The sequence below is a fragment of the Salmonella sp. 3C genome (assembly GCF_025426275.1).
Lineage (GTDB): Bacteria > Pseudomonadota > Gammaproteobacteria > Enterobacterales > Enterobacteriaceae > Salmonella > Salmonella enterica.
Map to the genome: position 1 here is coordinate 173015 of NZ_CP104858.1, position 57671 is coordinate 230685.

Consider the following 57671-nt stretch of genomic DNA (forward strand, 5'->3'; position numbering starts at 1 on the left):
ATTTTTTTGCAGAAACATGACCGCCTTATCCGGGAAGTCGGTGAACAGCCCGTCGACGCCCGCCTTGTTATACAGGATGTCGTACAACTGATTGACGTCTGTGGCATAGTCCGGCAATTGATCGGCACGCACAGTGTAAGGATGCACTACCATCTTATTCTGATGCGCGTCCTGCACCATTCCAGTCAGCTTGATATTCCCTTTCGTTGAGCCTTCCGCAACCAGCATATGGTAATCCGGACCAATACCGTCCGCATATTCCGCCACCTGCTTCATAGCGCCCGGCTTAAACATCCAGTCGTAGTTGTAATTTACCCAACGACCGTCCGGCTGTTTCTGCTGTGTTTCATTCCAGTCGGTATACGCAATAAGTTGAACCAGATTGAGATCCATCCCCATTTTGGGTTCCAGTTCATTCTTAATACGTTTCAGCTCAGCGACATCAAAACACTGCAAATAGACATTGTCCTGCTTGCCGGTGTAACCATACTTCTTCAGCACTTCCAGCGTTTTCGCGGCAATATCTTTCCCTTCCTGATGATGGAACCACGGCGCTTTAATTTCCGGATAAATGCCGATATTTTTACCGGTAGAATGATTTAATCCCTGAACGAATTCAATTTCCTCTTCAAAGGTATGAATGCGGAAATCAGATTTTCCCATCGGGAAATGGCCCGGATAAGTTTGTACTTTTTTGCCGTTTTCAATATCAAACCCTTCGGTAAACTTCAGGGATTTAATTTCATCCAGCGTAAAATCGATAGCGTAATAGCGCCCATCTTTACGCGCCCGGTCCGGAAAACGGTCAGCGACGTCAGTCACCCGGTCAAGGTAGTGGTCATGGAGGACGACCAGATGGTCGTCCTTTGTCATCACTAAATCCTGTTCCAGATAATCTGCCCCTTGCGCATACGCCATCGCTTTCGCCGGTAGCGTATGCTCCGGCAGATAACCGCTGGCGCCACGGTGGGCGATAACGACTTTTTCAGCCGCCACGGCGCCGCTTCCGATGGTCATTCCTGCCAACATTAACGCCACGCTAAGGTTTTTCAGTGTGGTTTGCATGTTATTAGCCTCCGTTGCGTTTTAACTGCAGCTCATCATGATGGCGTTTTTCGCCAATCATCACGACCACCAGCAGGATTACCGCCAGAATGCTGCCGCCAATCATCACCATAAAGCCGCCATCCCAACCGAAGAAGTCAACGGTATAACCCACAATGGCGCTTGCAGCGACAGAACCGCCCAGATAACCAAACAGACCGGTAAAGCCCGCCGCCGTACCCGCCGCTTTTTTCGGCGCCAGTTCCAGCGCGTGCAGACCGATCAACATTACCGGGCCGTAGATCAGGAAGCCGATGATAATCATACAAGCCATATCAACGTTCGGGTTCCCTGCCGGGTTCATCCAGTAAACGATGGTCGCAATAGTGACCAGGGTCATAAAGAACACGCCGGTCGCGCCACGGTTGCCGCGGAAGACTTTATCCGACATCCAGCCACACAGTAGCGTGCCCGGAATACCCGCGTATTCATAGAGGAAATATGCCCAGGAGGATTTATCCAGTGCGAAATGCTTCACTTCTTTCAGGTAGGTCGGCGACCAGTCGAGGATACCGTAGCGCAGCAGGTAGACGAACACGTTGGCGATAGCGATGTACCACAACAGTTTGTTTGGCAGTACGTACTGCATGAAGATCTGCTTCGCAGTCAGCTCTTCTTCCGCTTTTTCGTTGTAGTCGTCCGGATAGTCGTTTTTATACTCTTCGATAGGCGGCAGACCGCAGGATTGCGGCGTATCGCGCATCATTGCGAAAGCGAACAGCGCCACCACAATCGCGCCAAAAGCTGGCATATAGAGCGCCGCTTTCCAGTCGTTAAACCACGCCATCCCCAGCAGGAACAGCAGTGGCGGGATCCCGCCGCCGACGTTATGCGCGCAGTTCCAGACCGACACAATGCCGCCGCGCTCTTTCTGCGACCACCAGTGAACCATCGTACGTCCGCACGGCGGCCACCCCATCCCCTGGAACCAGCCGCAAAGGAACAACAGCACAAACATCACGGCGATGCTGGATGTCGCCCACGGTACAAAGCCCATAAACAACATGACTGCTGCGGCCAGAATCAACCCTGCCGGCAGGAAAACGCGCGGATTCGAGCGATCGGACACCGAACCCATTATAAATTTCGAAAAACCATAAGCGATGGAAATCCCGGACAGCGCAAAACCCAGATCGCCGCGTGAAAAACCCTGTTCTACCAGGTAGGGCATCGCGAGGGCAAAGTTCTTGCGCACCAGATAATACGCGGCATAGCCAAAGAATATCCCCAGGAAAATCTGCCAGCGTAATCGGCGATAGGTCGGATCAATCTCCGCCGCTGGCAAGCGCGCTTTATGCGGCGCTGGTTTAAAAATACTCAACATATTGTAGCCTCCGTGGCCCATATTTTATTTAGAGGTAAACACCGCAGTTCGTTCAAACAACCCCGCTGCTCCCAGTGTGGCCGCGATGTTAAGTAAAGATACGTCACGTTAATGTGAATTACAGCACATATTGTTACAGATTTATGACTAATGTTCAGAAAGGCGCACGAAATCACGTTTCATTTTCGAATAGTGAGCGATTATGCGCGAAATCAAACATTCCATATGATTTGTATGGCTAAATGATAAAAAACGAACTGTGAGGAAAAACAATGAAAACTCGCGACTCGCAAGCAAGTGACGTGATTATCATTGGCGGTGGAGCAACAGGCGCAGGGATCGCCCGCGACTGCGCGCTGCGCGGTTTACGTGTCATTCTGGTGGAGCGGCATGATATAGCGACCGGCGCGACCGGGCGTAACCACGGGCTGCTGCACAGCGGCGCTCGTTATGCGGTTACCGACGTGGAATCCGCGCGCGAGTGCATTAGTGAAAACCAGATTTTAAAACGGATCGCCCGCCATTGCGTCGAACCGACGGATGGTCTGTTTATTACGTTGCCGGAAGATGATCTTGCGTTTCAGGCCACCTTTATTCGCGCCTGTGAAGCGGCGGGCATTCGCGCTGAAGCCATCGATCCGCAGCAGGCTCGCATCATCGAACCTTCCGTTAACCCTGCGCTCATCGGTGCGGTAAAAGTGCCGGATGGCACCGTGGACCCTTTCCGCCTTACCGCCGCCAATATGCTGGATGCCAGAGAACATGGCGCAATCGTGTTAACGGCGCATGAAGTGACCGGGCTCATTCGTGAAGGCGCAACGGTCTGCGGCGTCCATGTGCGCAACCATCTCACTGGCGAAACTCAGACGCTTCACGCGCCGGTGGTGGTCAATGCGGCAGGTATCTGGGGGCAACGGATCGCCGAATACGCCGACCTGAGTATTCGCATGTTCCCGGCGAAAGGCTCGCTGTTGATCATGGACCATCGGATCAACCAGCATGTCATTAACCGCTGCCGGAAACCATCGGATGCCGACATTCTGGTACCTGGCGATACGATTTCACTGATCGGCACCACCTCTACCCATATTGATTACAATGAGATAGACAGCAACCGCGTCACCGCAGATGAAGTCGATATCCTGCTGCGTGAAGGGGAAAAACTGGCCCCTGTCATGGCGAAGACGCGTATTCTGCGCGCGTATTCCGGCGTCCGCCCGCTGGTGGCCAGCGATGACGATCCCAGCGGTCGTAACGTCAGCCGCGGTATTGTGTTGTTCGACCACGCCGAACGCGACGGGCTTGATGGCTTCATTACCATTACCGGCGGGAAGCTAATGACTTACCGCCTGATGGCGGAATGGGCGACCGATGCCGTGTGCCGCAAGTTGGGCAATACTCGCCCCTGCATCACGGCGGATACGCCGTTGCCTGGCTCAAAAGAGTCTACAGAACATACGCTGAAACGCATTATCTCGCTTCCCGCGCCGCTACGCGGATCGGCGGTTTATCGGCATGGCGATCGCACGCCGGGGTGGCTGAGTGAAGGCCGCCAACACCGTAGCCTGGTCTGTGAATGCGAGGCCGTCACGGCGGGGGAAGTGCAGTATGCCGTCGAAAACTTAACCGTGAATAGCCTGCTGGATCTGCGCCGTCGCACCCGCGTAGGGATGGGCACTTGCCAGGGCGAACTGTGCGCCTGCCGCGCGGCCGGGCTATTGCAGCGTTTTAATGTAACGACCGCGGCGCAATCTATTACGCAACTCTCTGAATTTCTGAATGAGCGCTGGAAAGGCGTACAACCTGTCGCCTGGGGAGACGCGCTGCGCGAAAGCGAATTCACGCGCTGGGTTTATCAGGGATTATGCGGTCTGGAGAAGGAGCACCAGGATGAAATTTGATACGGTTATTATGGGCGGCGGTCTCGCCGGTTTGCTATGCGGACTGCAACTCCAGCAGCATGGATTACGCTGCGCCATCGTCACCCGCGGACAAAGCGCGCTGCATTTTTCCTCCGGCTCGCTGGATCTACTCAGCGCCCTGCCCGACGGCCAACCGGTGACCGACATTACCGCCGGGCTTGATGCGCTGCGCCGCCAGGCGCCTGAACATCCTTATTCGCGTTTAGGCGCGCAAAAAGTCCTTACGCTGGCGCAACAGGCGCAAACGCTACTTAACGCCAGCGGCGCGCAGTTATACGGCGACGTACAGCAGGCGCACCAGCGTGTCACGCCGCTTGGCACATTGCGTTCAACCTGGCTTAGCTCGCCGGAAGTACCGGTCTGGCCGTTATCCGCACAGCGAATTTGCGTCGTCGGCGTTAGCGGATTACTGGATTTCCAGGCGCACCTTGCGGCAGCGTCGCTGCGCCAACGCGACCTCAACGTGGAAACCGCAGAAATCGACCTTCCGGAACTGGACGTACTGCGTGATAACCCGACGGAATTTCGCGCGGTCAATATTGCGCGTCTGCTTGATAACGAAGAAAAATGGCCACTGCTGTACGACGCGCTGTCGCCAATAGCGACAAACTGCGACATGATCATCATGCCCGCCTGTTTCGGGCTGGCGAACGATACGCTGTGGCGCTGGCTTAACGAACGTCTGCCCTGCGCGCTCACGCTGCTGCCGACGCTGCCGCCATCGGTGCTCGGTATTCGTCTGCACAATCACCTCCAGCGCCAGTTTGTCCGTCAGGGCGGCATCTGGATGCCGGGCGATGAAGTGAAGAAAGTCACCTGCCGTCACGGTATCGTGAGCGAAATATGGACCCGCAACCATGCCGATATCCCACTGCGCCCGCGTTTTGCCGTACTTGCCAGCGGTAGCTTCTTTAGTAGCGGTCTGGTTGCCGAGCGCGAAGGGATCCGCGAACCTATTTTAGGGCTCGACGTACAGCAAACGGCCACCCGCGCCGAATGGTATCAACAACATTTCTTCGACCCACAGCCCTGGCAGCAGTTTGGCGTCGTGACGGATGACGCTTTCCGCCCCTCCCTTGCGGGCAACACGGTAGAAAATCTGTATGCAATAGGTTCTGTGCTGGCGGGATTCGATCCTATAGCTGAGGGATGCGGCGGCGGCGTCTGCGCAGTCAGCGCCCTCCAGGCCGCGCACCATATCGCTGAGCGTGCAGGAGAACAGCAATGAGCGACACACGTTTTGAAAGTTGTATTAAATGTACGGTGTGCACCACCGCGTGCCCGGTCAGCCGCGTTAATCCTGGTTACCCTGGCCCTAAACAGGCCGGACCGGATGGCGAACGCCTGCGTCTGAAAGACGGCGCACTGTATGATGAGGCGCTGAAATATTGCATTAACTGCAAACGGTGTGAGGTCGCCTGTCCGTCGGACGTGAAGATTGGCGATATCATCCAGCGCGCCCGCGCGAAATACGATACGACGCGCCCGTCATTGCGTAACTTTATTCTCAGCCATACCGATCTGATGGGCAGCGTTTCAACGCCGTTCGCGCCGGTGGTCAATACCGCCACCGCATTAAAGCCAGTGCGCCAGTTGCTTGATTACGCGCTCAAAATCGATCATCGCCGCACCTTACCAAAATACTCTTTCGGCACCTTCCGCCGCTGGTATCGTAGCGTGGCGGCGCAGCAGGCTAAATACAAAGATCAGGTCGCCTTTTTCCATGGCTGTTCTGTGAATTACAACCACCCGCAGCTCGGAAAAGATCTGATTAAGGTGCTGAACGCAATGGGTACCGGCGTACAGTTACTGAGTAAAGAGAAGTGTTGCGGCGTACCACTGATCGCTAACGGTTTTACGGATAAAGCTCGCAAGCAGGCTATCAGCAATGTGGAGTCGCTACGCGAGGCGATTGCCGTCAAAGGTATTCCGGTCATCGCCACGTCATCCACCTGTACGTTTGCGTTGCGCGATGAATATCCTGAAGTGCTGGATGTGGACAACGCCGGGCTGCGCGAACATATCGAGCTGGCCACCCGCTGGCTATGGCGCAAACTGGATGCCGGGAAAACGCTGCCTCTTAATCCTTTGCCGCTGAAAGTGGTCTACCATACGCCGTGTCATATGGAAAAAATGGGCTGGACGCTTTACACGCTTGAACTGTTGCGGCAAATTCCGGGGCTTGAATTGACGGTACTTGATTCACAGTGCTGCGGCATTGCCGGTACGTATGGATTTAAAAAGGAAAACTATCCGACATCACAGTCCATCGGCGCGCCGCTGTTCCGCCAGATTGAAGAGAGCGGCGCCGACATTGTCGTCACCGATTGTGAAACCTGTAAGTGGCAAATTGAGATGTCTACAAGCAAACGCTGCGAACACCCCATTACGCTACTGGCCCAGGCGCTCGGCTAAGTAAAAAGCGCCGGAGCCCCTCCGGCGCTATTACCCTACTCACCAGGGACGATTTTCCATCAGACATATACCCTTCATACTTCAAGTTGCTTATGTGTTGGCTACGGATTATTTTGGGTATAAACGCGGATGTCTCTTTGCAATAACCTGCCCTATTTGGTTAACCATGACCGCTAACCCACGGTGGCATGACAGATAACGACGTTACTGTTTATAGAGCAATATCTCTTGTATCGCCGCGTTACCAGCCTCCTTTAAAGAGGGGGATAACTGAATATCTCCAATAATAATTGAGTGTTATGTGAATAATAATAAAATCAGGTCTATGCCTGATTTAATATATCTCCCACTAACAATAATATTTTTACAAATAATTATACATGACATCATATTCGTTACTTTCACCTACCAGGAAACAGAGCAAAATGAATATATGTGTAAATTCACTTTACCGATTGAGCACACCGCAATTTCACAGTTTATATTCAGAAGATGTGAGCGATGAGGCGCTTGCGTTGTTGATTGGCGAAGTAGAGAACGGTAATCAGAATTGTATTGATCTGTTATGCAATCTTGCGTTACGCAACGATGACCTGGGACATAAAGTTGAGAAATTACTTTTTGATCTCTTTAGCGGAAAAAGATCGGGATCACCAGATATAGACAAAAAAATCAATCAGGCTTGCCTTGTATTACATCAAATCGCCAATAACGATATAACAAAAAATAACACTGAGTGGAAAAAGCTACATGCCCCTTCCAGATTACTTTATATGGCCGGTTCCGCGACAACCGACCTTTCTAAAAAAATAGGAATAGCACATAAAATTATGGGCGACCAGTTCGCTCAGACAGATCAAGAACAGGTAGGAGTTGAAAATCTTTGGTGTAGTGCGCGAATGTTGTCGTCAGATGAGCTGGCAGCTGCAACGCAAGGTCTGGTTCAAGAATCACCTTTTCTCTCGGTAAACTATCCTATTGGGCTGATTCATCCTACCACCAAAGAAAATATATTAAGCACTCAGCTACTTGAAAAGATGGCTCAATCAGGATTATCTGAAAATGAAGTCTTTCTGATAAATACAGGAGATCACTGGCTTATATGTTTATTTTATAAACTTGCAGAAAAAATAAAATGCCTTATATTTAATACTTATTATGATTTAAATTAAAATACTAAGCAAGAGATTATAGAAGCAGCCAAAATTGCAGGCATATCAGAAAGCGATGAGGTTAATTTTATTGAAATGAATTTACAGAACAATGTACCCAACGGCTGTGGTCTATTTTGTTACCATACAATTCAACTCTTATCGAATGCCGGACAAAACGATCCTGTTACCACACTACGAGAATTTGCGGAAAAATTCTTAACGCTTTCAGTAGAGGAACAAGCACTATTTAACACCCAAACCCGGCGGCAAATATATGAATACAGTCTCCAGTAATGGTGAGTACTTAGAGCCTATCCCATTAGGCTCTTATCCTGAAATGATGCTCTGCGAAGAATTTATAAGTATATAAGGGTGGGAAGGCCAGGCCTTCCCACTAAAAGTTCTATGCCGTCAATGATTCAACCACGTCTATCCAGCCATGCTCGCTGGTAATGTCCTCGCCATTAAGCCAACGGCGCAGCATATTTAGCGCCATCACCGCACAGACCTCCTGACGTATTGCCAGACTATACCGATAGGCGCTAAAACGCATGCGTAAGGCATACGTGCCATCCGGCATTTTTCTCAATAACTACGTTTTGCCGTGCTTACTGACTGAACAGATTTAAACATCGCCAACCTGCTGTCCAGCGCCTCGGTGTAGAGCATCGTATCTACCCCGACCGCGACAAAATTCGCGCCCCACGCCAGACATTTCTGCGCCATTGTCGGATCGACCGCCAAAAAACCCGCCGCTTTTCCGGCGGCGCGAATACGATAAATACACGCTTCAATGATCCGCTGCACTTCCGGGTGTCCGGCATTATCGGGGTAACCCAATGAAGCAGAGAGATCTGCCGGACCGATAAAGACGCCATCAATGCCTTCAACCTCCAGAATCGCGTCAAGGTTTTCCAGCGCCACTTTGCTTTCAACCTGCACCAACAGGCAGAGCGACTCATTGGCCTGTGCCATATAGTTGTCGATTCTTCCCCAGCGCGCCGCACGCGCCACGCTCGCGCCAACGCCTCGTTGCCCCAACGGCGGGTATCGGGTAGCGGAAACGACCTGGCGCGCCTGTTCTGCGGTGTCAACCATCGGGATCAGTAGCGTTTGCGCCCCGATGTCCAGTACCTGTTTAATGAGCGCTTTACTTCCCTCGATCGGGCGAATCACCGGCTGGCTGGCGTATGGGGCGATGGCCTGTAACTGATGATACAAGTCCTGCACCGTATTAGGCGCGTGCTCGCCATCTATTAACAACCAGTCATAACCCGACGTCGCCGCAATCTCCGCCATATAAGAGGTGGTTGAACTGAGCCACAAACCAATTTGCGTATCCCCTTTACGTAATCCTTCTTTAAAAGGATTTGATAACAATGCGTTCATAGCGATCCTTACAACGTAGATAAGATTAATGATGCGCAGCGCCAGATTGCGCCACCGGACGATTAACGCTCAGCGTGAAGATAATTAATGAGCCAATGATGGCGACTCCGGCCAGCGTCAGCAGGCCCGCCGCATCGCTGGCAAACAACGTTTCCGCTTTTACGCGCAGAATTGGGGCAATAAAACCGCCCACAGCGCCAAACAGATTAACGAAACCAATTCCTGCCGCCAGAGCCGTACCGGAAAGTAGCTGCGTTGGCATGGTCCAGAATACGGGCTGAACGGCAATAAATCCTACTGCTGCAACACAGAGCGCCAGAATAGCGAGCACCGGAGAAACCAGACCTGACAGGCCAATGCCAATGCCCGCAGCCAGTAGCGTCACTGCCGCAACGTTACGGCGATCGCCGGTACGGTCGGAGTAGCGAGGAATAAGCCATGTGCCAAGCAAAGCCGCCACCCAGGAAACCGCTGTTACCACCGAAGCGGTAAAGCCCACTTTAGTGCCCAATAGCGCGGCAACCTGGGTCGGCAGGAAAAAGATGAGTCCGTATACCGCCACCTGAATCGTCAGATAAATAATAGCCAGTTGCCAGACGCGTCCATTACGCAGCGCATCCGCAAGCCTTGACGTGACCTTTTTCTCTTCTTCGCTCGCCAGTTGCCTGATAAGCGCGTTCTTTTCTTCCAGGCTAAGAAAACGCGCCTGCTGCGGAGTGTCATCAAGCCAGAAAAAGGTGAATATCCCTGCGCCAATCGCCAGTAGGCCTTCGATAACGAACATCCAGAACCATCCCGGGTGCCCCATAAAACCATGCATCTCCAGCAGAGCGCCGGAGAGCGGCGAACCCAACGTTAACGCCAGCGGCGCGCCCATATAAAATAGCCCCATAATGCTGGCACGGTTACGCTGCGGGAACCATTGTGAAGTTAGATAGATCATGCCGGGGAAAAATCCAGCCTCCGCCGCGCCCAATAGCGTGCGGATTATCAGAAATTTTGCTTCACTATCCGCCCAGGCCATCGCAGCAGAGAGAAAGCCCCACAGCAGGGTAGTCGTGCCGATCCAGGTTCTTGCGCCAAATTTGCGCATCAGCAGGTTAGCCGGTACGCCAAGGAAAGCGTAAACCACAAAGAAAATACCGGCCCCTAGCGCGTAGGCTTCATTACTTAGCCCGGTATCTATCTGATAGGTCTCTTTGGCAAAACCAATATTTGAACGATCCAGAAACGCCAGTACATACAGCGCCAACATAAAAGGAATTAAACGTGCGCGGTTTTTCTTCACTACGCCGTCAAGTAAAGTGATGCTCATAGCAATATCCTCAACAGGATGAGGGCGTTGCCGTACAAAGGCAACGCACGAGTTATTAGTGGCTATAAGGGCGTTTCAAGTGACAGTCACGGTTAAGCTCGACGCCGAAGCCCGGCTTATCCAGCACTGATTTATGAATGCGTCCATTCACCGGCACCGGCTCATCCAGGAGAATCGGGTCAAATTGCGGACGCAGGGTGGAGCAGTCCGGGCTGGTCATCAGGAACTCGCTGAAAGGGGTATTAGTGAAAGTAATAACTGCATGGTGCGAATAGACAGACGAACCGTGCGGCACCACCAGTTGCCCGCGCGATTTGGCAAGCGCGGCGATCTCAACCAGCGTGGTTAATCCGCCGCACCAGCCAACATCCGGCTGCATAATATCAATGCCGGTTTCTGCCAGAGTGCGGAAGGATTGCAGCGTACCATGGTGTTCGCCGCTGGTAACCATCATCCCTGCAGGCGCGTTGCGTTTTAATTCGCGATAGCCTTCATACTGCTGCGGCGGCAGACACTCTTCAATCCATTTGAGATTAAATGGCGCACAGGCGTGAGCCAGTTTAGTCGCATAGTTCACATCCTGACTCATCCAGCAGTCGAGCATCAGCCAGAAATCCGGCCCGCACTTTTCACGCATATCCGCCACCATCGCGGCATCTTTACGGATCCCCGCATCACCATCGTGCGGTCCCCAGTGAGTCGGCATTTTACCGCCGATAAAGCCCATTTCTTTAGCCAGATCCGGGCGTGCGCCGGTGGCGTAAAACTGAATTTCATCGCGCACCGCTCCGCCCAGCAATTTATAAACCGGCAGCCCAACCACCTTGCCAAACAAATCCCACAACGCCAGATCCACACAGGAAATCGTGTTCATCACCAGACCGCCGGAACCGGAGTAGTACATGGTCGCGCCGAGCATCTGATCGTGAATAAGTTTGATATCGCTTACGCATTTGCCTTCAATAAACCGGTTAAGATGTTTTTCTACGATAAAACAGCCCATCTCCCCTGCTGTCGAAACGGCGAACCCCGTCTGCCCATTTTCCGCCTCTACTTCGACAATCAGCGTCCCTAACACGTTGATCCCAAAAGACTGACGAGACTGCTCATAGTCGCGATATTTGCTCATGGGAGTGGCGATATGGTCATCAATCCAGTGATTTCCTCCCTGGTCGTGATAATCCCCGCCGCCAGCCCCTTTCTCTGCGGTAGCGCCCCCAATAAACCAGGCTCGAACGTGTTTAATTTTAGGAAGAGTCATAATATTCTCCATTTTAAGATGCGAGTGAGTCGAAGGGACTTTTCCATCCCAACAGGCGTGAAATATCTTTGGCACAGGCAATAGCTTTACCGGCCAAATAATCAAGATTCTCTTCGTTGATTTGCAGGCGCGTGCCGACCACTGAAATTGCCGCGGTCAGTTCGTTTCTGGCATTAAATACCGGTGCGGCAACGCAGCGGACATCCGGATAATCCTCCCCGTTATCAAAGCTCCATCCTCGCTGGCGAATGCGTTCCAGCTCATCATTCAATTGTTGCGGCTCGGTGATGGTGGTCAGCGTGGCTCGCTCCCATACCAGTTGTTCAATAATGGCTTTGCGTACGGCGGCCGGCTGCCATGCCAGCAGGCATTTGCCGATGCCGGAACGATAAAGAGAGAGGCTTTTCCCCTCATGCGAGCGCACGCTGATAGTGGATGAGGATTCCACTTTCAGTATGTAATACGCATTTTCGTGGTCGATGATCCCCAAGTGACGCAGCAGCCCGGTTTCATCCATCAGTTGTGTTAGACGAGGACGCGCCAGCTCCCGCAGATCCATCTTGCTGAGCGCATGACCCGACAATTCAACGAGCTTAGTCCACAGGCAGTAGTTATCCTGATGATCGAGGCTAATAAATCGCTGACGTTTTAATTCATTCAACAGCAGGTACGCGGTGCTTTTTGGAATACGCAGCGTTTCAATAATGATTGCCGCGCTGCATGGGCCAATACGCGCGATCAAATTGAGGATGTCGATTGCGCGAGTAAGAGCCGGGACTTTACTTGATTCCAACATATTGGACTCCAGTCTGAGACACTGGAATCAGTGTGAAAGGTCAGTAGGGAAAAAATTGTGAAGCGCGTCAAAGCTTATCCGCCTTCCAACGGAGTGGAAGGGTTAACCATATAAATGTGAATTAACGCACGTATTACTTTGTATTCAGTACAATTGGCTGGACAAAAAAGCAGATGATATTGCCGGATAATGGCATAGCGGCCTTATCCGGCTCACGATGTCGTTCCCATCGCAGATAAGAGAAAGGGATTATGATGTCAATGATTCAACCACGTCTATCCAGCCATGCTCGCTGGTAATGTCCTCGCCATTAAGCCAGCGGCGCAGCATATTTAGCGCCATCATCGCGCAGACCTCCTGACGTATTGCCAGGCTATACCGATTGGCGCTAAAACGCACGCGTAAGGCATACGTGCCATCCGGCGTCGCCAGCGCGAAATTAAGATGTTCGTTTTCCAGCCCCGACACGGCCAGCGCCAGACCGGCATAATGATTGCTGCGCCGTTCTGTCGTCCAGTGCGCCGTTTGCGCCAGCGTCTCTTCCTGAGAAGGAACGACTTCGCTGGCAAGAACAGGCGCCCCGGCGCGGGAAAGCTGTAGCGCCAGTAAGCCGCTGGTGTATTGCTCGCTCAACGTCAGACTCAACTGCCTTTCCTGCAGGCGGCGGGCTATTTGCGCCGGCAGGTTTTCCGTACCTTCAAAAATCAGGTTCTGCCCGGCAACCCGTTTGACCTCTGGCCATAACGCCAGCATCGCCTCCCGTTGCGTAGCCGGGCCGGTCAATTTCAGTTCAATGATCGGCATTGATGAGCGATACCCCATCGTCACGCCGGGCGGCAACGGCAGTGAATCGAGACGCTGCGCGAGGTCACTTTCTGAACGTCCAAAAGTCGTTAACCGCAGGCAAAGCGGCGGCTCCGGCAGCGAAAAACGCGCGCGTAACCGCGGTAAGATTTCCTTCTCCACCATAACCTTAAATTCAGACGGTACGCCGGGGGTGAAAAACATCAGGCAGCGGTTGAGCTGTAGCGCAAATCCACAGGCAGTGCCGACCGGATTATTAATAAACTCCGCGCTGGCAGGCAGTTCCGCCTGTTTACGGTTGCTCGGCGCCATCACGCGGCCACGCTGCTGAAAGTAGCGTTCCATTTCGGTCAGCCACGCCTGGTGCAGTACTAATCCTTCGCCTTTTGCCGTTGCCGCGGCGAGCGCGCTTAAATCATCGCTGGTCGGCCCTAACCCGCCATTAACAATCAAAACATCAGCATGTTGACTGCGTTCACGCAAGATAGCGACCAGACTGTCCAGATTATCGCCTACCGTATTTCGCCGTGATAACGGAACGCCCTGATGAAAGAAAAAATCAGCCAGCCAGGCGGCATTGGTGTCAACGATTTGTCCGTGCAACACCTCATCCCCGGTGGATAGCATTTCCACATTTAGCATTGTGTTCTCCTGCTCTTATGATGAAAACACTATAACGCAAAGAGGAATAGGACGTGGAAAGAAGAATGACGGGAAAAGGAGGAATATGGCGCGACGATTGCCGCGCCGTTAGCATCAAAAGCTGGCGTTTACGCCAACATAAGGGCCGTCAGCAATCGCATTATCGCGGTTGCCGTCTTTACCCGCCAGGTTCAGGTAACGATAACCGGCTTCAATGCTCAGCGGGCGCATAATGGTGAAACGCGCGCCTGCATTCGCTTCTTCATAGCTGTCGATGCCGCTGGACAGCGAATCTGGTGAATAATAATACTCGCCGAACAGACGGAAGCTGTTGCCGATTTTCCATTGTAGCCCACCGCCGACAGCCGCCGCATAGCCTTCATCGCTGTCTTTCGGATTGGTATAAATACCTTTACCGCCGACCGTCGCCAGCAGAGGTCCCACCGGAATGTTCAGCCCCAGACCCACGCCCGCAGCGTCGCCATCATCATCGTTGTGCATCCAGTTGCCGCTTAGCGCCAGTCCCGTCGATTCCGTACCAAAACCCACGCCAATGTTGGTGTAATCTTCGCCCGCCTGGCCGCTAATACTGATGGCCTGCGCCGATGCAGAAACGAACAGCATTCCGGCAAAACCTAATAATATGCTTTTTTTCATTTTTACCCTTTCCAGCAAGCACATAAAGAAAAACTCCCCAAAACGGCAGAATTGTACTGCCAGACGCTGAGGAATCAATGCACTAAGAAACCATTCCAAAAACATATTGTAACGAAATACTACTTTCGCCATGCCGCATCATTGCGCCATCACATGGTGACGCCTGCATCAACAGGATTAACAAAAAACGCAGTCTGCGTTATCGCTTCCATTTTTCACAAAGAATTTCGCAGAATGATTTGTTAAGCTGATGACCTGGTGGTTTAAGGAAGCGACTTATGCGTCAACGAACTATAGTTTGCCCATTAATTCAAAATGATGGCTGTTATCTGCTGTGCAAAATGGCCGACAACCGCGGCGTCTTTCCCGGTCAGTGGGCGCTGTCGGGCGGCGGGGTCGAGCCAGGCGAACGCATTGAAGAGGCGCTGCGTCGGGAGATTCGGGAGGAACTCGGCGAACAACTGATTCTGAGCGATATTACGCCGTGGACCTTCCGCGACGATATCCGCATTAAAACCTACGCTGATGGCAGACAAGAAGAGATTTATATGATTTATCTCATCTTCGACTGTGTTTCCGCTAACCGCGATATATGTATTAACGACGAATTTCAGGACTACGCCTGGGTCAAGCCAGAAGAACTGGCGCTGTATGATTTGAATGTAGCGACACGCCACACATTAGCATTGAAAGGGTTATTATAATGACGACAGCCGCTTCAGGCTGTCTTTACGCTTTTAACATGCGGCTAGCCGGGAACAAATTCACCATCTAAAAAGAGTTTTCCGTTTTCCGCATGCATAACGAGCGCATTAAGATAGTCCGGATCAAACTTTACGCCGCGCTTATTTTTTGCAATATACGTCAAACAATGATTATGGGTAAAAATGACTATATTTTTATTCTGCGACTTTTTCAGTAACGTATTGATTGAAGCATAAATACCGCTGCCGCAATCCATCATTTTTTTATCCACCGTAAGCGACCTGCCCGCAGAAAACCAGGTTGCCGACTGGATGGTGCGCACCGTATTACTGGAATAGAGATTGTAATTTTGTATATCGGCACTGAAGGCTTTACCCAGCGCTCTGGCATCTTGCGCACCCTTGACCGTAATCCCCGTGCTGTCTGACAGGCAGGTATTATCGGAACGATCGCACCGCTCGGCATGGCGGAATAACACGACTACCGGATGCTGCTTCGCCAGCGCCGCCAGCGCTTTACCGTTAATCTGCGGTAGACCGTTACCACTCCAGGCATGTTGTGAGGTCAACCCGGCGATAATAACCAACGCCCCCGCCAGAATCGCGAAATAGCGTTTGTTTTTAATAAAGCGTAGGGTAAATGCCAGCACATTAACCTCTCAGGCAGACAGTGCAGCTAACTTAATAGCAATACAATTAAAATGAAATTCCGCGACGGAAGACCAGGCCAGAAACATAAAAACAGCTTTTGGGCATGCATAAAATGCCTTAAACTTTCGGCGAAAGCAAAGCATAATTCCGTTAAAAATTATCTTTTTACTTCACCTTAATTTCTTAATGTTAATTTAATCTTCATCCAGTAGGGTTCAGCTAAATTCGTTAAAAAATAAGCCCTTTTCTATTGCCGAAATATTTGAAAAGCGGCTTTCAATGGCTGAAGGAAAAATGATGTCGGACTTTTTGCCTTTCTCCCGTCCGGCGATGGGCGCGGAAGAGCTCGCTGCCGTTAAGACCGTACTGGACTCAGGTTGGATAACAACCGGCCCGAAAAATCAGGAACTGGAAGCGGCGTTTTGTCGGCTAACTGGCAATCAATATGCCGTTGCCGTCAGTTCAGCCACTGCCGGTATGCACATCGCGTTGATGGCGCTGGGCATTGGTGAAGGCGACGAGGTCATTACACCGTCAATGACGTGGGTTTCTACGCTAAATATGATCGTTTTACTCGGCGCGACCCCCGTCATGGTCGATGTCGATCGCGATACGCTGATGGTCACGCCTGAACATATCGAAGCCGCGATTACGCCACAAACCAAAGCAATTATCCCCGTCCACTACGCTGGCGCGCCCGCCGATCTGGACGCTATTTACGCTCTTGGCGAGCGTTATGGCATCCCGGTGATTGAAGACGCGGCGCACGCGACAGGAACCAGCTACAAAGGTCGCCACATTGGCGCCCGGGGCACCGCGATTTTCTCCTTCCACGCCATTAAGAACATCACCTGCGCTGAAGGCGGTATCGTCGTCACGGATAACCCGCAATTCGCCGATAAACTGCGCAGTCTCAAGTTTCACGGGCTTGGCGTTGATGCCTGGGATCGACAGTGCGGAGGACGCGCGCCACAAGCGGAAGTCCTGGCGCCGGGCTACAAATATAATTTGCCCGACCTCAACGCCGCTATCGCGCTTGCTCAGTTACAGAAACTGGATGCGCTTAACGCTCGCCGCGCCGCCATCGCAGCGCAGTACCACCAGGCAATGGCAGACCTGCCTTTTCAGCCTCTGAGCCTTCCGTCGTGGGAACATATTCACGCCTGGCATTTATTCATTATCCGGGTCGATGAAGCCCGTTGCGGTATTACCCGGGATGCTCTGATGGCATCGCTGAAAACGAAAGGCATCGGCACAGGGCTGCATTTCCGCGCCGCGCATACGCAAAAATATTATCGCGAACGTTTCCCAACGCTCACGCTGCCTGACACCGAGTGGAACAGCGAGCGGATCTGCTCACTGCCGCTCTTCCCGGACATGACCGAGAGTGACTTTGATCGGGTCATTACCGCCCTTCATCAGATAGCAGGACAATAAGCATGTTTGACGCCGCCCCCATAAAAAAAGTCTCGGTGGTTATTCCTGTCTATAACGAACAGGAAAGCCTGCCGGAATTGATAAGACGCACCACCGCCGCCTGCGAGAGTCTGGGCAAAGCGTGGGAGATTTTATTGATAGATGATGGTAGCAGCGATAGCTCGGCGGAGCTGATGGTTAAGGCGTCCCAGGAAGCCGATAGCCATATCATCTCTATTTTACTCAACCGTAACTACGGTCAACATGCAGCGATCATGGCGGGGTTTAGCCATGTAAGCGGCGATCTCATCATTACGCTGGATGCCGATCTGCAAAACCCGCCGGAAGAGATCCCGCGCCTGGTGGCGAAAGCCGATGAAGGGTTCGATGTGGTAGGCACCGTGCGCCAGAACCGACAGGACAGCCTGTTTCGCAAATCGGCGTCAAAAATCATTAATCTACTGATCCAGCGCACAACGGGCAAAGCGATGGGCGATTACGGCTGCATGTTACGTGCCTATCGCCGCCCTATTATCGATACTATGTTGCGCTGCCATGAACGCAGCACCTTTATCCCTATTCTGGCCAACATTTTCGCTCGTCGGGCTACCGAGATCCCGGTGCATCACGCTGAACGTGAATTTGGCGACTCTAAATACAGTTTTATGCGTCTCATTAACCTGATGTATGACCTGGTGACCTGCCTGACGACGACGCCGCTGCGCCTGTTGAGTCTGCTGGGCAGCGTTATCGCCATCGGCGGGTTTAGCCTGTCGGTATTGCTTATTGTACTTCGCCTGGCGCTGGGGCCGCAGTGGGCGGCGGAAGGCGTATTTATGCTCTTTGCCGTTCTGTTTACCTTCATCGGCGCGCAATTCATCGGTATGGGGCTGCTGGGCGAATACATCGGTCGCATTTATAACGATGTCCGCGCCCGCCCCCGCTATTTTGTTCAACAAGTTATCTACCCGGAAAGCACGCCGTTTACTGAGGAAAGCCACCAATGAAAGCCGTTATTTTTGCCTATCACGATATGGGATGTCAGGGGGTGCAGGCCGTACTGGATGCCGGGTATGAGATTGCCGCGATTTTCACTCATGCCGACAATCCTGCGGAAAACACCTTTTTTGGCTCCGTCTCCCGGCTGGCGGCAGAATTAGGGATTCCGGTTTATGCACCGGATAACGTAAACCATCCTATCTGGGTCGACCGCATCGCTGAGTTTGCGCCGGATATTATTTTTTCGTTCTATTACCGCAACCTGTTAAGCGAAGAAATTCTGCACCTCGCCCCGGCTGGCGCGTTCAATCTGCACGGTTCTCTATTGCCTGCCTATCGTGGCCGTGCGCCGCTAAACTGGGTTCTGGTTAACGGCGAAAGCGAAACGGGCGTAACGCTGCATCGTATGGTCAAACGTGCCGACGCCGGAGAGATTGTCGCCAGTCAACGCGTCGCTATTGCGCAGGACGATGTTGCGCTTACCCTGCATCATAAGCTATGTCAGGCCGCGCGCCTGTTGCTTAATAGCATCCTGCCCACCATGAAATGCGGCGATATACCTTCTGTTCCTCAGCGTGAGTCTGACGCTACATATTATGGTCGCCGCAGGCCGGAAGATGGCCTTATCGACTGGCACAAACCGGTTTCCACGGTGCATAACCTGGTGCGGGCGGTAGCCGCCCCCTGGCCCGGCGCGTTCAGCTATAACGGCTCGCAAAAATTCACTATCTGGTCTTCCCGAATTTGTCCGGATGCGCAGGGCGCGCTTCCCGGCTCGGTAATTTCGGTCTCTCCGCTGCGGGTCGCCTGCGCCGATGGCGCGCTGGAGATTATTACCGGCCAGGCCGGAGACGGTATTACTGTACAGGGCTCGCAGCTTGCACAGACGCTTGGTCTGGTGGCGGGCGCGCGTTTGAATCGTCCACCAGCGACCAGCGGTAAACGTCGCATTCGCGTTCTCATCCTCGGCGTCAACGGTTTTATCGGCAATCATTTGACCGAACGGTTACTGAATGAAGAGAATTACGAGGTCTACGGTATGGATATCGGCAGCAACGCCATTAGCCGATTCCTGCTCCACCCTCGCTTTCATTTCGTGGAGGGAGATATCAGCATCCACTCAGAATGGATCGAATATCATGTCAAAAAATGCGATGTCGTACTGCCGCTGGTAGCAATTGCTACCCCGATTGAATACACCCGCAACCCGCTGCGCGTCTTTGAACTTGATTTTGAAGAAAACCTGCGGATTATCCGTTATTGCGTAAAATACCGTAAACGCGTGGTTTTTCCGTCTACCTCTGAAGTGTACGGCATGTGTACGGACGCCTCTTTTGACGAGGACAAATCGAATCTGATCGTCGGGCCGGTGAATAAGCCGCGCTGGATTTACTCCGTTTCCAAACAGCTTCTCGACCGGGTGATTTGGGCTTATGGCGAAAAAGAGGGATTGCGCTTCACGCTTTTCCGTCCCTTTAACTGGATGGGGCCGCGGCTGGATAGCCTGAACGCGGCGCGTATCGGCAGTTCACGCGCGATAACGCAGTTGATTCTGAACCTGGTAGAAGGGACGCCGATCAAGCTTATCGACGGCGGTCAGCAGAAGCGCTGTTTTACCGATATTCGTGACGGGATCGAAGCATTATTCCGCATTATTGTGAATGAGGGCGATCGGTGCGATGGCAAAATCATTAATATCGGCAACCCTGACAACGAAGCCAGTATTCAGGAACTGGCGACGCTGTTGCTCGATAGTTTTGACAAGCATCCACTGCGCTGCCATTTCCCACCGTTTGCCGGTTTCCAGGTCGTCGAAAGCCGTAGTTATTACGGCAAGGGTTATCAGGATGTCGCACACCGGAAACCCAGTATCGACAATGCCAGGCGCTGTCTGGGCTGGGAGCCGTCTATTGCGATGCGTGATACGGTTGAAGAAACGCTGGACTTCTTTCTGCGCAGCGTAGATGTCGCGGAACGCGCATCATGACGAAAGTCGGTTTACGCATTGATGTTGATACCTTGCGAGGAACGCGTGAAGGTGTTCCCCGGCTGCTGGCGACATTGCATCGCCACGGCGTTCAGGCCAGCTTTTTCTTCAGCGTCGGGCCGGACAATATGGGACGTCATCTTTGGCGTCTGATAAGACCGCGATTTTTATGGAAAATGCTACGTTCAAACGCCGCCTCGCTCTACGGCTGGGATATCCTGCTGGCCGGTACCGCCTGGCCGGGAAAAAATATCGGCAACGCTAATGCCGGGATTATTCGTGAAACGGCAACATACCATGAGACGGGACTACATGCCTGGGATCACCATGCGTGGCAGACTCACAGCGGCCACTGGAGTATCCGCCAGCTTGAAGAAGATATTGCGCGCGGCATAACGGCGCTTGAGGCCATTATCGGAAAACCCGTCACCTGCTCAGCCGCGGCCGGCTGGCGAGCGGATGGGCGCGTTGTTCGTGCGAAAGAACCGTTCAACCTGAGGTATAACAGCGATTGCCGTGGAACCACCTTATTCCGTCCGCTACTGATGCCGGGCCAGACAGGGACGCCGCAAATCCCGGTCACCTTACCCACATGGGATGAGGTTATCGGCCCCGCCGTTCAGGCGCAGTCGTTCAATACCTGGATTATCTCCCGTATGTTGCAGGACAAAGGCACGCCGGTATATACCATCCATGCGGAAGTCGAAGGTATTGTCCATCAGCCGCTGTTTGAAGATTTGCTCGTTCGTGCACGTGACGCGGGGATCACCTTTTGTCCTCTGGGCGAACTGCTGCCGACATCGCCTGAGTCTCTGCCGTTGGGGCAAATTGTACGTGGGCACATCCCTGGCCGTGAAGGTTGGCTGGGGTGCCAACAGGCAGCGAGCGCCTCATGATGAAATCGATACGCTATTATCTGGCTTTCGCCGCATTTATCGCGCTCTACTATGTTATTCCTGTCAATAGCCGCCTGCTCTGGCAGCCGGATGAAACGCGCTATGCCGAAATAAGTCGGGAGATGCTGGCGTCTGGCGACTGGATCGTGCCGCATTTTCTGGGATTACGTTATTTTGAAAAACCGATAGCCGGTTACTGGATAAACAGTCTGGGTCAGTGGCTTTTTGGCGCTACCAATTTTGGCGTGCGGGCTGGCGCTATTTTAACGACATTGCTGGCCGCAGCGCTGGTGGCGTGGCTGACGTTCCGCTTATGGCGGGATAAACGTACCGCGTTGCTCGCCTCCGTTATCTTTCTCTCCCTCTTTGCCGTTTACAGTATCGGGACGTATGCGGTACTCGACCCGATGATCGCGCTTTGGCTTACGGCCGGTATGTGTTGTTTCTGGCAGGGGATGCAGGCCACGACCCGAACGGGCAAGATTGGGATGTTTTTGCTACTGGGCGCAACCTGCGGTCTGGGTGTATTAACTAAAGGGTTCCTCGCCCTGGCCGTACCGGTGGTGAGCGTGCTGCCGTGGGTTATTGTTCAGAAACGCTGGAAGGACTTTTTGCTATACGGCTGGCTGGCGGTCTTGAGCTGCTTTGTGGTTGTCCTTCCCTGGGCGATCGCCATTGCGCGACGCGAAGCCGATTTCTGGCATTACTTTTTCTGGGTGGAGCATATCCAGCGATTCGCCATGAGCGATGCCCAGCATAAAGCCCCTTTCTGGTACTATCTGCCGGTACTGCTCGCGGGAAGTTTACCGTGGCTGGGGTTACTGCCTGGCGCGCTTAAACTGGGCTGGCGCGAGCGAAACGGCGCATTCTATTTGCTCGGATGGACGATCATGCCGCTTCTCTTTTTCAGCATTGCGAAAGGGAAACTGCCCACCTATGTTCTTTCCTGTTTCGCACCGATAGCGATACTCATGGCGCGCTTCGTCCTGCATAACGTAAAAGAAGGCGTCGCCGCGCTACGTGTCAACGGCGGGATCAACCTGGTGTTCGGGATAATCGGGATCGTCGCGGCGTTTGTCGTCTCCTCATGGGGCCCGCTGAAATCGCCGGTGTGGACGCATATCGAAACCTATAAAGTGTTTTGCGTCTGGGGCGTCTTTACTGTTTGGGCGTTTGTGGGCTGGTATAGCCTCTGTCATAGCCAACAATACCTATTACCCGCGTTTTGTCCGCTGGGACTGGCGCTGCTGTTCGGCTTTTCCATCCCCGACAGGGTGATGGAGTCCAAACAGCCACAGTTTTTTGTCGAAATGACCCAGGCGCCTTTGGCATCAAGCCGCTATATTCTTGCCGACAACGTCGGCGTCGCCGCCGGTCTGGCCTGGAGTCTGAAACGAGACGATATTATGCTCTACGGACACGCGGGCGAACTCAGGTATGGCCTTAGCTATCCTGATGTGCAGGATAAATTCGTTAAAGCCGACGATTTTAACGCCTGGCTCAACCAGCATCGTCAGGAGGGCATTATTACGCTAGTACTTTCAATAGCCAAAGACGAAGACATCAGCGCTCTTTCCCTTCCCCCTGCGGACAATGTTGATTATCAGGGGCGTCTGGTGTTAATTCAGTATCGGCCTAAATGATCGGCGTCATTCTGGTGCTTGCCAGTCTGCTCAGCGTTGGCGGTCAGCTCTGCCAGAAGCAAGCGACACGGCCATTGACGGTGGGCGGACGCCGCCGTCACTTGATGCTGTGGCTGGGCCTGGCGCTGATATGCATGGGTGCAGCGATGGTGCTGTGGCTGCTGGTGCTACAAACCCTGCCGGTGGGAATTGCTTACCCGATGTTGAGTCTGAATTTTGTCTGGGTCACGCTGGCGGCCTGGAAAATCTGGCATGAACAGGTTCCGCCCCGCCACTGGTTTGGCGTCGCATTAATTATCAGCGGCATTATCATTCTGGGGAGTGCGGCATAATGGGCGTAATGTGGGGACTGATAAGCGTTGCGATTGCCTCCCTCGCCCAGTTGAGTTTAGGATTCGCCATGATGCGACTGCCATCGATAGCGCATCCACTGGCGTTTATTTCCGGGCTGGGCGCTCTTAATGCCGCGACCCTGGCGCTATTCGCCGGTTTGGCGGGGTATCTGGTTTCCGTCTTCTGCTGGCATAAAACATTACACACGCTCGCGCTCAGCAAAGCCTATGCGCTGCTGAGTCTCAGCTATGTGCTTGTCTGGGTAGCCTCAATGTTGTTACCCGGTTTGCAAGGCGCTTTCAGCCTAAAAGCGATGCTCGGCGTATTGTGCATTATGGCGGGGGTAATGCTGATTTTTCTGCCCGCCAGATCATGATGGCTTGCGCGTCAACCGCTGCCATTCGTCGCAGGAATAACAGCGTGCATCAACGATTTTTAAGGTCTGGTGTTTTTCCCGATTAATACAATACTGCGCATCCTGTAAAGGCGACAGGATATCGCCGGGACTCAGTAATATCATGGAATTCGCCTCGGCGATCATTTTTAGCGAACCGCCGCTATCGCACAGCACCAGAACATGGCACGCCCTCTTTTTGACATAATGCGATTTCTTAACCAACCATTCCATAGCGCCCCCGTTTCACGCTGATTGTTCATAACACGTTACACATCAACGGATAAACAAAACGGCAATAGCGATGGAATGGTTGTATATTAACCTAACATTAATTTTTACAGTTCTCACACACCCACTGCTGGAGCGCACGGCGAGATATTTTAATCCCTCCGTTTTTCAGTTCTGACGGCAGCGTCAACCAGCGAACCGGCTGCTGAAAACGCGCCAACTTATCGCGGCCCCATTCAGCGAGGTTCACGTCTCCGGCCTGCGATGCATACTCCACAACCGCAACGGGACGATGGCCAAACTCTTTATCTTCTACCGGCACGACGAAGGCTTGTTGCACTAGCGGATGCGCATTAATAACGCGTTCGACTTCCTCCGGCTGAATGCCTTCGCCGCCGCTAAAGAACAGGTTGTCCAGCCGCCCGGCGATGGTTAGCCTGCCGTGGTTCAGATCGCCGCGATCGCGCGTGGCAAACCAGCCCTCGTCATTAACCAGCGGGATCAGTTTGCCATCACGCCAGTAACCTTCCGCCATACTGGCGGCGCGCAGCCAGACTTCATTATCGACGATTCTGATCTCTCTGCCGGGGAGCGGCGCGCCCACATCATCAGAACCATCGGCCTCCTTGGCGCATACTGTAGACGCGAACTCCGTGAGCCCATACCCGCACCAGCAGCGAATCCCTTGTTTGCTGGCCTGGTCGGTGAGTTCAACCGGAATCACCGCGCCGCCGAGCAAAACGGCTTTCAGCGTCACCGCCGCCCGATTCGCCAGCAGCCGCCACAGCTGCGTCGGCACCAGCGAAGCATGAGTACACCCTGCCAGCATCTGCTCCAGCGGTTGCTTATCGCGTACCGTCATGCGCGCCCCGGCGAAGAGCCAACGCCACATAATACCCTGCCCGGATACATGAAACAGCGGCAGCGATAGCAGCCAGTCATCCTGAGGGCCAAACGGCATTAGCGAAAGCACCCCCTGCGCGCTGGCAAGATGCGCCTGGCACGTATGTACAGCCGCTTTTGGCAATCCTGTGGAACCCGATGTCAGCGTCATGGAAACCAGACGCTGCGGTTGCCAGTCCACAGCATACGCCGCTGTGCTCTTTTGTATCTGCAACGCGGTTAATCCGGAAAACGCGTTTTCGCCTTCCAGTGTCAGCGCAAAACGCAGCGTTAACTTCGGCACCAGCGCCTCCAGCAACGTCTGGGGCAACTGCGGATTGACGGGCAGAACCCGCGCGCCGCACTGCATCAGCGCAAGCCATGCCAACAGAGTGCGCGGCTGATTCCCGGCGCGCAGCAGGACACCGTCGCCCTCGCGTACGCCCTGCGCGGCAAACCCGCCCGCCAGCGCATCAATACGCTCACAGAGGGCGCGCCAGCTTAGCACTTCATCGTTCAGGCGCAGAGCGGGCGCCTGACTGCGAACCTGACGCCAGTGGCGCCACGGCCAATCCGTGAATGTCATAACAGTCGTTCCAGCTCATCACGCTTCAGACAAGGCAACGCGCTACCGGGCCAGGGGCGAACCTGTTGCGCCTGCATCAGATGCAAGGTATCCAGTCCGGGCAGCGTTCCCGGCGTCAACCAGGCGGCAATCCGCGCCAGTTGCGTCAGGCCGAGGCTGGACTCGATCGAAGAGCTGATAACCACCGTCAGTCCCAACGCATGGGCGGCAGCGACTTGCTCACGCACTTTATCAAGCGATCCGGTCAGAGTAGGTTTGATAACCACAGCCTTGACGCCCTCTTCGGCTTCAAAGGTGAAATCCGCTTCGCGCAGACTTTCGTCCCAGGCAATCGCGATGCCGGTTTCACGGGCAAAGGCGCGGGAATCATCCCGCGTCTTACACGGTTCTTCGAGAAAGGCGATACGAGCGCGGTAATCCGGATTAACATACTTTGCGAACTGTTGGGCTTTTAGCGGCGTCCAGGCGCGATTCGCATCCAGACGCAGATGCAGATCCGGGATCGCCTCCAGCAGCAAATTAACCACCATGCCGTCGCGTACCGCTTCATAAAGACCCACTTTGACCTTAGCGATTTTCTCGCCGGGCATATCGGCAAGCCGCAGCACCAAATCGTCAGGATCGCCAGTGCATAACGGCGCAGCGCGATAGTCCGCCGCCTCCGGCAATACGCCTGTCAGTTCCGCCAGCGCGCAGCTTGCGCCAAACGCGACCGAAGGCATCTCCGGTAATCCCTCGCTCCCCTGAAGCCAGTCGTTCACCCACGTCAGGAGCGCCGTCTGCGCCTCTTCCCACGTTTCCTGACTGAAGCCCGGCAGCGGAGAGATCTCTCCCCATCCCTCACGCTCGCCGTCACGCAGACAAACATACAGCCCGTCGCGAGTTTTTAACCGCCTGTCGCGCAGAACCACCCCCGCGTCCATGGGGATCTGCCAGCGGTATACCTGCGCGCTACGCATTATGGGTTCCGTTTGAATTTGCTGAAGTCAGGCTGACGCTTCTGGTTAAAGGCGTTACGGCCTTCCTGCCCTTCTTCCGTCATGTAGAACAGCATGGTAGCGTTGCCCGCCAGCTCCTGCAGCCCGGCCTGACCGTCACAATCGGCATTCAGCGCCGCTTTCAGGCAACGCAGCGCCATCGGACTGTTTTGCAACATTTCGCGGCACCAGCGCACGGTCTCTTTTTCCAGATCCGCCAGCGGCACAACGGTGTTAACCAGCCCCATATCCAGCGCCTGTTGCGCATCGTACTGGCGGCACAGGAACCAGATTTCACGCGCTTTCTTCTGACCAACGATACGCGCCATATACGAAGCGCCCCAGCCGCCGTCAAAGGAGCCAACTTTCGGACCAGTCTGGCCGAAGATGGCGTTTTCCGCCGCGATGGTCAGGTCACACATCATGTGCAGCACATGACCACCGCCGATGGAATATCCCGCGACCATCGCGACAACCGGTTTTGGACAGGTGCGAATCTGGCGCTGGAAATCCAGCACGTTCAGGTGATGCACGCCGGAGTCATCCTGATAACCGCCGTAATCGCCGCGCACCTTCTGGTCGCCGCCCGCGCAAAACGCTTTATCGCCTTCGCCGGTCAGAATAATCACGCCCACGTTGTCGTCGTAACGGGCATCCGCCAGCGCCTGAATCATCTCTTTGACGGTCAACGGACGAAATGCATTGCGCACCTGCGGACGATTAATGGTGATTTTTGCAATACCGTCGGTGGATTTTTCATAACGAATGTCGGTGTAACCCTCCGAGCAGTCGTGCCATTCTACCGGTGCGTAAAGCATTGTTTCATCAGGATAGATCATAGTGTGTCCTTTAGTCAGAGACGCAGAATCTGAGCCAGACTGTCTACCACGCCAGCGGGGTTTTCCCGATGCGCGTTGTGTCCGGCGTTACGAATAACATGGCATGTCGCCGCCACTTCCTGCGCCAGGGCACGGAATTTGCTGTCGCGTTCGCCACATAAATAATAAAACGGAAATGCCAGCGCGTTGAGCGCCTCGCGTAAATCCGGCTGGACGGCAAGCGATGTCGCCTCCAGCATCGCAGCCAGCGTTTCGCCGTTATTCTGGCTACGCAGCGCCGTTAGCGCCTGTCTTTGCTGCGCCGTCAGCGAGGCGAACACCGGCTGCTGATACCAGTCGTGAAAAACCTCAGTCAAGGGTTCATGACGAAAACGCTCTGCCCAGCGCCCGTCGGACAATCGTCTTTCAGCGCGCGCCTGTTCATTTTGCAGCCCCGGATGACCGCCTTCGACCACCAGGCCGCACAGGCCTGGTATTCCCTGGCAGGCTGCCATCATCGCCACCCGGCCGCCAAGAGAGTATCCCACCAACCAAAACTTTAGTATGTTGTAACTAATTAACGTAGCGCGCAGTAATCTGATGACATCGGCAAAGCCGCCGACCGGAATAGCCGCAGATCCGCCATGTCCCGGTAAGTCAATATAGAGCCGCGAACAGCCGTGAAACTGTTCGCCAACCGGCTGCCATTCGCGGCAATCGCCAGAAAAACCGTGCAGGAAAACCAGCGAGGACGTCCCAGGCTGTCCGGGCATGTGCTGCGCGTGCAACATCATAGATGGCTTACCTGAGCCAAAAGTTGCTGCAACGTCTGCGCGCCGTCCGTATCGTTTACCACCAGCTCAATCACCGTTGTCGCCGGGGTTCGCCACGCGCCAGCCAGCGCAGACTCCAGTTCTTCCCAGTTTTCCGGGCGATGATAGCGCAGGTTAAACATGGCGGCCGCATGGTCAAAATGGACGTTTTGCGGCATCAAATAAAAGCGCTCACGTTTGCTTTGCGGCGTCGGCAGCAGGGAGAAGATTTGCCCGCCGTTATTGTTGACCACAATCAACACAAACGGCGCGGATACCTGACGTAGTAACGCCAGCGCGTTAAGATCGTACAGCGCGGATAAATCGCCGACGATAGCCAGCGTCGATTTAGCGCTGGCGCGCTGCACGCCCGCCGCCGTGGAAAGCAGGCCGTCAATGCCGCTTGCCCCGCGATTGCTGTATACCGGATAGCCGGCCGGCAACTGTGACAGCGCGTCGATCAGACGCACCACCAGACTATTGCCCACGAACAATTGCCCCTGCTCCGGCAGATAGTCGCGGATACGGTGCGCCAGCTGCGCTTCGCCAAAGGTGTCTCGCTGCGCGACCACCCGTTGCCACGCCAGTTCCGCCAGACGCGGGATCTCTACACACCACGGTTTACGTTTTTCCGCCGGATGCATCTCCAGCCAGTCGGCGATTTTCGCTACCAGTCTGCGTCCACGATGGTGCGCCGGGTCCAGACGACCTTCAATATTGTCGATTACCCAATACTCTTCCGGCTCGCAGGTTGCCTGCCATTGCAGTAAGCGTTTTCCGGTAAGGCTACTGCCAAGCTGGACGACAATCTGCGCCTGCTGCAGTTCGGTAACCGCTTTGGCGTTGCCGAGCCACAGGTCGGCGCACGGCAGCGGCTGCCCGGTTTGCGACAATACGTCGCCAATTAATGGCCATCCCAGAGTTTGCGCCCACTGCGCCACTTTTTTGCCTTCTTCCGCGCTCATACGCCCGGCGACGACAACGCCGCGTTTTTGTCGCCAGAAGAACCAGTCGCGCTGTTTGTCGCTTGCCAGTCGACGCGCTTCGCGCAGCCAGGGCTTTTCATCCTGCCACCAGTCGCCGAGGCGCTGCTGCCAGACCAGACCGGTGTCATTCATATCGCCATACAGCGGTTCGGCAAAAGGACAGTTAATGTGCAGCGCGCCCGCATGAAGCATGGCGAGCGCATTGTCGATGGTCGACACCAGCCAGCGCGCCGGAATATCCTGCGTGGGACGCGGCAACGACAGAGTTTGGGAGGGGTGCGAGGCAAACATCCCCGCCTGGCGGATCGCCTGGTTGGCGCCGCAGTCAATCAGCTCCGGCGGGCGATCGGCGGTAAGTAAAATGAGCTTCTCGCCCGTCAGCCCCGCCTCAATCAACGCCGGATAGAGGTTCGCCACGGCGGTACCTGAAGTGACAATAACGGCAACCGGCTGTTGGCTGACTTTCGCCAGCCCTAACGCCAGATGACCAAGCCCACGCTCATCAAAGTGCGTATGGTGAATAAAAGCAGGATTCTCTGCCGCCGCCAACGTGAGCGGCGTGGAACGGGAACCAGGGGCGATACAAACATGCCTGACGCCATGACGGGTTAAGGCTTCCAGGATGACCGCCGCCCAGCGCCGGTTAAATGCACTTACTGACATGAGTTTGTCCGGTATCAATCATTGGGACTAAGTATAAAGAGCTGCAAAAATGGATTATTGATATGGGTCGGGAATATGTGACTCATTACGCATCCATCTGCAATAAGGTACGTAACCCGGCCGCTTTATTATCTATTTCCTGCCATTCCTGTTCCGGATCGGAGCCGCGGACGATTCCCGCGCCGGCATACAATCGCACCACATTGGCCGTCACTTTGGCTGAACGTAACGTCACGCAAAACTCACTTTGCCGCGTGGAGAGATAGCCTGCCGACCCGGCATACCATTCACGTTCGAACGGCTCATGTTGTTCTATAAAACAACGCGCGGGTTCACGAGGGATCCCGGCGACCGCTGCGGTAGGCTGTAACTGGTGCAGGCAGAGCGTGTCGTCCGCCTGATTAAGCGCCGTCCAGATACAGCGGCGCAAATGCTGAACCTTGCGCAGTCTGAGCACCTGCGGCGGCAGCACATCCAGCGAGTGGGTGCAGTTTTGCAGTCGCTGGCAGATGTCTTCGACAACCAGCATATTTTCTCGCTGGTTTTTATCGTCTTTCATTAACCATTCGCCAAGCTGCCAGGCTTTATGGTTATCCGGATGGTTCGCCACCGTCCCAGCCAGCGCTTCGGTACGCAGCGCCGTTTCACGCCGCCGCCAGAGCCGCTCCGGCGATGATCCCAGAAAGGCGGTATCGGCGGAAAAGGCCATAAAAAAGTGGTAGCAGTTGAGATTTAAACGACGACTGGACGCCATCATCGCGGCGGCATTGACCGGACGGGAGAATTGTAAGTCGGTGGCCCGCGCCAGCACAACTTTATCAAACGCCTCTTGCGCAATGGTGTGGGTGGCCTGCTGAATCAGCTTCACCCAACCGTCTTTGTCCGGCCAGTGTTGTTCGCTCGTGAGCGAAAGGCGTAGCGCCGGAATAGGCTTAATGCCGACCAGAGAAGCGAGAAACGCTTTCGCCTGGCGCGCATCATCGCGTAGCGAAACGTCACTGTGCAGATGTAAGCGTAAGGTCGCCGTACCACCGCTACGTCGCCACTCCAGCCGCGGCAGCAATAAGTAGCCCTCTTTCGGCTCGAACGCATTCAGCCCCCAAATACGCAGGTCAGGCTGCGCGTGCTGACGTAAAAACCGTTGCGCCAGATCGAGCGATGAAAATACGGTGATGGCCCCGAGAACGGCAGCTTCTTCGTCGCCATTGCGCTGTTGCCAGTAGAATTGCGGAAAGGATGACTGGCTGGCCAGCCAGCTCAATGCATCGAAGGCATCGTTTAAAGGGAAAGGCGCATCGAAAACGCAAAGCCCTGGCGTCGCCGGTATCTCTTGCGATAGCTGACGCGTCAGATTTTCCAGCGCAGTAGTAATAGAATGCACGCGGACCCTCCCTGTTAAAAACCCCACATTATACGGGGTACTGCCCTAAAAAAGCAGTACCTCATTTAGGGAGGGTTGCAATTCTGTTCAGTGGGGGGATTTAGCGCCGCGCCAGCAGCAGTCCAAGCACCAGTCCTACCGCCGCGCCTACGCCAATACCCTGCCAGGGTTTTTCATGAACGTAGTCATCCGCTTTATAAACGGCCTGCTTTGCCCGGTAATAATAGCTATCCGACGCATGGCTTACGCGGTTTTTCACCTCTTCCAGCGCTTGTTCCGCGCGGGCTTTCAGCTCAATGTATTTTTGATCGGCGGGATCGCCTGAGGAACGTAAAACCTCTTCCAGCGTTTCGCTGAGCAAAGTCAGATCATCATCAACACGTGATTCACCAAATTGATATGACATTCTCATTCTCCGTTGTGTTAACACCTGCTCCTAACTATAGTCAACGGTTTCGGTTTATGCCTGATGAACCTCCCGCGCCATTCCCCGGTGCGGAATGCCGTCTTCGTCATAAACATCGGTAACCGGAATAAAACCAAACCGCGCATAAAAAGGTTGTAGATGCGCCTGCGCCCCCAGATATAGCGGCTTATCCGGCCAGTGCCGCCCACAAGATTCCAGCGTTTTCGCCATTAATTGCTGGCCCAGTTTCGCCCCTCGCCAGGCATCGCTGACGATCACCCGGCCAATGACAACCGGGTCTGATTCGTTATCGCTTTTCAGAATCCTCGCATACGCCACCAGCTCATCCTGATGCCAGCCCAGAATATGCCGATTGTCGCCGACTAAATCATCGCCATCCACATCCAGGTAAGGACAGCGCTGTTCTACCACAAAGACCGCGCAGCGCAATTTGAGTAACGCGTAAAGTTGAGGAACGGTAAGTTCGCTATGGTGGAGATCCTGCCAGTCAATCATGATGCGCTCCTGTGTTGTGGTAATCTTGGGTTAAACGATAACCAAACGTGTATGGACAAGATGGAATTAATTTTTTTAGGTACGTCCGCAGGCGTTCCCACGCGCTCACGCAATGTAACGGCAATTTTATTACATCTGCAACATCCAACGCAGCCGGGAGTATGGCTTTTTGATTGCGGCGAAGGGACACAGCATCAAATGCTTAATACCGCGTTTCATCCCGGTAAGCTTGAGCGCATTTTTATCAGCCATCTTCACGGCGATCATCTGTTTGGCCTGCCGGGTCTGCTATGCAGCCGGTCGATGGCGGGGAACCCCCATCCGCTAACCGTATACGGGCCTCAAGGCGTGCGTGAGTTTATTGCAACCACACTGCGTCTTAGCGGTTCATGGACCGATTTTCCGTTGCAAATTGAAGAAATTAGCGCAGGCGATATTCTTGACGACGGTCTGCGTAAAGTGACCGCGTTCAGGCTGGAGCATCCACTGGAGTGCTACGGATATCGCGTTGTTGAACATGACAAGCCTGGCGCGCTGAATGCCAGGGCGTTAAAAGCCGCAGGCGTTACGCCCGGCCCGCTGTTTCAGGCGTTGAAGGCAGGAAAAACCGTCACGCTTGCCGATGGAAGGCAGATCAATGGCGCCGACTACCTTGCTCCCGCCGTGGCCGGGAAATCAGTGGCGATTTTCGGCGATACCGCGCCCTGCGAGGCCGCCCTCGCGCTGGCGCAAGGTGTGGATGTGATGGTCCATGAAACCACGCTGGATGCGTCAATGGAGGAGAAAGCCAACGCTCGCGGACACAGCTCCACCCGTCAAACCGCGACGCTGGCGCGGGAAGCTGCCGTCGGTCGGCTGATCATGACCCATATTAGCTCACGCTATGACGATAAAGGCTGTCAGCGCTTACTGGCGGAATGCCGCGCTATTTTCCCGGCGACGGAGCTGGCTTACGATTTTTCTGTTTTCCCGGTTTAGCGCTCCATTTTTTGTCCTCATTGCCGATAACACTAAAAAAGGCAGGCTTTCATAATGAGGTTAGGATGGACAATTTTCAGAAAGATATTGATGACAGGGCCAATTTAACCCTGTCCAACCGTTTTGAACTGCTGTTATTCCGTCTTGGTACATCGCTGCATGAACAGAAGTCAGAGCTGTTCGGCATCAATGTATTTAAGCTGCGCGAAATCGTACCAATGCCCGCCTTTACGCGCCCGGCAGGCATGAAAGCGCCGCTATTGGGCATGGTCAATATTCGGGATCAGGTCATTCCAGTGATTGATTTGCCAGCGGTAGCGGGATGCAAGCCGGAAACCGGGCTGAATATTTTGCTGATCACCGAATATGCGCGCAGCGTACAGGCATTTGCCGTCGAGTCGGTGGAAAATATTATGCGTCTTGACTGGCAACAGGTGCATACCGCCGAGAAAGCCGTCAACGGTCGCTACATCACCAGTATTGCCTGCCTGGATGATAACAAAGAAACCAACAACCTGGCGCTGGTGCTCGACGTTGAGCAGATCCTTTATGATATTGTCCCCTCCAGCCACGATCTGCGCGCCACCAATCTGAAGACCAATAAATTTTATATTACCCCTGGCGCGGTAGCCATTGTGGCGGAAGACTCCAAAGTCGCCCGCGCGATGCTGGAAAAAGGGCTGAACGCGATGGGAATTCCGCACCAGATGCATGTGACCGGCAAGGATGCATGGGAGAGAATCCAGCAACTGGCGCAGGAAGCGGAGGCCGAAGGTAAGCCAATTAGCGAGAAAATCGCGCTGGTCCTGACAGATCTTGAGATGCCGGAGATGGATGGCTTTACGTTAACGCGTAAAATTAAAACCGATGAACGGCTGAAAAAGATCCCGGTCGTTATCCACTCTTCCCTTTCCGGCAGCGCCAATGAAGATCATATACGTAAAGTGCAGGCCGACGGCTACGTGGCCAAGTTTGAGATTAACGAACTCTCTTCGGTCATTCAGGAAGTGCTGGAGCGCGCAGCAACAAACAGCCAGGGACCACTGATCAGCCGCAAAAGCGCCTGACGTAACAGGGGATGCCTACAGTACAGGCATCCCCTGACGCTTAGTGAGACAAGCCTTCCGCCAGTTTTACCAGTTTAATAAACTCCGCGCGATAGCCTTGTTTATCTTCCCCGCGCGCCTGTTCACCCCATTTAATAATTTGCGGCCAGGTCGTATCTGCCAGCGTTTCTGAGCCACGCAGTTTTTGCCCGAAAGCCGCTACCGCCGCGCGGAAACGAAAATCTTCAGAGGCGTCAGCAAAGATCGGCATCTTTCCCATAACGACCGGGAGCTCGGCTAATGTACTTTCGCTGCCCTGCGGCGCTTTCCAGCGCAATTTGATCCACGCCAGCTCGCTTGATTTTGTTGGCTTTGAGGCGGCTTTGTCCTGAGCGTAGCGCAGTTTATCCACCGAGGCTTTCTGCCCGTTAAGCGTCAGTTCAAAGAATAGCGTGACGTGTTTACCCGCGCCGATATCACCGGCATCAACCTTATCGTTATTGAAATCCTCGTCGCGCAGTTGGCGTTTTTCATAACCAATCTGCCGGTACTCAGTCACCCACTGCGGATTAAATTCGATTTGCGATTTTACATCTTTGGCAACGGTGACCAGCGTTTGATGCATCTCATCCTTGAGGACTTTTTGCGCCTCGGAGAGGGAGTCGATGTAGCTGTAATTGCCGTTACCCACATCAGCAATCCTCACCATCATGGCTTCGTTGAAATTGTCATCGCCGACGCCCAGCGTAGATAAGGTAATACCTTTCTCACGCTCTTTTTTTACCAGCGCTTCGATGTCTTTGGGATCGGTAATACCGAGGTTAAAATCACCGTCGGTGGTCAACAAAATGCGGTTAACGCCGCCTTTGATAAACCCTTTTTCGGCCTGCTCGTAGGCTAGCCGTAATCCCGCTTCACCACCGGTACTCCCGTAAGTATCCAGATTATCAATTGCCGCTTTAATCGCGGTTGTGTTATTTCCCGCTGTAGACGCCAGCGCGACGTGAGTGCCGCCCGCGTAGGTCACAATAGTGATGTTATCCTGCGCACGCAGATCGTTCACCAACAGTTTTAGCGCCGACCGGATCAACGGCAGGCGTTCCGCTGGCTGCATAGAACCAGAAGTATCAATGAGAAAAACCAGGTTGGCAGGTGGCAGATCTCTGGTCTGCATGTCCCGGGCCTGAACATCAACTTTTAATAGCGTACGCTGCGCGTTCCACGGCGAGGGAGCCAGTTCGTATTTAACCGCAAATGGCATCGGTATACAGGCCGCAATGGGTTTAGTGTTATCCTGCTTATCCGCAACGGGCTGAGGCGCGGGAAAATAATTGAGCATCTCTTCTACCCGCACGGCTTCCGGCGGCGGCAGTTGTCCCTGATTCAGAAAGCGCCGCACGTTAGCGTAGCTGCCAGTGTCTACATCCAGACTAAACGTGGCGAGCGGCGCCCGACTTACCTGTTTAATCGGATTTTCATCGTAGTGTTCGTAACGCGCGGTCCCCATTACATTACCGCCTTGTGCAGCGAACGCTTTTGGTGCCGCGGCACGTGTCTGCATTACATATTGCGGTGCTTCGGCTGTTGCCAGAGATGCCGCTTTGGCATCTGCCAGGGCTTTGGCTTCAGCATATTCGGCTGCTTTTTTCGCAGCCTGTTGGGCGGCCTCGGCTTGTCTTTTCTGGACAGTGTCATCCCCGGCCTGAGCGCTATTTTCTTTCTGGATAGTCCGCTTCTGTTTTAACTCAGCCGGATTATTTCCCTGCGGGTCGGAGGGCTCCGGCCCACAGCCCGAGAGAATAACCCCACCCAACAACAGCATTAATGTTTTTCCGTTAAGCATACAAATTCCTTTTCAATTATATTCGGGTAATTCTCTGCAGATGTCCTGCATTATATTCCGCTTTACTTTTATTATCAGCATGACGAAAGTAGAAAATAATTTTACCTGCGTTAATAGCCACCAATAATAAAAAAGATAATTATATTTTTGAGGTAAATAATATTTACGTTTAAGATGAACGGCTTAATCAGTTGCTGGCGTTCGACCCACAGATTCTGCGTGAAGAACACTATTTACAGGTGACCGATTTACCAAAAGTGAATATATAAGATGGGGGACTATCTGCACTGTGCCCTCGCCGATACTTCCTTTTACAACCCACCAAACAGCAATCCATTAAGCCGTGCCGACACTCACGTTATTGATGGAAAGATATTATATGCCGCCGTCACATGAAATAATGAAGTGAGCGCGATCGGACGCCTTGAAAAACGCTGACAGAAATACGCTTCAGATCAAATTTTTCCCATTGAAGTCGATGAGATAGACATTTATCCGGGAAACGGGTCACGAAAACAGTTGGGAGAGTTGTTCCACTGCCTGATGCAAGAAATGGACAAACTGCTGAGTTTTTATCAGCGATGCCTGAGAAATGACAGTCACGTTATAATTTTTATAGCGGAGTAATGGGCCATATGTTTATCACTTCGACAATTATTGTGAATTACCCATATGAAACCGCTGGCGCTTACGGAACCGCCCAACATCCGGCTCTGCGTTCATCGGAAAAGTGTTGGGTTTCGGCTACGCCTCACCCAACGAGTCTATGGTCTCTATGCGTCACAGGTTTTCATAAGTTGGATGCAATCCAACATTTAGAGGCTCAGGTATTGCTCATCAGCCTCAACCGCCGATAAATCGGCGGTTATTGACATCATCAACGCGGCATTACATCAGCGGCATCGCCAGTTGCACAAGGCTAATCAGCGGCTGCGGCCAGACGCCCAGTACCAACACCAGCAACGCGGAGATCAGCACCACGATACCGCCTGCGCTGTACTGCCAGTTTGTCGGCGCGTCGCGTCCCGGTTGCTGCGGCGCGTGCAGGTAGAGACTCACCGCAACGCGCAGGTAGTAGTACAAACCAATCGCGGAACCCACCACCACGGCGGCGACCAGCCACCACAGGCTGGCCTGAACGCCGACCGCCAGCACGTAGAATTTGCCGATAAAGCCCAGCGTCATTGGGATACCTGCCAGCGACAGCATCATCACCGTCATCACCGCGGCAAGAACCGGACGGTGCCAGAACAGACCACGGTAAGAGTACAGGGAGTCGGCATCCGGGCCGCGGAACGGGCTGGACATCAGGCTGACCACGCCAAACGCGCCGAGGCTGCTGAACAGATAACCGGCCAGATAAACGCCTACCGCTTCCATCGACATCTCGCCGCTCTGCAGGGCAATCAGCGCCACCAGCAGATAGCCGAGGTGAGAGATAGAAGAGTAACCGAGCAGACGTTTGATGTTGGTCTGGCTCAGCGCCATCAGGTTACCGAAGATGATAGAGGCAAAGGCGATAATGCCCAGCACCACGCGTACCGCTTCGCTGTCGCCTACCGGCGCATACAGGAACAGACGCATCACCACGCCGAAGATAGCGATTTTGCTCGCCGTCGCCAGGAAGGTGGAAACCGGCGCAGGCGCGCCCTGGTAAACGTCTGGCGTCCACAGGTGGAACGGCACCAGAGAGAGTTTAAAGCCCAGACCGACAATCATCAGGCCAAAGCCCGCCAGCAGCAACGGCTCGTGCAGCATACCATCGCCGAGGCTCTTACCGAGCGCTTCGAAAGACAGGTTGCCGGACTGCGCGTACACCAACGCCATCCCGAACAGCAGGAAAGACGAGGCGGCGGCGGAGAGGATGGTGTATTTGATACTGGCTTCCAGCGAGCGTTTCTGGCGGAAAGCATAACCAATCAGGCCGAACAGCGGCAGTGAGATCAGTTCAATACCGAGGAACAGCGCCGCCAGATGGTTGGCGTTCGTCAGCAGAATTCCGCCCAGGCTGGCGATTAACACCAGCAGGTAGAACTCTTCCTGGTTATCGTTATAGCCTTCAAGCCACGGGTAGGCAAAGGTGCAGGTGGCGAGGCTCGCCAGCAGCACCAGCCCGGTGTAGAGCATCGCAAAGCCGTCAACGCGCATTAGCGGCGTGACGTCCATTGCCCCAGCCTGGCCGACAAACCAAAGCGAAACCAGAGCAGCGTTAAGCCCAATGACCGACAGCGTGGCATTGAGGAAATGATTGCGTCGCCACGCAATGGAGAGCATCACAACCACCACCGTCAAGCCGACGATCAGCAGCGGTAGCAGCGCAATCAGGTGTTGTGGAGTTATTGTCATGGCGATTTACGGCCTTGTAGTAGTAACAGAATTAACAAACCACTGCTGGATGTTGCTCATCGCAGAATGCGAGGTATCCAGAATCGGCTGCGGATAGAAGCCAAGCAGTACCAGAAGCACCACCAGCAACAGAATGATAAACAGCTCGCGCAGCGACATCCCTGGCAGTTCCTGGCTGGCAATCTGGCTCTTCGCTTTACCAAAGTAAGCGCGATGCAGCATCGCCAGCGAGTATACAGAGGCGAATACCAACCCAAAGGTGGAGATCACGGTAATCATCGGCACCACCTGGTAGCTGCCGAACAGAATCATAAATTCGCCGACAAAGTTACCGGTGCCCGGCATACCGAGCGTCGCCACCGCAAAGAACATGGACAGCGCAGGCAACCACTTCATCTTGCCCCACAGGCCGCCCATCATACGCATGTCACGCGTATGCAGACGTTCGTACAACTGGCCGCACAGAATGAACAGACCGGCTGCGGACAAACCGTGTGCAATCATCTGAATCACCGCGCCCTGGTACGCCAGCTGACTGCCGGTGTAGATAGCGATCAGCACGAAGCCCATGTGGGAAACGGAGGTATAAGCAATCAGACGCTTGATGTCGTATTGGGTAAAGGCCATCCACGCGCCGTAGAAAATGCCGATAACGCCAAGCCACATGGCGATAGGCGCAAACTCCGCCGACGCGTTCGGGAACAATGGCAGGGAGAAACGCAGCAGACCGTAAGCGGCGGTTTTCAGCAAGATACCCGCCAGGTCAACGGAACCGGCGGTCGGAGCCTGGGAGTGCGCGTCCGGCAACCAGCCATGCAGCGGAACCACCGGCATTTTCACCGCGAAGGCGATGAAGAAGCCCAGCATCAGCAGATATTCCACACCGTGGGACATCGGCGTGTTCAGCAGCTCTTCATAGTTGAAGGTCCACACGCCGGTCGCGTTGTAGTGCACAAAGACCAGCGCCAGGATGGCAATCAGCATCACCAGACCACTTGCCTGGGTGTAGATGAAGAACTTGGTTGCCGCCGTGATACGCGTTTTCCCGTCAGAAGCTTTGTGGCCCCACAGCGCTATCAGGAAGTACATCGGCACCAGCATCATTTCCCAGAAGAAGAAGAACAGGAACATGTCGATGGCCAGGAACACGCCGATAACGCCGCCTAAGATCCACATCAGGTTCAGGTGGAAGAAGCCCTGATATTTTTCGATTTCTCGCCAGGAGCAAAGCACCGCCAGAACGCCGAGCAGGCCGGTCAGCACCACCATTAGCAGCGACAGTCCGTCGAGCGCCAGATGGATAGAGATGCCAAAACGCGGGATCCACGGCAGGACAAATTCAGATTGCCACTGTGGAATACCGGCGGATTGCGTCAGTGAGTAGCCGCCCTGCAACCACAATTGCAGACCGAGCGCCAGCGTCAGCCCCATGGTAATCAGCGCTATCCAGCGCGGCACCTTCACGCCAAAGCGTTCGGTCTGCCAGCACAGAAAGCCGCCGATAAAGGGGATTAATATCAACCAGGGTAATAACATAGCTAAGTATGTCCCTTATATTTACTCCTGCTCAGGCTATCTCACTCGTCAGCCCAAATCCTGCCAGTGCTCACACAAAACGCAGCGCGTTTTGAACGTCCGTAAGGACGGCCCCGTAGGGGTGAGCTTCGCGAATCATCCTCACGTACTTCAGTACGCTCCGGTTGCTGTGCGCTGGCGGTATCCGGTCTGACTTCGCCGATGACGCCTGTACTTCAGGAACAGATTTTCAACGAATTCTAAAAATTATTTTTGGGTTTGTAGGCCGGATAAGCACTGCGCCATCCGGCAGTCGTTCATCCAGCCAACAAACTCAACGCAGTACCATCAACAGTGCCAGCACAACGACAGCGCCGATGCTCATGGATGCCACATACCAGCGCAAATAACCGTTCTCGCTCAGTACCAGGCCTTTGCCTGCAAAACGGGAAAGGATAGCCGGAATGTTCATCAACGCATTAAGCGGGTCGCGCTTCAGCAGCCAGGCGATACCGAGGAATGGCTTGACGAATACTTTGTCGTACAGCCAGTCAAAGCCCCAGGCGTTATACCACCAGGTCCCCAGCAGGCGGCCCGGCGCGCTGTTGGCGATCGACGTCACCAGCGTGCGTTTACCCAGCCACAGCCATGCGGCAATCAGGATGCCGGCAATCGCCACTACGCCAGAGGTAATTTCCAGGGTCAACACACGACCATGCGCCAGTTCAGTTGTCTGCGGCAGCACCCCCTGCAGCGGCGGCACAATCAGCGCGCCAACAAAGGTAGACAGAATCATCAGGACAATCAGCGGCAGATGGTGGGTAATCCCCTTCCCTGCATGAGCATGAATTTGTTCTTTACCGTGGAATACGATGAAAATCATCCGGAAGGTGTACAGGGAGGTCATGAACGCGCCGACCAGACCCGCCACCATCAGATTGATATGGCCGTTCGCCATCGCGCCAGCCAGGATCTCATCCTTACTGAAGAAGCCCGCAGTGACCAGCGGCAGCGCCGACAGCGCCGCGCCGCCCACCAGGAAGCAGGCATACACCAGCGGAATGGACTTACGCAGACCGCCCATCTTAAAGATGTTCTGTTCGTGATGGCAGGCCAGAATGACGGAACCGGACGCCAGGAACAGCAGCGCTTTGAAGAACGCATGGGTCATCAGATGGAAAATCGCCGCATCCCACGCCTGTACGCCAAGCGCCAGGAACATGTAGCCAATCTGGCTCATGGTGGAATAGGCCAGCACGCGTTTGATGTCGGTCTGCACCAGCGCGGCGAAACCCGCCATGACCAGCGTAATCGCCCCGATAATACCCACCAGATGCAGAATTTCCGGGGTCATCAGGAACAGGCCATGCGTGCGTGCGATCAGGTAGACACCGGCGGTCACCATGGTAGCGGCGTGGATCAGCGCGGAGACCGGCGTCGGACCGGCCATCGCGTCGGCAAGCCAGGTCTGCAACGGTAGCTGCGCAGATTTACCGACCGCGCCGCCCAGCAGCATCAGCGTCGCCCACATCAGCATGTTGTTGCCGTCAGCAAAGTGCGCTGGCGCCAGCTCGACCATTTCGCGGAAGTTCAGCGTGCCCAGTTCGTTGTAGAGAATGAACAGCGCGAAGGCGAGGAACACGTCACCGACACGGGTCACCACGAAGGCTTTCATTGCCGCTGCGCCATTCTTCGGATCGCTGTAATAGAAGCCGATCAACAGATAAGAGCACAGGCCCACGCCTTCCCAGCCGAGGTACATCAACAGCAGGTTATCGGACAGCACCAGAACAACCATGCTGGCGATAAACAGGTTGGTATAAGCGAAGAAGCGAGAGTAGCCCTCTTCCCCACGCATGTACCAGGACGCGAACATGTGGATCAGGAAGCCGACGCCGGTGACCACAGAGAGCATGGTCAGCGACAGGCCGTCCAGCACCAAATTAAAACCGATGTTGAAGTTACCGACCGACATCCACGTCCACAGCGGCTGGCTGAACGCCTGTTTGCCGTTGGCGAAGAAATCCATCCCGACAAACGCTGTCACCAACGCCGCCAGACCAACGGAGCCCACGCCAATGGTCGCGGAGAGATTTTCCGACCAGCGTCCGCGAGAGAACGCCAGCAGTACAAAGCCAATCAATGGCAGAATAATGGTTAAGGCAAGCATGTTCATCCACGCATCTCACTTACTGAATCGATGTTCAGGTTCTGGCGACGGCGATGGAGTTGCAGCAACAGTGCAAGTCCAATACTCGCTTCCGCAGCCGCAAGGCTGATGGCGAGAATGTACATCACCTGACCATCGGTCTGGCCCCAGTAGCTCCCGGCGACCACAAAGGCCAGCGCGGAGGCGTTAATCATGATTTCCAGCCCGATCAGCATAAACAGCAGATTGCGGCGGATAACCAGACCGGTTAAACCCAGGACGAATAAAATCGCAGCGAGGATCAGTCCATGTGTTAAGGGGATCATGCGCGCTCCTCCGTTTTTCTTTTCGCGCGGTCATCGGTGCGGTTGCTTAGCACTTCGCCCGCACGCTCTTCACGACCGACGTGGAACGCCACCACCAGGCCTGCCAGCAGCAGCATAGACGCCAGTTCGACCGCCAGAACATAAGGCCCGAACAGCGTAATGCCCACCGCTTTCGCGCTAATCGGCGTGCCGTCGATGCCCTGGTCGTTAACGCCCAGAATGGCGTACACAATGACCGCCAGCATAATGGCCGACAAAACCGCCGGACCAATCCACACCTGCGGCTTCAGCCACTGGCGTTCCTGTTCGATTTCGCTGCCGCCGAGGTTGAGCATCATCACCACGAACACAAACAGCACCATGATGGCACCCGCGTAGACGATAATTTCCAGCGCACCGGCAAAGTAAGCGCCCAGCGAAAAGAACACCCCGGAAATCGCCAGTAGCGATATCACCAGATACAACAGCGCGTGTACCGGATTGGTATGGGTGATCACTCGCAGGGTCGCGAGGATGGCTATCAGGCCACAGATATAAAAAGCGAATTCCATTGCCCTCTCCTTACGGTAACAGGCTCTTGACGTCGATAGGCTTGGCTTCGTTCGCTGCTTCGCCTTTATCTTTGCCGTCGATTGCCATACCCGCCATCCGGTAGAAGTTATATTCCGGGTATTTGCCCGGACCGGAAATCAGCAGATCCTCTTTTTCGTACACCAGATCCTGACGTTTGTATTCGCCCAGTTCGAAGTCCGGGGTCAACTGAATCGCCGTGGTCGGGCACGCTTCTTCGCACAGGCCGCAGAAGATGCAGCGTGAGAAGTTAATGCGGAAAAATTCCGGATACCAGCGGCCATCTTTGGTCTCCGCTTTTTGCAGAGAGATACAGCCTACCGGACAAGCTACCGCGCACAGGTTACAGGCAACGCAGCGCTCTTCACCGTCCGGGTCGCGCGTGAGCACGATACGGCCACGGTAACGGGGCGGTAAATAGACCGGCTCTTCCGGATACATCCGCGTTTCGCGTTTGGCGAACGCATGCAGGCCGATCATCCAGATACTGCGTACCTGAGTGCCGAAACCTACTAATAATTCTTTTAAGGTCATGGTCTTTGTGTCCCTTATTGCGCCTGCCACAGAATGACAGCCGCCGTTACCAGCAAGTTGATGAGCGTCAGCGGCAGGCAAACTTTCCAGCCGAAGGACATTACCTGGTCATAACGCGGACGCGGTAACGACGCACGAATCAAAATGAACATCATCATGAAGAACGCGGTTTTCAGCGCGAACCAGACGAATGGCGGTAAGAACGGGCCATGCCAGCCACCGAAGAACAACGTTACCATCAGCGCGGAAACGGTGACGATACCGATGTACTCCCCCACGAAGAACAGACCGAATTTCATACCGGAATATTCGATGTGGTAACCGTCCGCCAGTTCCTGCTCGGCTTCCGGCTGGTCAAACGGGTGACGGTGACAGACCGCTACGCCCGCGATGGCGAAAGTAACAAACCCAAAGAATTGCGGAATCACGTTCCACAGATGCGCCTGGTTATTGACGATATCGGTCATATTAAATGAACCGGCCTGCGCCACCACACCCATCAGGGAAAGACCAAGGAACACTTCGTAGCTCACCGTCTGGGCAGACGCGCGCATCGCGCCCAGCAGCGAGTATTTGTTGTTGCTCGACCAACCGGCGAATAACACCGCGTAAACCGCCAGACCGGCCATCATCAGGAAGAACAAAATCCCGATGTTTAAATCGGCCACCACCCAATTAGGGCTAACCGGCACAATGGCGAAGGAGAGCAGCAGCGAAGTAAACGCGATCATCGGCGCCAAGGTAAAGATGACGCGATCCGAGAATTTCGGGATCCAGTCTTCTTTAAAGAACATCTTGATCATATCCGCGACCAGCTGGAGCGAGCCGCCCCAGCCAACGCGGTTTGGTCCATAACGGTTCTGGAACAGACCCAGCAGACGACGTTCGCCAAAGCTCATGAAGGCCCCGCAGGTGACGACCACCAGCAGAATCACCACCGCTTTGAGAATGCTCAGCAGGATCTCAATCAGATCCGGTGTAATCCAACTCATTGTTGCGCCTCCCGCAGATCCTCAAGACGCGCGCCAGCCAGAACCGGCGCGATGCCAGGCATACCCATCGGCAGCCCTACCTGCCCTGCCGCTAACCCTTCAGAGATTTCAACCGGCAGCGTCACCGTATTGCCATCGTAGCTAAAGGAGACGCGCGTCCCGGCATTGACGCCCAACTTCGCGGCATCCGCCGGGTTAAGTTTGATATACGGCTGCGGCATACGGCTCTGGAAGACCGGAGAACGCTGAGACAATTCGTCGCTGCCAAACAGGTGGTAATACGGCGCAATACGCCACTGACCGTCCTGCGCCTGGAAGCTTGCCGGCACGGTAGTGAAATAATCCAGACCGCCCTCAGTCGCTTCAATCAAACGCACGCCCGGATCGCCGTGACGCAGTTTGCCGCCCACTTCATCCTGGAATTTGTTCCACGCCTGCGGGGAGTTCCAGCCCGGCGCCCAGGCGAACGGAATTTCAGATCGCGGGGCAGTCGGTTGGTTATTCCCTTCCATCGAGAAGGCGAACATGGTGTCTTTATCCTGCGGCTGACGTGGTTCATGCACGCTGATATTGGCGCGCATCGCCGTACGACCGCTGTAACGATGCGGTTCGCGCGCCAGCTTCTGCCCACGAATGCGGAAGGTCGCATCCGGCGCGGCGTCCTTAATGCCGGCAAATTGCGGCATGGCGGCAATGACCGCGTCGATCACATGGTCAAGCTGTGTCCAGTCTACTTCGCGGTTTTCGACGGTGCTGTGCAGCGAATGCAGCCAGCGCCAGCTTTCCAGCATAATCGTCTTGTTATCGTAGTAGGCCGGATCATAAACCTGGAAGAAGCGCTGCGCGCGGCCTTCGTTGTTGATGACCGTACCATCGCTTTCGGCGAAGCTTGCCGCGGAAAGCACCAGATGAGCATTTTCCATAATCGCCGTGCGCTGATGGTCAACCACCATTACCAGCGGCGCTTTGGCGAGTGCAGCGTTCACGCGCGTAGCGCTTGCATGACGGTGGAGATCGTTTTCCAGCACCACCACCGCGTCCGCGTTGCCGGTTTCCAGCTCGCCCAACGCATCGTCAAGCGAACCGCCGCCCATCATACCCAGCCCCATGCTGTTCACGGAGCGGGCAATCATAGTAATACCGACGTCGGCGCCACGGCCTTTCAGCGCTTTCGCCACGTTGGCGGCCGCCTGAATCACCTCACTGCTACCGGCGTTAGTGCCGGAGATAATCAGCGGTTTTTTCGCGCCGGCCAACGCCTGCACAATGACATTAATTTTGTTTTGTAAGTCGCTGTCGATACCGTCAACCGCAGGCGCTGTATTGTCCAGCGCATGGGCAATCGCAAAGCCCAGGCGCGCCTGATCTTCCACCGGCGCGCGATAAGTCCAGGCGGCGATATCATCCAGACGGGTGTCGTCCACGTTAGTCACGAACAGCGGATGTTTGGCACGCTGGCCGATGTTAAGGATGGCCGCAATCTGCCAGTCGGCCACTTTCTGCGCCGCCGCCATTTCACGCGCTTTACCTTTCACCGCCTGGCGTACCGCCAGCGCAACGCGCGCGCCGGTCTGAGTGACATCCTCACCCAAGACCAGTACCGCGTCATAAGATTCGATCTCCCGCAGCGCCGGGGTGTAAATTCCGCCTTCACGCAGCACTTTCAGCGCCAGTTGCAGACGTTCCTGCTCGCCGCGCGCGATACCGGTGTAGAAGTTTTCCGCACCAACCAGCTCACGCAGCGCAAAGTTGCTCTCAATGCTGGCGCGTGGCGAACCGATACCGATCACTTTCTTCGACTGGCGCAGAATATCCGCCGCGCCCTGCATCGCCTGCTCGGCGTTGAGGGTGATGAAGTCGTCGCCACGGCGCTGAACCGGCTGACGCGGACGGTCTTTCAGGTTCACATAGCCATAGCCGAAACGACCGCGGTCACAGAGGAAGTAGTGGTTAACGGTACCGTTGTAACGGTTTTCGATACGGCGCAGTTCGCCATAGCGCTCGCCCGGGCTGATGTTACAGCCGATGGAACACTGCTGGCAGATGCTCGGCGCAAACTGCATGTCCCATTTACGGTTGTAACGCTCGGAGTGCGTTTTATCGGTGAAGACGCCGGTCGGGCAAATCTCGACCAGGTTACCGGAGAATTCGCTTTCCAGCGTACCGTCTTCCGGACGCCCGAAGTAGACGTTGTCATGCGCGCCATAGACGCCCAGATCGGTGCCGTCGGCATAATCTTTGTAGTAACGCACACAACGGTAGCAGGCGATACAGCGGTTCATTTCGTGCGAGATGAACGGCCCCAGATCCTGGTTGCGGTGGGTACGTTTGGTGAAACGGTAGCGGCGGAAACTATGCCCCGTCATCACGGTCATATCCTGAAGATGGCAGTTACCGCCCTCTTCACAGACCGGACAGTCGTGCGGGTGGTTAGTCATCAGCCACTCCACCACGCTTTCACGGAACTGTTTCGCTTCTTCGTCGTCAATAGAGATAAAGGTACCGTCGGTGGCTGGCGTCATACAGGACATCACCAGGCGACCACGCGTATCTTCCGCGTTTTGGTATTGCTTCACCGCACACTGGCGGCAAGCACCGACGCTTCCCAGCGCCGGGTGCCAGCAAAAATACGGAATATCAAGGCCGAGGGACAGACATGCCTGTAGCAGGTTGTCCGCGCCGTTGACCTCGTATTCTTTGCCGTCTACATGAATCGTAGCCATTAGCATGCTTCCAAATTAAAAATCGTTAACTCACCAGCGCTCTTTGAGCAGGTTCGGCTGAATACCATTGATTAAATGGGTATTGCTGAACGGCTGCTTGATGCCAGCTTCGAATTCTTCGCGGAAATACTTAATTGCGCTTTGCAGTGGCTCAACCGCGCCCGGCGCATGCGCGCAGAAGGTTTTACCCGGTCCGAGGAAACGACACAGTTGCTCAAGTGTCTCGATATCCCCCGGCTGGCCTTCGCCACGCTCCAGCGCGCGCAGAATTTTCACGCTCCACGGCAGCCCGTCACGGCATGGCGTACACCAGCCGCAGGATTCGCGGGCAAAGAACTCTTCCAGGTTACGCACCAGCGATACCATGCCGATTTCGTGGTCTACCGCCATCGCCAGCGCAGTGCCCAAACGGCTGCCTGCTTTACCGATACTTTCGAACTCCATCGGCAGGTCAAGATGCGCCTCGGTCAGGAAGTCGGTTCCCGCCCCGCCCGGTTGCCAGGCTTTGAATTTCAGGCCATCGCGCATACCGCCCGCGTAGTCTTCAAGGATCTCGCGCGCGGTGGTGCCGAACGGTAATTCCCACAGGCCCGGATTCTTCACGCGGCCCGAGAAGCCCATCAGCTTGGTACCCGCATCTTTGCTTTTCGAGATGTTCTGGTACCACTCCACGCCGTTGGCGAGGATTGCCGGGACGTTGCACAACGTTTCGACGTTATTCACACAGGTCGGTTTGCCCCATACGCCGGAGGTCGCCGGGAAGGGCGGCTTGGAGCGTGGGTTCGCGCGGCGGCCTTCGAGGGAGTTAATCAGCGCCGTTTCTTCACCACAGATGTAACGCCCTGCCCCGGTGTGGACAAACAGTTCAAAGTCGAACCCGGTGCCCATGATATTTTTGCCAAGCAGCCCGGCCTCGGTGGCTTCAGCAATCGCACGGCGCAAATGTACAGCCGCTTCGATATATTCGCCGCGCAGGAAGATGTAGCCGCGATACGCTTTCAGCGCGAACGCGGAGATCAGCATGCCTTCCACCAGCAGGTGCGGCAGCTGTTCCATCAGCAGACGGTCTTTATAGGTGCCCGGCTCCATTTCATCGGCGTTACACAGCAGGTAACGGATGTTCATGGATTCATCTTTCGGCATCAGGCTCCACTTCAGACCGGTGGAAAAGCCCGCGCCGCCGCGCCCTTTCAGACCGGCGTCTTTTACCTGGCTGACGATTTCATCCGGAGACAGGCCGGTCAGCGCCTTACGCGCGCCTTCGTAGCCGTTTTTGCTACGATATTCATCCAGCCAGACCGGCTGTTTGTCATCGCGCAGACGCCAGGTCAGCGGATGGGTTTCGGGAGTACGGATAACGTTTTTCATTTATACCGCTCCAGTAGTTCAGGAATGGCTTCCGGGGTCAGATGGCTGTGAGTATCCTCATCAATCATCATGTTCGGCCCTTTATCGCAATTCCCCAGGCAGCAGGTCGGCAGCAGCGTAAAGCGACCATCAAAGGTCGTCTGCCCCGGTTTGATGTTGAGATTTTTTTCCAGCGCGGCCTGAATCCCCTGATAGCCGGTGATATGGCACACCACGCTGTCGCAGTAGCGAATCACGTGGCGACCGACCGGCTGACGGAAAATCTGGCTGTAGAATGTGGCGACGCCTTCGACGTCGCTCGCCGGAATACCCAGCACATCGGCAATAGCGTAGATCGCGCCGTCCGGCACCCAGCCACGCTGCTTCTGAACGATTTTCAGCGCTTCAATGGACGCCGCACGCGGGTCTTCGTAGTGGTGCTTCTCGTGCTCTATCGCTTCACGCTCTGCCGCACTCAGCTCAAAAGCCTCGGTTTGTGGTTGTTGATTCTCGTGCATAATTAGCGGTCCACATCTGACATAACAAAATCGATACTACCCAGATAGACAATCAGGTCGGAGACCAGGCTACCGCGGATCGCCGAGGGAATCTGCTGCAGGTGCGCAAAGCTCGGCGTACGCACGCGGGTACGGTAGCTCATGGTGCTGCCGTCGCTGGTCAGGTAGTAACTGTTAATCCCCTTCGTCGCTTCCACCATCTGGAAGGACTCCTGCGCCGGCATCACCGGGCCCCAGGAGACCTGCAGGAAGTGGGTGATCAGGGTTTCGATATGTTGCAGCGTGCGCTCTTTCGGCGGCGGCGTGGTCAGCGGGTGATCCGCTTTGAACGGCCCTTCCGGCATGTTATCGAGGCACTGCTGAAGAATGCGCAGACTCTGGCGCAGCTCTTCCACTTTCAGCATCACGCGGGTATAGCAGTCGGAAACGCCGCCGCCCACCGGCACTTCAAAGTCAAAGTTTTCGTAGCCAGAGTATGGACGCCATTTACGTACGTCGAAGTCGATCCCGGTCGCGCGCAGCCCTGCGCCGGTGGTGCCCCACTCCAGCGCCTCTTTCGCGCCGTAAGCGGCAACGCCCTGCGAACGCCCTTTCAGAATAGTGTTACGCAGCGCGGCTTTCTCGTAAGAATCCAGACGCTTCGGCATCCACTCAAGGAACTCTCGCAGCAGGCGATCCCAACCGCGCGGCAAGTCGTGCGCGACGCCGCCGATACGGAACCAGGCCGGGTGCATACGGAAACCGGTAATGGCTTCCACCAGGTCATAAATTTTCTGCCGGTCGGTAAAGGCAAAGAAGACCGGCGTCATCGCGCCGACGTCCTGAATAAAGGTCGAGATGTACAGCAGATGACTGTTAATGCGGAACAGTTCGGAGAGCATCACGCGGATGACGTTCACACGATCCGGGACGGTGATCCCTGCCAACTTTTCTACCGCCAGCACGTACGGCATTTCATTGACGCAACCACCGAGGTATTCGATACGGTCGGTATAGGGAATGTAGCTATGCCAGGACTGGCGCTCGCCCATTTTTTCGGCGCCGCGGTGGTGATAGCCGATATCCGGCACGCAGTCGACGATTTCTTCACCGTCAAGTTGCAGGATAATACGAAACGCACCGTGCGCAGACGGGTGGTTCGGGCCGAGGTTGAGGAACATAAAGTCCTCGTTGTCAGTCCCGCGCTTCATCCCCCAGTCTTCCGGCTTAAAGGTCAGCGCTTCCATTTCCAGATCCTGCTTGGCTTTGGTCAGCTCAAACGGGTCGAATTCGGTCGCGCGCGCCGGATAATCTTTACGCAGCGGATGGCCTTCCCAGGTTTGCGGCATCATGATGCGCGTCAGGTGCGGGTGGCCTTCGATATCAATACCAAACATCTCCCAGGTCTCACGCTCGTACCAGTTGGCGTTAGGGAAAAGTTTAGTGAAGGTCGGCACGCGCAGGTCGTTTTCAGACAACGCCACCTTGAGCATGATATCGCGATTACGCTCAATGGAAATCAGGTGGTAGAAAACGGAAAAATCCGCGGCGGGTAACCCGTCACGGTGCGTACGCAGGCGTTCATCCATGCCGTGTAAGTCAAACAGCATGACGTAAGGTTTCGGCAGTTTCTTTAAGAAATCGCCAACCTCCAGTAGTTGTTCACGCTTGACCCAAACAACGGGGATACCGGTGCGGGTCGCCTGAACGGTAAAGGCATCCGGCCCAAAACGGTTGCGCAGTTCGCCGATAACCGGATCATCAAGATGATCGCGGGTACTCCATGCAGCGTCTTGCGCGGTTAAGTCGGTCATATTGTTCACCATTGCAAATGGTCCGTGGTGGTCGGCAGTGCTTCGCGCTATTAAAATAGTGGTTAGCGAAGTGAAGTGCTGCTGCCGACAGGCGCAAATTAAATCTCGTCCGGGGTACGCAGGTTCGTGACGGCAATACGCTCGCCGCGTTTACGTTCGCGTTCTGGCTGCATATTGGCGCGATACACGCCCTGATCGCCCACCACCCATGAGAGCGGACGGCGCTCTTTGCCAATCGATTCTTGCAGCAGCATCAACGCCTGCATATACGCTTCCGGACGCGGCGGACAGCCAGGGATATACACATCCACCGGGATGAACTTATCAACGCCCTGCACTACCGAATAAATATCGTACATGCCGCCGGAGTTGGCGCAGGCGCCCATAGAAATGACCCATTTTGGCTCCAGCATTTGGTCATACAGACGCTGAATAACCGGGGCCATTTTGGTAAAGCAGGTACCGGCCACCACCATCAGGTCAGCCTGACGTGGCGACGCACGCAGCACTTCCGCGCCGAAACGGGCAACGTCATGCACTGCGGTAAAAGAGGTCACCATCTCTACATAGCAGCAAGAAAGGCCGAAGTTGTAGGGCCAAATTGAGTTTTTACGGCCCCAGTTAACCATGTCATGCAGTTTGCCCATGAACACGTTTTTGTTAACTTCCTGCTCCAGGGGGTCGGTTACGATCTCCTGTTTTTGCAGGGGGTAACGGCCATTCTCACCGTTAGGATCTATGCGGGTGAGCGTATAATCCATCTTAATGCCTCGCGGTTAGCGTTGACGATTAGCGATACTGTTCGTTTCCGGGTTCATACGCTCGCGGCGTGAACGCGCGGGCGTCCAGTCCAACGCGCCAATACGCGCCAGATAAACCAGACCAGCCAGTAACACAAAAATAAAAATTGCAGCTTCCACAAAGCCAACCCAGCCGCTTTCGCGGATAGAAGTTGACCATGCGAACAGATACAGCGCTTCAACGTCGAAGATAACGAAGAACATGGCTACCAGGTAAAACTTGGCAGACAGGCGTAAGCGGGCGGTGCCGACCGAGTCGATACCTGATTCAAACGGAACGTTCTTGTGCCTCGCGCGTGCGCGACCGCCCAAAAACCAACCGCCTACCAGCATCAGGCAGCACAGGCCAATGGCAACGATAAGAAAGATAGCGAATGCCCAGTGATGAGCGATGACTTCAGTGGATGTTGACATACTCATTGCTTACTCATCAAAAGTAGCGCCAGTTCCTCTGCTCTTTACGGCAGATGGACGCCACATCGATTCATGGGGAGGAATAAAAAAAACCCTACAATTACTGTAGAAAATGATAAAAACAGCTAATTGATGTGGTTTTTTACTCCTTTCTATAACCTTTTGTCAACTTTAACAAAAGTTCCTTCACATTAATTTACATCAATTCATCATCATTAACATTAAGTGCCATCCTGGAGAAAATGACTCTTCGACCAGGGGGGATTTTATGTTGTTGAATCGTGTCCGTTGTGAAGCAAAAGAAATAACACACACCTATTTTGACAGGAATTTGTGAAGATGCCTCCCCCTAAATGGGAGTATTTTCTTGATCTGTGACACGCTTTTGTTAATTCCCCCCCTAAAACAGCAACAATTTCTCTAGTTTTTTAACATGCAAATTCATAAAATGGATGTTCTGGTTATTTTTTGCCCACATTGAACTGCGAATTGCTACTGGCTGATTTACCGCAACTTTTACAATTTGTGCGGTTAAGCGCGTACAGATGGGCACAAAAAAAGAGCCACTGAGCGTTTTTTCATCGCCAGCGGCTCTTTTTTACATTTACGACTTAGCGCCTTTTGCCTGCGAGCTACTCAAAACCCCCTTCCACCATCAGCGGATCATCTCCGCCCTCTGCAGAAAACTGGTTGTAATGCCATGGGTTTTGATAGCTTTCCATCGCATGGAAAATCACCATCGCCAGCTCGTTCTGGCTATTGGGATCGCGGCACAACAGATATTCCGTATCCGGCAAAGGCGGTAATCCGTCTGCGGCGCCCAGCACGCGAAGGTCGGGACTCATCATTTCGACAGGTCGAGCCGTTACGCCAAGACCGGCTTTAACGGCCGCGCGTACCGCCGGTAATGTAGACGCCACATAGGCCAGCCGCCAGGGAATACCCGCTGCATTTAGCGTCTCCAGCACCATATCGCGGAATGGACTGGGATCGTCCAGCAGGACTAGTGGTACGGGCTCTCCCCTTTGCAAAACATACTCAGCCGCACAATACCAATGGGTGGGCGAGGTCCGCAAATTCAGACAGTCCAGCGAATGAGGTTGGTTAGTCGTCACCACCAAATCTACTTCCTGCGATTTAACCATGTCCACCATATAGGCGTTGCGTTTTACCCGTACATCAAGCGCGAGTTTCGGATAAACCGAGCTGATTCGGCTAAGCAAAAAAGGCAGGATAGTATCAGCTGATTCATCAGAAGCGCCGATTGTTAACACTCCCTGAAGATTACTGAACATTAATGATGAACACGCCTCATCATTAAAACGCAGGATTTTTCTGGCGTACCCCAGAAGCTGGATACCGTGTTCGGTCAAAAGTTTGTTACGGCCATGGCGGGCGAACAATTCCTTTCCCACGAGTTGCTCAAGACGCTGCATTTGCTGACTGACCGCAGACTGAGTACGACATACCGCCGCCGCCGCCGCGGCGAAGGTGTTCAGATCGGCAACGGCCACGAACGTTCTCAGCAGATCGAGATCGAGGTTAATTATCGGACGATTTGCATTTATCATAATTTTTCACTTACTGGCGGGTCATATCGGGCTGACCTGGTTAATGCTGTGCATTCAGAAACAAGCAATTCCATTTGTAATGTGCATCCTTCGCAGTACCGCCTGGTTACCCAGGTAAATGTTAGAATGTAATTGAAAATACGACCAAAACACTTCTCTTACTTACTGATATAATACCAAATGCAACTGATCGGGATATATCAAAGAGAATGTGTCATACCTTTAGGCGTCTACAGATTTCTGCTAATGATGGACGTGTAAATCTTGTAACAGCGTCAAATAGTTTACCGAGACGCACAGATACAAAAACAATATATTGAACAATAGGTTATGTATAAAATCGCGTCATGATAATTAGCAGACAACGCAGACAACGCAGACAACGCAGACTACGCAGACTACGCAGACTACGCAGACTACGCAGACTACGCAGACTACGCAGACTACGCCCCCGTTTCGGATCATTATCTTAACCTAAAACCGCTATATTTATAAGTATTATTACGAATAATCTTAACCTGGGATATGTTATACTAATCGGACCAGAAAGATATTATTACGACTTTAGTAAATGCTTTTTAAATATTAAATAATAATTAATTAAGATTTCTACCATTCATTAATTATACTTAACAATAGTTTCACCCCCCCCGCCGCCGGAAAGGTCTAACCTTCTCATTTTACCTTTAATACTCAGTATTTCCGAAATAGCCGACGCGACACTAATGATGAATGCTTATCTCTCATAAAACAGATAATTTTTGACAACATAAAAAACCACATTACAAGCAATCACATAGAACAAAACACTATACATACAGACAAAAATAGAAAATGCATCTAACCAAATGATTTTATGAAGTTTTAAACAGTACGAAAGCGCGTTAAAAATAAACAAAATCTTCTTCTGTTCACTCTTCAAAACTCACCGTCGTGGGAGTACATTGTTTCGTGCTGACTTCCACGGCAGGGAGTGGCAATAACAGCTAAAAGGTCAAGATTCATGTCCCCCATTGAAAAATCCAGCAAACTCGAAAATGTCTGTTATGACATTCGTGGCCCCGTTCTGAAAGAAGCGAAACGCCTTGAGGAAGAAGGTAATAAAGTTCTTAAACTGAATATCGGCAACCCCGCCCCCTTCGGATTCGAAGCGCCGGACGAAATTCTGGTCGATGTCATTCGTAATTTGCCGACGGCGCAAGGATATTGCGACTCGAAAGGGCTTTATTCCGCCCGTAAAGCGATTATGCAGCATTATCAGGCCCGTGGAATGCGCGATGTAACCGTGGAAGATATCTATATCGGTAACGGCGTTTCCGAGCTGATCGTTCAGGCGATGCAGGCGTTGCTTAACAGTGGCGATGAAATGCTGGTTCCCGCGCCCGATTATCCGTTATGGACAGCGGCGGTATCGCTCTCCAGCGGCAAGGCGGTACATTATCTTTGCGATGAATCTTCCGACTGGTTCCCGGACCTTGACGATATCCGCGCCAAAATCACCCCACGTACGCGTGGTATTGTCATTATTAATCCAAATAACCCTACTGGCGCCGTCTATTCTAAAGAATTGTTGATGGAAATTGTCAACATTGCGCGCGAGCATAATCTCATCATCTTCGCCGATGAAATTTATGACAAGATTCTCTATGACGATGCCGAGCATCACTCTATCGCCGCACTGGCGCCTGATCTGCTGACCATCACCTTTAATGGGTTGTCTAAAACCTATCGCGTCGCCGGCTTCCGCCAGGGCTGGATGGTGCTGAACGGGCCGAAAAAACATGCGAAGGGCTATATTGAAGGGCTGGAGATGTTAGCCTCAATGCGCCTGTGCGCCAACGTCCCGGCGCAACATGCTATTCAGACCGCGCTCGGCGGCTATCAAAGCATTAGCGAATTTATTCTGCCGGGCGGTCGACTGTATGAACAGCGTAACCGAGCCTGGGAGTTGATTAACGATATTCCCGGCGTTTCCTGCGTAAAACCGCGCGGCGCGTTGTACATGTTCCCCAGGATCGACGCTAAACGTTTTAATATTCACGACGACCAGAAGATGGTGCTGGACTTCCTGCTACAGGAAAAGGTGCTGCTGGTGCAAGGTACCGCCTTTAACTGGCCGTGGCCGGATCACTTCCGCATTGTGACGCTACCGCGTGAAGATGACCTGGAGATGGCCATCAACCGCTTTGGGCGTTTCCTCTCAGGTTACCATCAATAATCTTAAATTCAGGCTACTTCGGTAGCCTGAATTGCATCTTCATCCGCCTCCCCGCACAATGAAGTCTGCCGCAGTGAAAACAAAAGGTAATCTATGAAGCAGAGCCATTTTTTCGCCCATCTCTCCCGCATGAAGTTGATTAACCGCTGGCCGCTGATGCGTAACGTGCGTACGGAAAACGTCTCCGAACATAGTCTGCAGGTGGCGATGGTCGCCCATGCGTTGGCGGCGATAAAAAACCGTAAATTTGGCGGTCAGCTCAATGCTGAACGCATCGCGCTTCTGGCGATGTATCATGATGCCTCGGAAGTACTGACCGGCGATCTGCCGACGCCGGTAAAATATTTTAATTCCCAGATAGCCCAGGAATATAAAGCGATCGAAAAAATCGCCCAGCAAAAGCTGGTTGATATGGCGCCGGATGAATTACGCGATATTTTCGCACCGCTTATTGATGAGAATGCCTGGAGCGAAGAAGAACAGGCAATCGTAAAACAGGCCGATGCGCTTTGCGCCTACCTGAAATGCCTGGAGGAGCTCTCAGCGGGAAACAATGAGTTTGGACTGGCAAAAACGCGGCTGGAAAAAACGCTGGAATTACGTCGCAGCCAGGAGATGGACTATTTTATGGCGGTATTCGTACCAAGTTTCCATCTTTCTCTTGACGAGATAAGCCAGGATTCACCGCTTTAGTTGCCGGATGGCGGCTAACGCCTTATCCGGCCTACCGTTCTTCCCGTAGGCCTGATAAGCGCAACGCCATCAGGCCTTTTCCTGTCTGGGGTTAAAACGGAAACAACATTGGAATCATCACAATACAAACCGCCATCACAATAAGCGTGAACGGCACGCCAAGCTTCACAAAATCGCTAAAGCTATAGTTTCCCGGCCCCAGAACCAGAGTATTCACCGGCGATGAAACCGGCGTCATAAAGGCGGCGGATGCCGCCATCGCCACCGCCATCGCAAACGGATAGGGCGACACCCCCATCGATTTCGCCGCCGCCAGCGCAATCGGCGCCATCAGCACCGCCGTTGCCGTGTTAGAAATGAACAGTCCTATGACGGCACACAGCACGAACAGGCATCCCAGCATCATATATGGCCCATAGCCGCCGCCGATATTCATTAACCCTTGCACGACCAGAGAGACGCCGCCGGTTTTTTGCAACGCCTGCGCAAACGGCATCATACCCACAATCAAGATAATGCTCGGCCAGTGGATCGCTTTATACGCGCTTTCAGCATCAATACAGCGAAATTTACCCATCAGCAGGCAGGCGATAATCGCCGCGATCGGGTTGGGAATTTCATCGGTCAACATCAGCGCCACCATCAGTACCAGGCAGAAAATGGCGTGCGGCGCCTGGCTGTGCGCAGGAGAGGCTTCGCTGACCTCGACCGGCATATTCAGCACCACAAAGTCGCGGCCTTTTTGCCCCAGCAGGCTGATTAACTTCCAGTTCCCCACGACCAGAATGATATCGCCCATCAATAACGGCTCATCGGCCAGCGATCCTTCCAGCGCGACGCCGTCGCGTTTCAGGCCGACCACATTCAGCCCGTAACGTGTACGGAAAGCGATTTCACGCACCGACTTGCCAATCAGTTCAGACTCCGGAATAAGCGAAATTTCCGCCATCCCGACATCCAACGCCTGATCGGAAAAATATTCTCCACGCAATACCATCGGTTCCAGCAGTTGCTCGGCGCAGAACTCTCTGAAGTCAACCTCCGCCGCCGACATATCAATCAGCAGAACGTCGCGAGCGCGAAACTCCGATACGCCGTTCACATTGACGATAACCCGCCGAAAGCGCCGCCAGCGTTCAACGCCGATGACATTGGCGCCGTAACGTTCGCGCAGTTTAAGGTCGTCCAGCCGCTGTCCCACCATCGGCGAACCGGGGCGAATCGCCAGACG

At 54.0% G+C, this 57671-nt stretch carries 52 protein-coding genes and 1 pseudogene (2 of these 53 running past the window's edge); 17 read left to right on the top strand and 36 right to left on the bottom strand.

What is annotated here, in order from left to right:
• Positions 1–1065, bottom strand: the 5' portion of a protein-coding gene (glpQ, locus tag N7E69_RS00780) for a glycerophosphodiester phosphodiesterase (protein WP_001195116.1). The gene continues 6 nt to the left of window position 1, outside the view; the window shows 1065 of its 1071 coding nt (coding positions 1–1065); its start codon is at positions 1063–1065; the stop codon falls past the left edge of the window.
• Positions 1066–1069: 4 nt separating this feature from the next.
• Positions 1070–2428 carry a glycerol-3-phosphate transporter gene (gene glpT, locus N7E69_RS00785; RefSeq protein WP_000948739.1) on the bottom strand — a complete coding sequence of 453 codons (1359 nt, stop codon included), beginning with the start codon at positions 2426–2428 and terminating at the stop codon, positions 1070–1072.
• Between the two features lie 272 nt (positions 2429–2700).
• On the opposite strand from glpT, the gene glpA reads away from it, so the two are divergent.
• The 4 genes and pseudogenes from glpA to sseL all read left to right on the top strand — a co-directional run bounded on the left by glpA (position 2701) and on the right by sseL (position 8213).
• A complete protein-coding gene (gene glpA, locus N7E69_RS00790) occupies positions 2701–4329 on the top strand; it encodes an anaerobic glycerol-3-phosphate dehydrogenase subunit A (RefSeq protein WP_039506969.1) in 1629 nt (542 codons plus the stop codon).
• Complete coding sequence (glpB, locus tag N7E69_RS00795; RefSeq protein WP_261743181.1) at positions 4319–5578, top strand: glycerol-3-phosphate dehydrogenase subunit GlpB; 1260 nt, start codon at positions 4319–4321, stop codon at positions 5576–5578. Before glpA ends, glpB begins: the two co-directional genes overlap by 11 nt.
• Positions 5575–6765 carry an anaerobic glycerol-3-phosphate dehydrogenase subunit GlpC gene (glpC, locus tag N7E69_RS00800; RefSeq protein WP_001285734.1) on the top strand — a complete coding sequence of 397 codons (1191 nt, stop codon included), beginning with the start codon at positions 5575–5577 and terminating at the stop codon, positions 6763–6765. The genes glpB and glpC overlap by 4 nt, the downstream gene beginning before the upstream one ends.
• 425 nt (positions 6766–7190) lie before the next feature.
• Positions 7191–8213, top strand: a pseudogene (gene sseL, locus N7E69_RS00805) (SPI-2 type III secretion system effector deubiquitinase SseL).
• A gap of 109 nt (positions 8214–8322) precedes the next feature.
• Here sseL and N7E69_RS00810 read toward each other — a convergent pair.
• The 7 genes from N7E69_RS00810 to N7E69_RS00840 all read right to left on the bottom strand — a co-directional run bounded on the left by N7E69_RS00810 (position 8323) and on the right by N7E69_RS00840 (position 14783).
• Positions 8323–8499: a hypothetical protein gene (locus tag N7E69_RS00810; protein WP_001112763.1), complete on the bottom strand. Its 177-nt coding sequence runs from the start codon at positions 8497–8499 to the stop codon at positions 8323–8325.
• A 5-nt stretch (positions 8500–8504) separates the two neighbouring features.
• Positions 8505–9308: a 2-keto-3-deoxy-L-rhamnonate aldolase gene (yfaU, locus tag N7E69_RS00815; RefSeq protein ID WP_000992942.1), complete on the bottom strand. Its 804-nt coding sequence runs from the start codon at positions 9306–9308 to the stop codon at positions 8505–8507.
• 25 nt (positions 9309–9333) lie between these two features.
• On the bottom strand, positions 9334–10623 hold the full coding sequence (locus N7E69_RS00820) for an MFS transporter (protein ID WP_000028935.1): 1290 nt from the start codon (positions 10621–10623) through the stop codon (positions 9334–9336).
• 55 nt (positions 10624–10678) lie between these two features.
• Positions 10679–11884: an L-rhamnonate dehydratase gene (gene rhmD / locus N7E69_RS00825; RefSeq protein ID WP_001530644.1), complete on the bottom strand. Its 1206-nt coding sequence runs from the start codon at positions 11882–11884 to the stop codon at positions 10679–10681.
• 13 nt (positions 11885–11897) lie between these two features.
• A complete protein-coding gene (locus N7E69_RS00830; RefSeq protein WP_000894171.1) occupies positions 11898–12680 on the bottom strand; it encodes an IclR family transcriptional regulator in 783 nt (260 codons plus the stop codon).
• Between the two features lie 249 nt (positions 12681–12929).
• Complete coding sequence (locus tag N7E69_RS00835) at positions 12930–14126, bottom strand: nicotinamide mononucleotide deamidase-related protein YfaY (RefSeq protein WP_000935685.1); 1197 nt, start codon at positions 14124–14126, stop codon at positions 12930–12932.
• Positions 14127–14240: 114 nt separating this feature from the next.
• A complete protein-coding gene (locus N7E69_RS00840) occupies positions 14241–14783 on the bottom strand; it encodes a YfaZ family protein (protein ID WP_001670658.1) in 543 nt (180 codons plus the stop codon).
• 278 nt (positions 14784–15061) lie between these two features.
• Between N7E69_RS00840 and nudI the strand changes: the two genes are divergently transcribed.
• Positions 15062–15487, top strand: coding sequence for a nucleoside triphosphatase NudI (gene nudI / locus N7E69_RS00845; RefSeq protein ID WP_001249900.1), 426 nt, complete (start codon positions 15062–15064; stop codon positions 15485–15487).
• Between the two features lie 44 nt (positions 15488–15531).
• On the opposite strand, the gene pmrG is transcribed toward nudI, so the two are convergent.
• Positions 15532–16137 (bottom strand): lipopolysaccharide core heptose(II)-phosphate phosphatase PmrG, encoded by a 606-nt coding sequence (gene pmrG / locus N7E69_RS00850; protein ID WP_000879248.1) that lies wholly within the window; start codon positions 16135–16137, stop codon positions 15532–15534.
• A 298-nt stretch (positions 16138–16435) separates the two neighbouring features.
• Here pmrG and arnB point away from each other — a divergent pair, with 298 nt between their 5' ends.
• From arnB to arnF, 7 genes are read left to right on the top strand one after another with little or no spacing between them, the layout of a single operon-like run.
• Complete coding sequence (arnB, locus tag N7E69_RS00855; RefSeq protein WP_001279290.1) at positions 16436–17575, top strand: UDP-4-amino-4-deoxy-L-arabinose aminotransferase; 1140 nt, start codon at positions 16436–16438, stop codon at positions 17573–17575.
• 2 nt (positions 17576–17577) lie between these two features.
• Positions 17578–18561 (top strand): undecaprenyl-phosphate 4-deoxy-4-formamido-L-arabinose transferase, encoded by a 984-nt coding sequence (arnC, locus tag N7E69_RS00860; RefSeq protein ID WP_000458887.1) that lies wholly within the window; start codon positions 17578–17580, stop codon positions 18559–18561.
• Positions 18558–20540 carry a bifunctional UDP-4-amino-4-deoxy-L-arabinose formyltransferase/UDP-glucuronic acid oxidase ArnA gene (gene arnA / locus N7E69_RS00865; protein WP_001752054.1) on the top strand — a complete coding sequence of 661 codons (1983 nt, stop codon included), beginning with the start codon at positions 18558–18560 and terminating at the stop codon, positions 20538–20540. Before arnC ends, arnA begins: the two co-directional genes overlap by 4 nt.
• Positions 20537–21436: a 4-deoxy-4-formamido-L-arabinose-phosphoundecaprenol deformylase gene (gene arnD, locus N7E69_RS00870; RefSeq protein ID WP_000169766.1), complete on the top strand. Its 900-nt coding sequence runs from the start codon at positions 20537–20539 to the stop codon at positions 21434–21436. Before arnA ends, arnD begins: the two co-directional genes overlap by 4 nt.
• Positions 21433–23079 carry a lipid IV(A) 4-amino-4-deoxy-L-arabinosyltransferase gene (gene arnT / locus N7E69_RS00875; protein WP_000978052.1) on the top strand — a complete coding sequence of 549 codons (1647 nt, stop codon included), beginning with the start codon at positions 21433–21435 and terminating at the stop codon, positions 23077–23079. The genes arnD and arnT overlap by 4 nt, the downstream gene beginning before the upstream one ends.
• Positions 23076–23411, top strand: coding sequence for a 4-amino-4-deoxy-L-arabinose-phosphoundecaprenol flippase subunit ArnE (gene arnE / locus N7E69_RS00880; RefSeq protein WP_000580579.1), 336 nt, complete (start codon positions 23076–23078; stop codon positions 23409–23411). Before arnT ends, arnE begins: the two co-directional genes overlap by 4 nt.
• Positions 23411–23788, top strand: a complete 378-nt coding sequence (gene arnF, locus N7E69_RS00885; protein WP_000538696.1) for a 4-amino-4-deoxy-L-arabinose-phosphoundecaprenol flippase subunit ArnF — start codon at positions 23411–23413, stop codon at positions 23786–23788. The genes arnE and arnF overlap by 1 nt, the downstream gene beginning before the upstream one ends.
• Here the strand turns inward: arnF and pmrD are convergent.
• The 9 genes from pmrD to N7E69_RS00930 all read right to left on the bottom strand — a co-directional run bounded on the left by pmrD (position 23783) and on the right by N7E69_RS00930 (position 32064).
• On the bottom strand, positions 23783–24040 hold the full coding sequence (gene pmrD, locus N7E69_RS00890) for a signal transduction protein PmrD (RefSeq protein WP_000455132.1): 258 nt from the start codon (positions 24038–24040) through the stop codon (positions 23783–23785). The genes arnF and pmrD overlap by 6 nt on opposite strands.
• Positions 24041–24137: 97 nt before the next feature.
• Complete coding sequence (gene menE, locus N7E69_RS00895) at positions 24138–25505, bottom strand: o-succinylbenzoate--CoA ligase (RefSeq protein WP_000144664.1); 1368 nt, start codon at positions 25503–25505, stop codon at positions 24138–24140.
• Positions 25502–26464, bottom strand: coding sequence for an o-succinylbenzoate synthase (menC, locus tag N7E69_RS00900; protein ID WP_001255557.1), 963 nt, complete (start codon positions 26462–26464; stop codon positions 25502–25504). Before menC ends, menE begins: the two co-directional genes overlap by 4 nt.
• Positions 26464–27321: a 1,4-dihydroxy-2-naphthoyl-CoA synthase gene (menB, locus tag N7E69_RS00905; protein ID WP_000640013.1), complete on the bottom strand. Its 858-nt coding sequence runs from the start codon at positions 27319–27321 to the stop codon at positions 26464–26466. Before menB ends, menC begins: the two co-directional genes overlap by 1 nt.
• 14 nt (positions 27322–27335) lie before the next feature.
• Complete coding sequence (gene menH / locus N7E69_RS00910) at positions 27336–28094, bottom strand: 2-succinyl-6-hydroxy-2,4-cyclohexadiene-1-carboxylate synthase (protein ID WP_000979152.1); 759 nt, start codon at positions 28092–28094, stop codon at positions 27336–27338.
• On the bottom strand, positions 28091–29761 hold the full coding sequence (gene menD, locus N7E69_RS00915; RefSeq protein ID WP_000116384.1) for a 2-succinyl-5-enolpyruvyl-6-hydroxy-3-cyclohexene-1-carboxylic-acid synthase: 1671 nt from the start codon (positions 29759–29761) through the stop codon (positions 28091–28093). The genes menH and menD overlap by 4 nt, the downstream gene beginning before the upstream one ends.
• A gap of 85 nt (positions 29762–29846) precedes the next feature.
• A complete protein-coding gene (menF, locus tag N7E69_RS00920) occupies positions 29847–31142 on the bottom strand; it encodes an isochorismate synthase MenF (RefSeq protein ID WP_000555673.1) in 1296 nt (431 codons plus the stop codon).
• Between the two features lie 100 nt (positions 31143–31242).
• Positions 31243–31548 carry a stress response protein ElaB gene (gene elaB, locus N7E69_RS00925; RefSeq protein ID WP_001522308.1) on the bottom strand — a complete coding sequence of 102 codons (306 nt, stop codon included), beginning with the start codon at positions 31546–31548 and terminating at the stop codon, positions 31243–31245.
• 54 nt (positions 31549–31602) lie between these two features.
• Entirely contained in the window at positions 31603–32064 is a 462-nt protein-coding gene (locus N7E69_RS00930; protein ID WP_000568155.1) for a GNAT family N-acetyltransferase, read from the bottom strand.
• Positions 32065–32124: 60 nt separating this feature from the next.
• Between N7E69_RS00930 and rbn the strand changes: the two genes are divergently transcribed.
• Both rbn and N7E69_RS00940 read left to right on the top strand, forming a co-directional pair.
• Complete coding sequence (rbn, locus tag N7E69_RS00935) at positions 32125–33042, top strand: ribonuclease BN (protein WP_000419093.1); 918 nt, start codon at positions 32125–32127, stop codon at positions 33040–33042.
• 65 nt (positions 33043–33107) lie between these two features.
• On the top strand, positions 33108–34109 hold the full coding sequence (locus N7E69_RS00940) for a chemotaxis protein (RefSeq protein ID WP_000368560.1): 1002 nt from the start codon (positions 33108–33110) through the stop codon (positions 34107–34109).
• Positions 34110–34149: 40 nt separating this feature from the next.
• Here the strand turns inward: N7E69_RS00940 and N7E69_RS00945 are convergent, their stop codons facing one another.
• Positions 34150–35931: a vWA domain-containing protein gene (locus N7E69_RS00945; RefSeq protein ID WP_000931748.1), complete on the bottom strand. Its 1782-nt coding sequence runs from the start codon at positions 35929–35931 to the stop codon at positions 34150–34152.
• A gap of 519 nt (positions 35932–36450) precedes the next feature.
• Between N7E69_RS00945 and N7E69_RS00950 the strand changes: the two genes are divergently transcribed.
• Positions 36451–36558 carry a hypothetical protein gene (locus N7E69_RS00950; RefSeq protein WP_001674899.1) on the top strand — a complete coding sequence of 36 codons (108 nt, stop codon included), beginning with the start codon at positions 36451–36453 and terminating at the stop codon, positions 36556–36558.
• Between the two features lie 261 nt (positions 36559–36819).
• Here N7E69_RS00950 and nuoN read toward each other — a convergent pair whose 3' ends face one another.
• From nuoN to lrhA, 15 genes are all read right to left on the bottom strand, one after another.
• Positions 36820–38277 (bottom strand): NADH-quinone oxidoreductase subunit NuoN, encoded by a 1458-nt coding sequence (gene nuoN / locus N7E69_RS00955; RefSeq protein ID WP_000156675.1) that lies wholly within the window; start codon positions 38275–38277, stop codon positions 36820–36822.
• 6 nt (positions 38278–38283) lie between these two features.
• Positions 38284–39813, bottom strand: coding sequence for an NADH-quinone oxidoreductase subunit M (gene nuoM, locus N7E69_RS00960; RefSeq protein WP_000926428.1), 1530 nt, complete (start codon positions 39811–39813; stop codon positions 38284–38286).
• Between the two features lie 313 nt (positions 39814–40126).
• The gene (gene nuoL, locus N7E69_RS00965) at positions 40127–41968 is read right to left on the bottom strand and encodes an NADH-quinone oxidoreductase subunit L (RefSeq protein ID WP_001056577.1); all 1842 of its coding nucleotides are present in this window, start codon (positions 41966–41968) and stop codon (positions 40127–40129) included.
• Positions 41965–42267, bottom strand: a complete 303-nt coding sequence (gene nuoK / locus N7E69_RS00970) for an NADH-quinone oxidoreductase subunit NuoK (RefSeq protein ID WP_000612687.1) — start codon at positions 42265–42267, stop codon at positions 41965–41967. Before nuoK ends, nuoL begins: the two co-directional genes overlap by 4 nt.
• The gene (nuoJ, locus tag N7E69_RS00975) at positions 42264–42818 is read right to left on the bottom strand and encodes an NADH-quinone oxidoreductase subunit J (protein WP_000393524.1); all 555 of its coding nucleotides are present in this window, start codon (positions 42816–42818) and stop codon (positions 42264–42266) included. The genes nuoK and nuoJ overlap by 4 nt, the downstream gene beginning before the upstream one ends.
• A gap of 10 nt (positions 42819–42828) precedes the next feature.
• Positions 42829–43371, bottom strand: coding sequence for an NADH-quinone oxidoreductase subunit NuoI (gene nuoI, locus N7E69_RS00980; RefSeq protein ID WP_000172746.1), 543 nt, complete (start codon positions 43369–43371; stop codon positions 42829–42831).
• Between the two features lie 14 nt (positions 43372–43385).
• Positions 43386–44363, bottom strand: coding sequence for an NADH-quinone oxidoreductase subunit NuoH (nuoH, locus tag N7E69_RS00985; protein ID WP_000118515.1), 978 nt, complete (start codon positions 44361–44363; stop codon positions 43386–43388).
• Positions 44360–47086: an NADH-quinone oxidoreductase subunit NuoG gene (gene nuoG, locus N7E69_RS00990; RefSeq protein ID WP_001574710.1), complete on the bottom strand. Its 2727-nt coding sequence runs from the start codon at positions 47084–47086 to the stop codon at positions 44360–44362. The genes nuoH and nuoG overlap by 4 nt, the downstream gene beginning before the upstream one ends.
• A gap of 30 nt (positions 47087–47116) precedes the next feature.
• Entirely contained in the window at positions 47117–48454 is a 1338-nt protein-coding gene (gene nuoF / locus N7E69_RS00995; RefSeq protein WP_000800048.1) for an NADH-quinone oxidoreductase subunit NuoF, read from the bottom strand.
• On the bottom strand, positions 48451–48951 hold the full coding sequence (gene nuoE, locus N7E69_RS01000) for an NADH-quinone oxidoreductase subunit NuoE (protein ID WP_000545038.1): 501 nt from the start codon (positions 48949–48951) through the stop codon (positions 48451–48453). The genes nuoF and nuoE overlap by 4 nt, the downstream gene beginning before the upstream one ends.
• Before the next feature lie 2 nt (positions 48952–48953).
• Positions 48954–50756, bottom strand: a complete 1803-nt coding sequence (gene nuoC / locus N7E69_RS01005) for an NADH-quinone oxidoreductase subunit C/D (protein ID WP_000247855.1) — start codon at positions 50754–50756, stop codon at positions 48954–48956.
• An 86-nt stretch (positions 50757–50842) separates the two neighbouring features.
• Positions 50843–51505, bottom strand: coding sequence for an NADH-quinone oxidoreductase subunit NuoB (gene nuoB / locus N7E69_RS01010; RefSeq protein ID WP_108610925.1), 663 nt, complete (start codon positions 51503–51505; stop codon positions 50843–50845).
• A 15-nt stretch (positions 51506–51520) separates the two neighbouring features.
• Complete coding sequence (nuoA, locus tag N7E69_RS01015; RefSeq protein ID WP_000062993.1) at positions 51521–51964, bottom strand: NADH-quinone oxidoreductase subunit NuoA; 444 nt, start codon at positions 51962–51964, stop codon at positions 51521–51523.
• 394 nt (positions 51965–52358) lie between these two features.
• Complete coding sequence (locus tag N7E69_RS01020; RefSeq protein WP_001522276.1) at positions 52359–52511, bottom strand: hypothetical protein; 153 nt, start codon at positions 52509–52511, stop codon at positions 52359–52361.
• Positions 52512–52590: 79 nt separating this feature from the next.
• Complete coding sequence (gene lrhA, locus N7E69_RS01025) at positions 52591–53529, bottom strand: transcriptional regulator LrhA (RefSeq protein WP_000606288.1); 939 nt, start codon at positions 53527–53529, stop codon at positions 52591–52593.
• A 1003-nt stretch (positions 53530–54532) separates the two neighbouring features.
• Between lrhA and alaA the strand changes: the two genes are divergently transcribed.
• Together alaA and yfbR are read left to right on the top strand one after the other, a co-directional pair.
• Positions 54533–55747: an alanine transaminase AlaA gene (gene alaA / locus N7E69_RS01030; RefSeq protein WP_000074540.1), complete on the top strand. Its 1215-nt coding sequence runs from the start codon at positions 54533–54535 to the stop codon at positions 55745–55747.
• Between the two features lie 93 nt (positions 55748–55840).
• Entirely contained in the window at positions 55841–56440 is a 600-nt protein-coding gene (gene yfbR, locus N7E69_RS01035; protein ID WP_000813882.1) for a 5'-deoxynucleotidase, read from the top strand.
• A gap of 91 nt (positions 56441–56531) precedes the next feature.
• On the opposite strand, the gene N7E69_RS01040 is transcribed toward yfbR, so the two are convergent.
• On the bottom strand, positions 56532–57671 hold the 3' portion of the coding sequence (locus N7E69_RS01040; RefSeq protein WP_039506976.1) for an SLC13 family permease. The gene runs 687 nt beyond the window's last position; the window shows 1140 of its 1827 coding nt (coding positions 688–1827); the start codon falls outside the window, past its right edge — the gene reads right to left on this strand; the stop codon is at positions 56532–56534.

Excerpts from the sequence above, each read along its gene's own strand:
- menB (WP_000640013.1), bottom strand. The coding sequence starts at position 27,321 with ATGATCTATCCTGATGAAACAATGCTTTACGCACCGGTAGAATGGCAC.
- glpC (WP_001285734.1), top strand. The coding sequence starts at position 5,575 with ATGAGCGACACACGTTTTGAAAGTTGTATTAAATGTACGGTGTGCACC.
- nuoF (WP_000800048.1), bottom strand. The coding sequence starts at position 48,454 with ATGAAAAACGTTATCCGTACTCCCGAAACCCATCCGCTGACCTGGCGT.
- elaB (WP_001522308.1), bottom strand. The coding sequence starts at position 31,548 with ATGTCATATCAATTTGGTGAATCACGTGTTGATGATGATCTGACTTTG.
- nuoL (WP_001056577.1), bottom strand. The coding sequence starts at position 41,968 with ATGAACATGCTTGCCTTAACCATTATTCTGCCATTGATTGGCTTTGTA.
- rhmD (WP_001530644.1), bottom strand. The coding sequence starts at position 11,884 with ATGACTCTTCCTAAAATTAAACACGTTCGAGCCTGGTTTATTGGGGGC.
- arnA (WP_001752054.1), top strand. The coding sequence starts at position 18,558 with ATGAAAGCCGTTATTTTTGCCTATCACGATATGGGATGTCAGGGGGTG.
- arnF (WP_000538696.1), top strand. The coding sequence starts at position 23,411 with ATGGGCGTAATGTGGGGACTGATAAGCGTTGCGATTGCCTCCCTCGCC.
- N7E69_RS00930 (WP_000568155.1), bottom strand. The coding sequence starts at position 32,064 with ATGATTGACTGGCAGGATCTCCACCATAGCGAACTTACCGTTCCTCAA.
- N7E69_RS00810 (WP_001112763.1), bottom strand. The coding sequence starts at position 8,499 with ATGCCGGATGGCACGTATGCCTTACGCATGCGTTTTAGCGCCTATCGG.
- yfbR (WP_000813882.1), top strand. The coding sequence starts at position 55,841 with ATGAAGCAGAGCCATTTTTTCGCCCATCTCTCCCGCATGAAGTTGATT.
- nuoN (WP_000156675.1), bottom strand. The coding sequence starts at position 38,277 with ATGACAATAACTCCACAACACCTGATTGCGCTGCTACCGCTGCTGATC.
- nuoI (WP_000172746.1), bottom strand. The coding sequence starts at position 43,371 with ATGACCTTAAAAGAATTATTAGTAGGTTTCGGCACTCAGGTACGCAGT.
- nuoK (WP_000612687.1), bottom strand. The coding sequence starts at position 42,267 with ATGATCCCCTTAACACATGGACTGATCCTCGCTGCGATTTTATTCGTC.
- glpA (WP_039506969.1), top strand. The coding sequence starts at position 2,701 with ATGAAAACTCGCGACTCGCAAGCAAGTGACGTGATTATCATTGGCGGT.
- nuoM (WP_000926428.1), bottom strand. The coding sequence starts at position 39,813 with ATGTTATTACCCTGGTTGATATTAATCCCCTTTATCGGCGGCTTTCTG.
- N7E69_RS00945 (WP_000931748.1), bottom strand. The coding sequence starts at position 35,931 with ATGCTTAACGGAAAAACATTAATGCTGTTGTTGGGTGGGGTTATTCTC.
- nudI (WP_001249900.1), top strand. The coding sequence starts at position 15,062 with ATGCGTCAACGAACTATAGTTTGCCCATTAATTCAAAATGATGGCTGT.
- nuoB (WP_108610925.1), bottom strand. The coding sequence starts at position 51,505 with ATGGATTATACGCTCACCCGCATAGATCCTAACGGTGAGAATGGCCGT.
- N7E69_RS00830 (WP_000894171.1), bottom strand. The coding sequence starts at position 12,680 with ATGTTGGAATCAAGTAAAGTCCCGGCTCTTACTCGCGCAATCGACATC.
- arnT (WP_000978052.1), top strand. The coding sequence starts at position 21,433 with ATGATGAAATCGATACGCTATTATCTGGCTTTCGCCGCATTTATCGCG.
- glpT (WP_000948739.1), bottom strand. The coding sequence starts at position 2,428 with ATGTTGAGTATTTTTAAACCAGCGCCGCATAAAGCGCGCTTGCCAGCG.
- N7E69_RS00840 (WP_001670658.1), bottom strand. The coding sequence starts at position 14,783 with ATGAAAAAAAGCATATTATTAGGTTTTGCCGGAATGCTGTTCGTTTCT.
- alaA (WP_000074540.1), top strand. The coding sequence starts at position 54,533 with ATGTCCCCCATTGAAAAATCCAGCAAACTCGAAAATGTCTGTTATGAC.
- N7E69_RS00820 (WP_000028935.1), bottom strand. The coding sequence starts at position 10,623 with ATGAGCATCACTTTACTTGACGGCGTAGTGAAGAAAAACCGCGCACGT.
- menE (WP_000144664.1), bottom strand. The coding sequence starts at position 25,505 with ATGACATTCACGGATTGGCCGTGGCGCCACTGGCGTCAGGTTCGCAGT.
- nuoA (WP_000062993.1), bottom strand. The coding sequence starts at position 51,964 with ATGAGTATGTCAACATCCACTGAAGTCATCGCTCATCACTGGGCATTC.
- menC (WP_001255557.1), bottom strand. The coding sequence starts at position 26,464 with ATGCGTAGCGCGCAGGTATACCGCTGGCAGATCCCCATGGACGCGGGG.
- N7E69_RS00835 (WP_000935685.1), bottom strand. The coding sequence starts at position 14,126 with ATGCTAAATGTGGAAATGCTATCCACCGGGGATGAGGTGTTGCACGGA.
- menD (WP_000116384.1), bottom strand. The coding sequence starts at position 29,761 with ATGTCAGTAAGTGCATTTAACCGGCGCTGGGCGGCGGTCATCCTGGAA.
- arnC (WP_000458887.1), top strand. The coding sequence starts at position 17,578 with ATGTTTGACGCCGCCCCCATAAAAAAAGTCTCGGTGGTTATTCCTGTC.
- nuoC (WP_000247855.1), bottom strand. The coding sequence starts at position 50,756 with ATGGTGAACAATATGACCGACTTAACCGCGCAAGACGCTGCATGGAGT.
- nuoG (WP_001574710.1), bottom strand. The coding sequence starts at position 47,086 with ATGGCTACGATTCATGTAGACGGCAAAGAATACGAGGTCAACGGCGCG.
- nuoE (WP_000545038.1), bottom strand. The coding sequence starts at position 48,951 with ATGCACGAGAATCAACAACCACAAACCGAGGCTTTTGAGCTGAGTGCG.
- glpB (WP_261743181.1), top strand. The coding sequence starts at position 4,319 with ATGAAATTTGATACGGTTATTATGGGCGGCGGTCTCGCCGGTTTGCTA.
- pmrD (WP_000455132.1), bottom strand. The coding sequence starts at position 24,040 with ATGGAATGGTTGGTTAAGAAATCGCATTATGTCAAAAAGAGGGCGTGC.
- menH (WP_000979152.1), bottom strand. The coding sequence starts at position 28,094 with ATGATGTTGCACGCGCAGCACATGCCCGGACAGCCTGGGACGTCCTCG.
- N7E69_RS00940 (WP_000368560.1), top strand. The coding sequence starts at position 33,108 with ATGGACAATTTTCAGAAAGATATTGATGACAGGGCCAATTTAACCCTG.
- nuoJ (WP_000393524.1), bottom strand. The coding sequence starts at position 42,818 with ATGGAATTCGCTTTTTATATCTGTGGCCTGATAGCCATCCTCGCGACC.
- arnB (WP_001279290.1), top strand. The coding sequence starts at position 16,436 with ATGTCGGACTTTTTGCCTTTCTCCCGTCCGGCGATGGGCGCGGAAGAG.
- lrhA (WP_000606288.1), bottom strand. The coding sequence starts at position 53,529 with ATGATAAATGCAAATCGTCCGATAATTAACCTCGATCTCGATCTGCTG.
- arnE (WP_000580579.1), top strand. The coding sequence starts at position 23,076 with ATGATCGGCGTCATTCTGGTGCTTGCCAGTCTGCTCAGCGTTGGCGGT.
- arnD (WP_000169766.1), top strand. The coding sequence starts at position 20,537 with ATGACGAAAGTCGGTTTACGCATTGATGTTGATACCTTGCGAGGAACG.
- yfaU (WP_000992942.1), bottom strand. The coding sequence starts at position 9,308 with ATGAACGCATTGTTATCAAATCCTTTTAAAGAAGGATTACGTAAAGGG.
- rbn (WP_000419093.1), top strand. The coding sequence starts at position 32,125 with ATGGAATTAATTTTTTTAGGTACGTCCGCAGGCGTTCCCACGCGCTCA.
- nuoH (WP_000118515.1), bottom strand. The coding sequence starts at position 44,363 with ATGAGTTGGATTACACCGGATCTGATTGAGATCCTGCTGAGCATTCTC.